The 57,671-nt window shown below is 50.2% G+C and carries 56 protein-coding genes and 1 other RNA gene; 7 read left to right on the top strand and 50 right to left on the bottom strand.

Annotated features, from left to right (window positions below; genetic code table 11):
* Window positions 1-289 precede the first annotated feature (289 nt).
* From SNR34_RS22025 to SNR34_RS22065, 9 genes are all read right to left on the bottom strand, one after another.
* A complete protein-coding gene (locus SNR34_RS22025) occupies window positions 290-1,555 on the bottom strand; it encodes an adenosylhomocysteinase (protein ID WP_236416635.1) in 1,266 nt (421 codons plus the stop codon).
* Window positions 1,556-1,607: 52 nt separating this feature from the next.
* Entirely contained in the window at window positions 1,608-3,239 is a 1,632-nt protein-coding gene (gene bshC / locus SNR34_RS22030; RefSeq protein WP_486180174.1) for a bacillithiol biosynthesis cysteine-adding enzyme BshC, read from the bottom strand.
* Window positions 3,240-3,429: 190 nt separating this feature from the next.
* Window positions 3,430-5,199 carry an ABC transporter ATP-binding protein gene (locus SNR34_RS22035; RefSeq protein WP_236416637.1) on the bottom strand — a complete coding sequence of 590 codons (1,770 nt, stop codon included), beginning with the start codon at window positions 5,197-5,199 and terminating at the stop codon, window positions 3,430-3,432.
* 17 nt (window positions 5,200-5,216) lie between these two features.
* Window positions 5,217-6,131 carry an ABC transporter permease gene (locus SNR34_RS22040; protein WP_236416638.1) on the bottom strand — a complete coding sequence of 305 codons (915 nt, stop codon included), beginning with the start codon at window positions 6,129-6,131 and terminating at the stop codon, window positions 5,217-5,219.
* 2 nt (window positions 6,132-6,133) lie between these two features.
* The gene (locus SNR34_RS22045) at window positions 6,134-7,066 is read right to left on the bottom strand and encodes an ABC transporter permease (protein WP_236416639.1); all 933 of its coding nucleotides are present in this window, start codon (window positions 7,064-7,066) and stop codon (window positions 6,134-6,136) included.
* A gap of 191 nt (window positions 7,067-7,257) precedes the next feature.
* Entirely contained in the window at window positions 7,258-8,964 is a 1,707-nt protein-coding gene (locus SNR34_RS22050; RefSeq protein ID WP_486180175.1) for a peptide ABC transporter substrate-binding protein, read from the bottom strand.
* Between the two features lie 152 nt (window positions 8,965-9,116).
* Entirely contained in the window at window positions 9,117-9,491 is a 375-nt protein-coding gene (locus SNR34_RS22055; protein ID WP_236416641.1) for a DUF3397 domain-containing protein, read from the bottom strand.
* Between the two features lie 17 nt (window positions 9,492-9,508).
* The gene (locus SNR34_RS22060; protein ID WP_486180176.1) at window positions 9,509-10,456 is read right to left on the bottom strand and encodes a ketopantoate reductase family protein; all 948 of its coding nucleotides are present in this window, start codon (window positions 10,454-10,456) and stop codon (window positions 9,509-9,511) included.
* Between the two features lie 143 nt (window positions 10,457-10,599).
* On the bottom strand, window positions 10,600-11,250 hold the full coding sequence (locus tag SNR34_RS22065; protein WP_339273852.1) for an RsfA family transcriptional regulator: 651 nt from the start codon (window positions 11,248-11,250) through the stop codon (window positions 10,600-10,602).
* 310 nt (window positions 11,251-11,560) lie between these two features.
* Between SNR34_RS22065 and SNR34_RS22070 the strand changes: the two genes are divergently transcribed.
* A complete protein-coding gene (locus SNR34_RS22070) occupies window positions 11,561-11,797 on the top strand; it encodes a DUF2626 domain-containing protein (protein ID WP_095289941.1) in 237 nt (78 codons plus the stop codon).
* Between the two features lie 199 nt (window positions 11,798-11,996).
* Window positions 11,997-13,076, top strand: a complete 1,080-nt coding sequence (locus tag SNR34_RS22075) for a hypothetical protein (RefSeq protein WP_486180177.1) — start codon at window positions 11,997-11,999, stop codon at window positions 13,074-13,076.
* On the opposite strand, the gene SNR34_RS22080 is transcribed toward SNR34_RS22075, so the two are convergent.
* A complete protein-coding gene (locus SNR34_RS22080; protein WP_486180178.1) occupies window positions 13,068-14,363 on the bottom strand; it encodes an ABC transporter substrate-binding protein in 1,296 nt (431 codons plus the stop codon). The genes SNR34_RS22075 and SNR34_RS22080 overlap by 9 nt on opposite strands.
* Before the next feature lie 226 nt (window positions 14,364-14,589).
* On the bottom strand, window positions 14,590-15,924 hold the full coding sequence (locus SNR34_RS22085) for a PhoH family protein (protein WP_343261718.1): 1,335 nt from the start codon (window positions 15,922-15,924) through the stop codon (window positions 14,590-14,592).
* A 152-nt stretch (window positions 15,925-16,076) separates the two neighbouring features.
* Between SNR34_RS22085 and SNR34_RS22090 the strand changes: the two genes are divergently transcribed.
* Window positions 16,077-16,760, top strand: coding sequence for a YhcN/YlaJ family sporulation lipoprotein (locus tag SNR34_RS22090; RefSeq protein WP_486180179.1), 684 nt, complete (start codon window positions 16,077-16,079; stop codon window positions 16,758-16,760).
* Between the two features lie 7 nt (window positions 16,761-16,767).
* Here SNR34_RS22090 and SNR34_RS22095 read toward each other — a convergent pair whose 3' ends face one another.
* The 6 genes from SNR34_RS22095 to SNR34_RS22120 form a co-directional block, all read right to left on the bottom strand.
* On the bottom strand, window positions 16,768-17,220 hold the full coding sequence (locus SNR34_RS22095; RefSeq protein ID WP_236416649.1) for a pyridoxamine 5'-phosphate oxidase family protein: 453 nt from the start codon (window positions 17,218-17,220) through the stop codon (window positions 16,768-16,770).
* A 197-nt stretch (window positions 17,221-17,417) separates the two neighbouring features.
* Window positions 17,418-18,476, bottom strand: coding sequence for an LCP family protein (locus tag SNR34_RS22100; protein ID WP_236416650.1), 1,059 nt, complete (start codon window positions 18,474-18,476; stop codon window positions 17,418-17,420).
* Between the two features lie 88 nt (window positions 18,477-18,564).
* Window positions 18,565-18,861, bottom strand: coding sequence for a YlaH-like family protein (locus SNR34_RS22105; RefSeq protein WP_236416651.1), 297 nt, complete (start codon window positions 18,859-18,861; stop codon window positions 18,565-18,567).
* Between the two features lie 238 nt (window positions 18,862-19,099).
* Window positions 19,100-20,947: a translational GTPase TypA gene (typA, locus tag SNR34_RS22110; RefSeq protein WP_236416652.1), complete on the bottom strand. Its 1,848-nt coding sequence runs from the start codon at window positions 20,945-20,947 to the stop codon at window positions 19,100-19,102.
* 181 nt (window positions 20,948-21,128) lie between these two features.
* The gene (locus tag SNR34_RS22115; protein ID WP_343261720.1) at window positions 21,129-21,629 is read right to left on the bottom strand and encodes a hypothetical protein; all 501 of its coding nucleotides are present in this window, start codon (window positions 21,627-21,629) and stop codon (window positions 21,129-21,131) included.
* 323 nt (window positions 21,630-21,952) lie between these two features.
* On the bottom strand, window positions 21,953-22,612 hold the full coding sequence (locus SNR34_RS22120) for a TerC family protein (protein WP_236416654.1): 660 nt from the start codon (window positions 22,610-22,612) through the stop codon (window positions 21,953-21,955).
* 105 nt (window positions 22,613-22,717) lie between these two features.
* On the opposite strand from SNR34_RS22120, the gene SNR34_RS22125 reads away from it, so the two are divergent.
* Window positions 22,718-23,419, top strand: coding sequence for a TerC family protein (locus SNR34_RS22125; protein WP_343261721.1), 702 nt, complete (start codon window positions 22,718-22,720; stop codon window positions 23,417-23,419).
* Between the two features lie 173 nt (window positions 23,420-23,592).
* On the opposite strand, the gene thiI is transcribed toward SNR34_RS22125, so the two are convergent.
* From thiI to SNR34_RS22155, 6 genes are all read right to left on the bottom strand, one after another.
* Window positions 23,593-24,834, bottom strand: coding sequence for a tRNA uracil 4-sulfurtransferase ThiI (gene thiI / locus SNR34_RS22130; protein ID WP_236416656.1), 1,242 nt, complete (start codon window positions 24,832-24,834; stop codon window positions 23,593-23,595).
* Between the two features lie 6 nt (window positions 24,835-24,840).
* A complete protein-coding gene (locus SNR34_RS22135) occupies window positions 24,841-25,989 on the bottom strand; it encodes a cysteine desulfurase family protein (RefSeq protein ID WP_343261722.1) in 1,149 nt (382 codons plus the stop codon).
* 166 nt (window positions 25,990-26,155) lie between these two features.
* Entirely contained in the window at window positions 26,156-26,932 is a 777-nt protein-coding gene (locus SNR34_RS22140; RefSeq protein ID WP_236416659.1) for a lytic transglycosylase domain-containing protein, read from the bottom strand.
* A gap of 206 nt (window positions 26,933-27,138) precedes the next feature.
* Window positions 27,139-27,549: a hypothetical protein gene (locus tag SNR34_RS22145; protein WP_236416661.1), complete on the bottom strand. Its 411-nt coding sequence runs from the start codon at window positions 27,547-27,549 to the stop codon at window positions 27,139-27,141.
* A 35-nt stretch (window positions 27,550-27,584) separates the two neighbouring features.
* Window positions 27,585-27,803: a DUF1540 domain-containing protein gene (locus SNR34_RS22150; RefSeq protein ID WP_236416663.1), complete on the bottom strand. Its 219-nt coding sequence runs from the start codon at window positions 27,801-27,803 to the stop codon at window positions 27,585-27,587.
* A gap of 168 nt (window positions 27,804-27,971) precedes the next feature.
* Complete coding sequence (locus SNR34_RS22155) at window positions 27,972-28,478, bottom strand: YpuI family protein (protein WP_236416665.1); 507 nt, start codon at window positions 28,476-28,478, stop codon at window positions 27,972-27,974.
* A 288-nt stretch (window positions 28,479-28,766) separates the two neighbouring features.
* Here SNR34_RS22155 and SNR34_RS22160 point away from each other — a divergent pair, with 288 nt between their 5' ends.
* Entirely contained in the window at window positions 28,767-30,662 is a 1,896-nt protein-coding gene (locus SNR34_RS22160; protein ID WP_343261723.1) for a S8 family peptidase, read from the top strand.
* Between the two features lie 83 nt (window positions 30,663-30,745).
* Here the strand turns inward: SNR34_RS22160 and SNR34_RS22165 are convergent, their stop codons facing one another.
* Window positions 30,746-31,000, bottom strand: coding sequence for a hypothetical protein (locus SNR34_RS22165; protein WP_236416668.1), 255 nt, complete (start codon window positions 30,998-31,000; stop codon window positions 30,746-30,748).
* 86 nt (window positions 31,001-31,086) lie between these two features.
* Window positions 31,087-32,619 (bottom strand): MocR-like pyridoxine biosynthesis transcription factor PdxR, encoded by a 1,533-nt coding sequence (gene pdxR, locus SNR34_RS22170; RefSeq protein WP_486180180.1) that lies wholly within the window; start codon window positions 32,617-32,619, stop codon window positions 31,087-31,089.
* A gap of 108 nt (window positions 32,620-32,727) precedes the next feature.
* On the opposite strand from pdxR, the gene SNR34_RS22175 reads away from it, so the two are divergent.
* Window positions 32,728-33,957 (top strand): aminotransferase-like domain-containing protein, encoded by a 1,230-nt coding sequence (locus tag SNR34_RS22175; protein ID WP_486180181.1) that lies wholly within the window; start codon window positions 32,728-32,730, stop codon window positions 33,955-33,957.
* 225 nt (window positions 33,958-34,182) lie between these two features.
* On the opposite strand, the gene rnpB is transcribed toward SNR34_RS22175, so the two are convergent.
* The 21 genes from rnpB to SNR34_RS22280 form a co-directional block, all read right to left on the bottom strand.
* Window positions 34,183-34,591, bottom strand: an RNA gene (gene rnpB, locus SNR34_RS22180) — RNase P RNA component class A.
* A gap of 86 nt (window positions 34,592-34,677) precedes the next feature.
* The gene (locus SNR34_RS22185) at window positions 34,678-35,793 is read right to left on the bottom strand and encodes a Nif3-like dinuclear metal center hexameric protein (RefSeq protein WP_236416671.1); all 1,116 of its coding nucleotides are present in this window, start codon (window positions 35,791-35,793) and stop codon (window positions 34,678-34,680) included.
* The gene (locus SNR34_RS22190; protein ID WP_343261726.1) at window positions 35,760-36,527 is read right to left on the bottom strand and encodes a tRNA (adenine(22)-N(1))-methyltransferase; all 768 of its coding nucleotides are present in this window, start codon (window positions 36,525-36,527) and stop codon (window positions 35,760-35,762) included. Before SNR34_RS22190 ends, SNR34_RS22185 begins: the two co-directional genes overlap by 34 nt.
* A gap of 180 nt (window positions 36,528-36,707) precedes the next feature.
* Window positions 36,708-37,835 carry an RNA polymerase sigma factor RpoD gene (rpoD, locus tag SNR34_RS22195; RefSeq protein WP_236416673.1) on the bottom strand — a complete coding sequence of 376 codons (1,128 nt, stop codon included), beginning with the start codon at window positions 37,833-37,835 and terminating at the stop codon, window positions 36,708-36,710.
* Window positions 37,836-37,879: 44 nt separating this feature from the next.
* Complete coding sequence (gene dnaG / locus SNR34_RS22200) at window positions 37,880-39,700, bottom strand: DNA primase (RefSeq protein WP_236416674.1); 1,821 nt, start codon at window positions 39,698-39,700, stop codon at window positions 37,880-37,882.
* Window positions 39,701-39,740: 40 nt separating this feature from the next.
* The gene (locus tag SNR34_RS22205; protein ID WP_486182502.1) at window positions 39,741-40,247 is read right to left on the bottom strand and encodes a YaiI/YqxD family protein; all 507 of its coding nucleotides are present in this window, start codon (window positions 40,245-40,247) and stop codon (window positions 39,741-39,743) included.
* 144 nt (window positions 40,248-40,391) lie between these two features.
* A complete protein-coding gene (gene glyS / locus SNR34_RS22210; RefSeq protein WP_236416678.1) occupies window positions 40,392-42,467 on the bottom strand; it encodes a glycine--tRNA ligase subunit beta in 2,076 nt (691 codons plus the stop codon).
* On the bottom strand, window positions 42,460-43,347 hold the full coding sequence (gene glyQ, locus SNR34_RS22215; protein ID WP_236416680.1) for a glycine--tRNA ligase subunit alpha: 888 nt from the start codon (window positions 43,345-43,347) through the stop codon (window positions 42,460-42,462). Before glyQ ends, glyS begins: the two co-directional genes overlap by 8 nt.
* 354 nt (window positions 43,348-43,701) lie before the next feature.
* On the bottom strand, window positions 43,702-44,454 hold the full coding sequence (recO, locus tag SNR34_RS22220) for a DNA repair protein RecO (protein ID WP_486180182.1): 753 nt from the start codon (window positions 44,452-44,454) through the stop codon (window positions 43,702-43,704).
* A gap of 33 nt (window positions 44,455-44,487) precedes the next feature.
* Window positions 44,488-44,628: a YqzL family protein gene (locus tag SNR34_RS22225; RefSeq protein ID WP_236416682.1), complete on the bottom strand. Its 141-nt coding sequence runs from the start codon at window positions 44,626-44,628 to the stop codon at window positions 44,488-44,490.
* Between the two features lie 101 nt (window positions 44,629-44,729).
* Window positions 44,730-45,632, bottom strand: coding sequence for a GTPase Era (era, locus tag SNR34_RS22230; protein WP_236416683.1), 903 nt, complete (start codon window positions 45,630-45,632; stop codon window positions 44,730-44,732).
* Window positions 45,633-45,676: 44 nt separating this feature from the next.
* Entirely contained in the window at window positions 45,677-46,093 is a 417-nt protein-coding gene (locus SNR34_RS22235) for a cytidine deaminase (RefSeq protein WP_343261727.1), read from the bottom strand.
* A 22-nt stretch (window positions 46,094-46,115) separates the two neighbouring features.
* Complete coding sequence (locus SNR34_RS22240; RefSeq protein ID WP_486180183.1) at window positions 46,116-46,487, bottom strand: diacylglycerol kinase family protein; 372 nt, start codon at window positions 46,485-46,487, stop codon at window positions 46,116-46,118.
* The gene (gene ybeY, locus SNR34_RS22245) at window positions 46,487-46,984 is read right to left on the bottom strand and encodes an rRNA maturation RNase YbeY (RefSeq protein WP_236416686.1); all 498 of its coding nucleotides are present in this window, start codon (window positions 46,982-46,984) and stop codon (window positions 46,487-46,489) included. Before ybeY ends, SNR34_RS22240 begins: the two co-directional genes overlap by 1 nt.
* Window positions 46,985-47,020: 36 nt before the next feature.
* Window positions 47,021-49,273 carry an HD family phosphohydrolase gene (locus tag SNR34_RS22250; RefSeq protein ID WP_236416687.1) on the bottom strand — a complete coding sequence of 751 codons (2,253 nt, stop codon included), beginning with the start codon at window positions 49,271-49,273 and terminating at the stop codon, window positions 47,021-47,023.
* 16 nt (window positions 49,274-49,289) lie between these two features.
* Window positions 49,290-50,261: a PhoH family protein gene (locus SNR34_RS22255; protein ID WP_236416688.1), complete on the bottom strand. Its 972-nt coding sequence runs from the start codon at window positions 50,259-50,261 to the stop codon at window positions 49,290-49,292.
* Between the two features lie 6 nt (window positions 50,262-50,267).
* On the bottom strand, window positions 50,268-51,461 hold the full coding sequence (gene yqfD, locus SNR34_RS22260) for a sporulation protein YqfD (RefSeq protein WP_236416689.1): 1,194 nt from the start codon (window positions 51,459-51,461) through the stop codon (window positions 50,268-50,270).
* Window positions 51,458-51,751 (bottom strand): sporulation protein YqfC, encoded by a 294-nt coding sequence (gene yqfC / locus SNR34_RS22265; protein WP_236416690.1) that lies wholly within the window; start codon window positions 51,749-51,751, stop codon window positions 51,458-51,460. Before yqfC ends, yqfD begins: the two co-directional genes overlap by 4 nt.
* Before the next feature lie 173 nt (window positions 51,752-51,924).
* Complete coding sequence (locus SNR34_RS22270; protein ID WP_486180184.1) at window positions 51,925-52,524, bottom strand: hypothetical protein; 600 nt, start codon at window positions 52,522-52,524, stop codon at window positions 51,925-51,927.
* Between the two features lie 19 nt (window positions 52,525-52,543).
* Window positions 52,544-53,548 (bottom strand): flotillin-like protein FloA, encoded by a 1,005-nt coding sequence (gene floA, locus SNR34_RS22275; RefSeq protein ID WP_236416692.1) that lies wholly within the window; start codon window positions 53,546-53,548, stop codon window positions 52,544-52,546.
* Between the two features lie 163 nt (window positions 53,549-53,711).
* Window positions 53,712-55,067, bottom strand: a complete 1,356-nt coding sequence (locus SNR34_RS22280; RefSeq protein ID WP_486182503.1) for an NfeD family protein — start codon at window positions 55,065-55,067, stop codon at window positions 53,712-53,714.
* A 204-nt stretch (window positions 55,068-55,271) separates the two neighbouring features.
* Here SNR34_RS22280 and SNR34_RS22285 point away from each other — a divergent pair, with 204 nt between their 5' ends.
* The gene (locus tag SNR34_RS22285; RefSeq protein WP_486180185.1) at window positions 55,272-55,721 is read left to right on the top strand and encodes a helix-turn-helix domain-containing protein; all 450 of its coding nucleotides are present in this window, start codon (window positions 55,272-55,274) and stop codon (window positions 55,719-55,721) included.
* A 119-nt stretch (window positions 55,722-55,840) separates the two neighbouring features.
* Here the strand turns inward: SNR34_RS22285 and SNR34_RS22290 are convergent, their stop codons facing one another.
* The 4 genes from SNR34_RS22290 to SNR34_RS22305 all read right to left on the bottom strand — a co-directional run bounded on the left by SNR34_RS22290 (window position 55,841) and on the right by SNR34_RS22305 (window position 57,433).
* Window positions 55,841-56,284, bottom strand: a complete 444-nt coding sequence (locus SNR34_RS22290; protein ID WP_236416694.1) for a GatB/YqeY domain-containing protein — start codon at window positions 56,282-56,284, stop codon at window positions 55,841-55,843.
* 16 nt (window positions 56,285-56,300) lie between these two features.
* Window positions 56,301-56,474: a 30S ribosomal protein S21 gene (gene rpsU, locus SNR34_RS22295; protein WP_005547957.1), complete on the bottom strand. Its 174-nt coding sequence runs from the start codon at window positions 56,472-56,474 to the stop codon at window positions 56,301-56,303.
* 107 nt (window positions 56,475-56,581) lie between these two features.
* Complete coding sequence (locus SNR34_RS22300; protein WP_236416695.1) at window positions 56,582-56,941, bottom strand: histidine triad nucleotide-binding protein; 360 nt, start codon at window positions 56,939-56,941, stop codon at window positions 56,582-56,584.
* A gap of 144 nt (window positions 56,942-57,085) precedes the next feature.
* On the bottom strand, window positions 57,086-57,433 hold the full coding sequence (locus SNR34_RS22305; RefSeq protein ID WP_339278455.1) for a hypothetical protein: 348 nt from the start codon (window positions 57,431-57,433) through the stop codon (window positions 57,086-57,088).
* Window positions 57,434-57,671 lie beyond the last annotated feature (238 nt).

Raw genomic sequence — 57,671 nt, forward strand, 5'->3', positions numbered from 1 at the left:
TCCTCACCCATTCTCCCCACTTTGCCCCACTTTCCACCACCTAAGCATAATAGATTCGCAAAAAAAAATCAAAACCCTTCTTTCCTATCTTGATTTCCCCAAATATTCGTAATCACGAAAAAAAACATAAAAAACGCCCTTGATCCCGTACTCAGGACCAAAGGCGTTTCCCGGGCAGTGATTGTACGATGCCGTACATGCCACATCTACATCATTTTATACCTTTCGAACCAGATGTTCTGCTAGTAATTTCTGGGTCTCCCGCCATGACCGAGATCCCGACCCGGAATCAGAACTTCCAGCTGTCCAAATACTTCTCTTGCTCCGGCGACAAGGCGTCGATCGCGATGTCAAGGCTCTCCAGCTTGTAGCTGGCGACTTGGCGGTCAATTTCATAAGGCACGTTAACCACGTTTTTGCCCAAATCCGCATAATTCTCGCTTACATAGCGCAGGCCAAGAGCTTGAAGCGCAAACGTTGTGTCCATGATTTCGGCCGGGTGTCCGTCCGCCGCGCCCAGGTTGACAAGGCGTCCTTCGGCCAGAAGGTACATTTTGCGTCCATCCTTGAAGCGGTACTCCTCGATGTTGCGGCGCACGGTACGAATCGAATCCGATCGCTTGGCCAGCTCCGGCTTGTTTACTTCCACGTCAAAGTGGCCTGCGTTGCTAAGAATGGCTCCGTCTTTCATGACATCGTAATGCTCGCCTGTAATAACGTCTTTGTTGCCCGTTACCGCGATGAAGAAATCGCCAAGCTTGGCAGCTTCCAGCATAGGCATGACCCGGAACCCGTCCATATGCGCTTCCACGGCCTTGATGGGATCAATCTCGGTGACGATGACGTTCGCGCCCAGTCCTTTGGCACGCATGGCCACGCCTTTGCCGCACCAGCCATACCCCGCAACAACGACCGTTTTTCCCGCAACAACCAGGTTGGTCGTACGGATGATTCCGTCAAATGCAGACTGTCCCGTACCGTACCGGTTATCGAACAAGTATTTGCAATAGGCGTCATTCACCGCAACCATCGGAAATTTCAGTTCGCCTTCTTTCGCCAACGCTTTCAGACGAATAATGCCCGTTGTCGTTTCCTCTGCCCCGCCGCGAATCGTTGCGGCCAGGTCTGGCCGTTCGGATGCGAGAATGGTAGCAAAATCGCCGCCATCGTCGATAATCAGGTCCGGCTTGGCTTCAAGCGCACGAATCTGCAGTGCTTTGAATTCCTCCGCGCCTGGATTGTGCTTTGCATAAACGGTCACTCCGTCCTCAACGAGTGCGGCGCACACATCATCCTGTGTCGACAGCGGATTGCTGTGGGTGATGGTGACTTCCGCTCCCCCCGCTTGAATGACCTTGGCCAAATACGCCGTTTTGGCTTCAAGGTGAAGACAGATGGATACCTTAAGTCCCTTGAAAGGAAGATCCTGTTCAAACTGACGGCGAATGCGATTCAACACCGGCATGTGCGCTTCTACCCAATCGATTTTAAGATGACCTTCCGGCGCAAGCGCCATATCAGCAACAATGCTGTTCTGCAAAGCAGGTGTAGTCATACCTTCATCCTCCTAAACATGTGATTGCTTCTATATCTTTTCGAGCTTTCGATTACAACCGGATGACCTGGTGCTGCCCGGTGAATTCGGATTGGCTTCCAATCAAACGCTCGATCCACTCTGTACCATACTGGTTCAAGTAAAATAGAACGTTATGGACCCTCTCCTGCGGTTTGTTCGTTGGGAAAAGGGAAGCCTGGATACCATTCCAGTGACGCAGCCCCGCTTCATGTTTCTCCGCAATGGCCCGATGCGTCTGCTGCTGCATATATTGGACCTGTTCTCCAATCTTGCGCAAATTGGTTTCGCCGATTCGCCCAAGTCCGGCTTGGATTTCCGCCAATCGGTCCAGCAGCGGCCGGTACACGGTTTCTATAGCCTGTTGTGCTTTTGCAAACTCTTCCTCCACAGCCAACGTTTCCTGGCCGTCCAGCCATTGCTGCTTGCGCTCTTCAAGACGATACTGAACATCCTGAAACGAAAGACCGTATTGCTGCATATGTTTGTGGTGGATGTCTTCCAAAATGGTAAAAGAAAGACGCGGCAACAGAATGGGCATTTGCAAACCAAACTGTCTGAAGGCTTCACGGGTCAATCCCCAATATGAAATCTCTCCATGTCCCAAAATAACGGCCAGAACCGGCAGCACAGAGTCTTGCATTAACGGCCTTGTCAGCACGTTGTTGCTGAAACGTTCGGGATGTTCGGCGAGCTCCTGAAGCAGCCGGTCTTCCGTGAAGGACACCAGTCCCTTCCGATCGCCGAATAAGCCATCCTTGTAAGTTAACAACAGGCGTGCACCCTGATGGATGTAGAACAAATTGGCCCCGTCTTCGGCAACTTCTGCCGGCATGTCATAGCCAGCCCCCACAACCTGGGAAGCTCCTTGCAAATAAGCGTGTCGCAGTACATCGTTCTTGCGAATCATGTTCGCAAACACCGGCTGTTCCAACGCCCGCAGTCCCTGCTCTGCCGCATCCATAAGAACAAGCCCGCTTCCTCCGAACAGGGCGGACAACATTCTGGCAAACGCATCGCTGAGATTGGAGCTGGATTCGTGAATGTCCCTAAGCAGTTTAACCAGTCCCGGTTTATGTACTGTATCAGGCAAGAGCTGTTCCACCTGCTCGATGGCATTCTTCCATTGGTCTGCATCCACATGAACGCTGCTCACCGAATCCCGTCCGCTAAATCGCCCGTGCAGCTTTACTTTGACGATGTTCCCATTGCGGTCGGGCAAGAACGTGTGATTCACCTCGTCCCAGTCATGGTCTTCACCCGCAATCCAGAAAACGGGCACGACAGGACGCCCGAGCTTGGCTTCGGCTTCTCGTGCAGCCGCAATCACACTGGCAGCCTTGTAAATAACGAACAACGGACCTGTAAAAAGACCGCTCTGCTGTCCGCCCGTCACAACCAGCGCACCTTGCTGGCTCAATCGTTCCAGCGATTGACGAACTTCCGGGTGATCGTTCAAACGCCGATTATATATACTCAAGTATTCCACCAGATTCTGACGATGCACTCGCGCGTTTTCGGTTTCATCCAGCCATTGGGCACGCGCCGAGAGATTGGAATCAAAGTGAACGTCATATTCATAAAGGGCTCTCACAGCATCACGCGAACAAATATAATCTTCAGCCAGCCGTGATCCGCTGCGGAGCGCCTCGGGTATTCCTTTCATGAGGTCTGCCTCCTATTCTGCTTCAAAGAGCCTTTCTTGATTGTACTCAATAGTAGGCCTCTACGTCAAAAGAAAGTATGCCTTGTTTCCTTAAATTCCAGCTTTAACTATGATAACAATTGAAAACAAAAAACCGCCGATCGCTCGGCGGTTTGATTAAATCGATAATGGCATCTGGCTTGATGACATATTATACGTACGGTTCTGCTACCCAGTGCCCTTTGGATACTTCGATCAATTGGGCATTTTGCAGATTGTAAGGATCGTTTACAGGACCGCCCGAAGCATTCTGAATCGGTCCGGATTGTTCGTCCGGTAGCAAAATGCGGCGTTTGCTGCGTTCCACCTCGGGATCCGGAACCGGAATCGCCGACAGCAGCGTTTTGGTGTAAGGGTGCACCGGATTGGAGTAAAGCTCTTCGCTTTCTGCCAGTTCCACCACTTTCCCCATGTACATTACCGCAACGCGGTCACTGATATGTTTAACCATGGAAAGATCATGCGCAATGAACAGGTAAGTCAGGCCAAGACGCTGCTGAAGTTCTTCCAGCAATTTGACGACCTGAGCCTGAATCGAAACGTCCAACGCCGACAACGGCTCGTCACAGATAATGAATTTAGGGTCAACGGCCAAGGCGCGTGCAATCCCGATCCGTTGTCTTTGACCACCCGAGAATTCGTGCGGGTAACGCAGCGCATGGCTTGGATTCAACCCGACCAGGTCAAGCAGTTCCTCTACCCGTTTTTTCCGTTCTGCTCGGCTGGAAGCCAAACCGTGGATATCCAAAGATTCACCGATAATATCCATGACATTGAAACGCGGGTTCAACGATGCATATGGATCTTGGAAGATCATTTGCATGTCTTTGCGCATTTCTTTCATCTTGCGGGGAGACAGCTTATAAATATCCGTTCCGTTGAAGTTTACGTTTCCGCCCGATGGTTCGTACAAACGCAGAATCGTACGGCCGGTTGTCGATTTACCGCAACCCGACTCGCCTACAACGCCCAGCGTTTCCCCTTCGAAAATGTCAAAGCTCACATCATTAACGGCTTTCAGGATGTTGCCTTTGCCCAGATTGAAGTATTGTTTGAGGTTTTTAACCTGCACGAGAGGTTTGTTTGCTCCTTTAACAATGCCTACCGGAGTCGGTTTTTCCTTTTTAGGCTCATCCAAACGCGGCAGAGCGTTCAGCAATTTAATCGTGTATGGATGCTGAGGATTGCTGAAAATTTCATCGGTTGTACCTGTTTCGACAACCTCGCCTTCTTTCATGACCACGACACGGTCACACATACCTGCTACGACGCCAAGGTCATGCGTAATCAGCATGATGGAAGTGCCGAGCTTTTGCTGCATGTCTTTCATAACATCCAGAATTTGAGCCTGGATCGTTACGTCAAGCGCTGTAGTTGGTTCGTCCGCGATCAGCAAGGATGGGCGGCAAGCCAAGGCAATGGCGATCATTACACGCTGACGCATACCACCTGAAAATTGGTGCGGATAGTGCCCCATCCGGATTTCCGGGTTTTTGATGCCGACAAGCTTGAGCATTTCCAGGGCGCGGGCTTCCGCTTCCTTTTTGGACATGTTCTGATGCTTGCGAAGCACCTCGGTAATTTGTTTACCGACTTTGATCGTTGGGTTGAGCGATGTCATCGGATCTTGGAAAATCATACCGATATCTTTACCGCGAATCGCTTCCATTTCTTTATCCGTTTTATTCAATAGGCTCTGACCTTGAAAAACGATCTCTCCATTTTTAACGATGGAAGGCGGGGAGGGGATCAGCTTCATGATGGTCTGAGCGGTAACGCTTTTACCACTACCGGACTCACCAACGATTCCCAGCGTTTCTCCTTTGCCTAATTCGAAACTAACATTTTTTACGGCATCAAATACCCCCGAGCGCGTTTTAAACGAAACGCTCAGATCTTTGACTGTTAAAATCGTCTCCATAATCCCACCTCCTATTTCTATTTACGTAATTTCGGATCCAGCGCATCCCGGAGTCCGTCGCCGAGCAAGTTGAAAGCAAGCATCGTCAATACCATCAGGCCGGCAGGGAACCACATCCGCCAAGGATACAGCGTCCAGCCTGTAAGAGCGTCATTGATCATCGATCCCAGGGAAGATCTCGGAGCGGATACACCCAGACCAAGGAAGCTCAGGAACGCTTCCGCAAAGATCGCATTCGGGATAGACAATGTCAGTGTAACGATAATCGGGCCAACCGCATTAGGCAGCAAATGACGGAACAACTGGCGTCCCGTGCTTGCACCCATCGAGCGTGCAGCGAGAATAAAATCTCTGTTTTTCAGCTGCATGATCTCCCCGCGAACGATCCAGGACATGCTGATCCAGCCGGTAATCGTCAAGGCGATAATAATGGTCGTCAAGCTTGGCTCCAGAACGACCAGCAGCAGGATAACAACCAGCATATAAGGAAGAGAGTACAAAATTTCGGAGAACTTGTTCATGATTCCGTCTACGCGTCCGCCGTAAAAACCCATGATCGCACCATAAATGACCCCGATCACAAGGTCAATCAAGGCAGCCGCCAGGCCGACCGTCAGGGATACGCGTGCACCGACCCAAGTTCTTACCCAGATATCACGGCCGAGTTCGTCCGTGCCGAACCAATGCTCTGCGCTTGGCGCCATATTGGCGTTCAACAAATCATTGGAGTAATAGTTGTAGCTTGTAAAGATCGAAGTTGGACCAATGATCGAAAAAAGAACAACAAGGATGAGAACGCCCAAGCTGATCATCGCAACTTTGTTGCTTGCCAGCCTGTACATCGCGTCTTTCCACAGCGATACGCTTTCCTGCGATTTTACCGCCGGGGCAGCATTCGCCGTTTGTGCATTTTTATTATTTGAGCCAGACAACGTTATGCCCCCTTCTTGCTTTCCAGCTTAATTCTAGGATCAACCAGTACATAGGCGATATCTGTCAAGAAACGAGCGAGCATCAACAGAACGCCGTAAAAGATCGTGATCCCCATAATCATCGTATAGTCACGGTTTGTAATACTTTCGACAAACACTTTACCAATACCGCCGATGTTAAAGATTTGCTCGATAACGACCGAACCGGTGATGATGTTTGCAGTCATTGGACCCACATAAGTTACGACCGGCAAAATGCCGTTACGCACAACGTGTCTGAACATGATAGCAGGCCATTTCAAACCTTTGGCTTTCGCTGTTTTGATATAATCCGCATGCAATACTTCCAACATGCTAGAACGGGTCAAACGGGCAATGAACGCGATCGGGGATGCCGAAAGCGCGGCTACCGGGAGAACGTAGTCAAGCGGGCCATCGAAGCCCATGACGTTGAACCATCCCAACTTGTAGGCAAACACGTACTGGATCAGTGACGCCAGCAAAAAGCTCGGCACGGCGATCCCGATGACGGCAAGTACCATCGTAATATCGTCGATCAGCTTGCGGTGGTAGACTGCCGCCAACAAACCTAGCAGTACCCCCACGACGATCGAAATGATGATCGCAAAGATGCCGAGACGCAACGAAGCCGAAAACGTTTGAACGATCATATCGGAAACGTCCTGATTCAGGTATTTCATGGAAACGCCGAAATCACCTTGCACGATCCCGCCCATGTACTTCAAATACTGCTCAAACAGGGATTTGTCCAATCCGTATTTCTGCTCGAGCAATGCCCGGATTTCAGGAGACACCTTTTTCTCGGAGGTAAAAGGGTCTCCCGGAATGGCTTTCATCAAGAAGAATGTTGCCGATGCCAGTATGAAAAGCGATAGCAGCACGAATAGCAGTTTTTTCAAAACATACTTAACCAACCCTTGCACACCTCCAAAAACAATATTTTGTATACAAATCGATTGTAGAATTAGACAATGCGTCTTGTCCAATCCAGTTATCGGAAATTTCAAGAATTATAAGGAAAATCGGCTCACATACAAAAAAATCGGGATATATATGGAAAACCACATATATATCCCGAAGCATTCATATAGACTTCAGAACAACTTTACTTCGCTTCCAAATATGCGCGAGTGAAGTCGATCGCTCCACTAAAATCAAGTTGTACGCCTTTCAGGTAAGGCTTAGTCAAAGATACGTTAGTGTAATAGTAGATTGGCAGGACCGCCATGTCGTCCTGAACCAGGACTTTTTCAGCGTCAGCAAATGCAGCCATACGCTTAGCAGGATCAGTTTCTTTCACAGTTGCTTTAACGTCTTTGTCGAACTGTTCGTTGCTGTATTTAGGATCATTGTTTGTGTTGCCAGTTGTCCACATTTCCAAGAAGTTGTACGGATCGTTATAGTCCGCAGACCATCCCGCACGAGCGATTTGGAAGTTTTGGTTTTGGCGGTTCTCAAGGAATACGCCCCACTCTTGGTTTTCCGTTTTCACGTCAACGCCAAGATTTTGTTTCCACATATCAGCGATCGCCAGAGCAATTTTCGCATGACCGTCACTTGTGTTGTAGATCAAAGTAACTTGCGGCAAAGTTGTGTAGCCTTCTTCTTTCATACCTTCTTCAAGCAATTTTTTAGCTTGTTCTACGTCTTCTTTGAAGTAGTCGTCTTTGTGTTCGTCACGGAATTCGCCGTTTTCACCGCGGATACCTGGAGGAACGAAACCGAATGCCGGAATTTGTCCGCCTTGCGTTACTTTGTCAACGATCAGTTGACGGTTGATCGACATCGCGAAAGCTTGACGGATTTTTTTGTTGTTGAAAGGTGCTTCATTTACGTTAAACAAATAGTAATACGTACTTGCAATACCTGTAGCTTTGAACTCGTCCGGCAATTCAGCTTTTACAGACGGGATTTGATCCGTAGGAACTTCACCGTTAGGTGCACCCGTGTAATCCAATTGACCGGATTTGTAAGCTTGCAGTTCGGATGCGCTGCTGCTAGTCAGGGACATGTTGATTTCAGACAGTTTGATTTCGCTTGCAGCATGGTAAGATTCGTTTTTCTTCACAACGATTTTTTGACCTTTAAGGAAAGAATCCATTGTGAACGGTCCGTTAACGATCATGTTTTTGTAATCCGTAAAGAACTTGTCGTTTGTATCAGCAGACTTGTGTACTGGGTAGTACGTATAGAATGCTGTCAAACCCAAGAAGTAAGGCGTTGGGTTTTCCAAAGTTACTTCCAGTGTATGCTCATCGGTAGCTTTCACACCAACTTGGGAGAAATCAGTGATTTTTTCGCCTTTGAACGTTTCGTCAGTGCTGCGGTTGAAGCCTTCCGCACCTTTAATGTAGTAAAGCTGATAAGCGTAAGGAGATGCTGTTTCCGGTTTCAAAGCGCGTTCCCAAGAACGAACGAAGTCTTCCGCAGTGATTGGATCGCCGTTGCTCCATTTCGCTTCAGGGTCCAAGTTAAACACATATTTCAGGCCGTCTTCAGAAACCTTCCAGTCTTTAGCAACGCCTGGAGCTTCTTTGCCGTCAGCGTCAATGCGAACGAGGCCTTCATACAAGAATTTCAGAACCGTGTTGGTTTGGCTGTCTTTTGCTTGTGCCGGGTCCAACGTAGGAGGTTCAGCTGTCAGGTTAATTTTGAGCACTTGGTCTTTTGCAAGACCGGCTTCTTCGCCTGCAGAACCAGTTCCTGTGTTGTTGTTGCTGCTTGTGCCTTCATTTTTCGATCCGCACGCTGCAAGTACGGTACCGAACGCCAAAATCAGCGTCAAAAGGACTAATAGACTTTTCCTTTTCATCTAACACTTTCCCCCTAAATTGATGTGGTTTATGTTTATAGATTATACAACCACCGGTCAAAAAAATCTACATTACTTTTTCAGAAAGTAATGTTTTTTTTCACTTTTCGACAAATTCGACACCGTTTTCGAAGTTTTTGTGTTATGTATGCTCACATGATATTGATAAAATATCTAAAAAGCCCAAATACAGTAAATAGAATATAAGAGAAGCTCATCACGACGAAAGCCATGCGCCAAACGACCCGGAACATTCGAACCCCGTCGACCCTGCCCTTAAGCCTATTTTGGGCTCCTCCGATCAGTCCCAGCGCGATTAGTATGAGGAGAAGGGTCAAATAAAATCCAAATTGCGTATCAAATGTCAAATTGAATAATGCCGAGACCGAAAAAATCAAAAATAGAGTCGTTACGTCCATTGCGACTTTGAAAGCAGCCCGCTTGTTCTTCTTCCATGCAACCATGGCCAAATACGTAATGATAAACGGGAAAAAGGGCAGCACGCTCAATCCGATGAAAATTCCCATCAACTCACTCCTTCCGTTTACATGCCTTCAATCAGGCGATACATCGTTTCATGCATCGGAGCCGGCAAACCGTAACGCTGGGCAAGCATGACGAACTGGCCGTTGATCGATTCAATTTCAGTGCGGCGCCCGGATTGAACATCTGCCAGCATCGAAGAGGTATTGGAAGCCGTCGATCGACATACGGAAAGGATCTGTTCCCACCAGTCCGGGTCCGTTTCGATTCCTGCTGCAGCAAGAATGTTCATTCCTTCATCATACAGCTGGCGCATGACAGCAATGCGTTCCTCACGCGACAGCAGTTCACCGTTCGGTATTCTCCACAATGCCGTTAGCGGATTGATGACCGCATTGATCATCCATTTTCTGTGAACCATCCTCTCGATTTGATTCGACGCAATCCCGTCAAATCCTGCCTGGCACAGCATCAGGGCTACATCCGCCGCCGAACTTCGGCCGACATTCGCCGACTGATTTCCACGGGCATCCTTGCTTTCGCCAATCCAAGTTTGGCCATGCCCTGCACGATGCACATCCCCGCCATCGCGTTTTGCCCCTTCGGTCGTGACTGCGCTGAATATTCGCCAAGAAGGAAACGCCTTTTCCAGTTTTTCGATATGTCCCAATCCGTTCTGAAAACAAATTACGTTCACCGGCTTGGTTTGTAGACCGTCCATGCTTTGAATCGCTTCATCCATTCCCGTCTGCTTGACCATTAGAAACAGCCAATCGCCCGGAGCACGATTCCATTCATCAAGAAGCCCGGAAATCGGCTGTGCTTGGACGTTTTCCGGTGAAAGCACGTGCACGGCGCCGCCAGATTCGAGGGCCCGAATTCCTTGAGCGCGCAGCTGCTTCGACTGCTCTTCCGTTCTTGTCCAAAACCGGACTTGGTGCCGTACGGCTTGGAGCTTGGTTCCAAACAGCAGGCCTAGTGCCCCAGCCCCGATAATATCAATAATCATGCGACACCTCTTTTTTCGTTCATCATGCCTTTCTTCTATCTATAATAGAACAAAAATACGAAACAAAAAACCCGTCTGATCCGCCGTTTGTAACGGAGATGTGACGGGCTGGCTCAAATGAGTAGTCCAGAATCATTCACGAACTACTCAATCCGCTCCAAATTTCCATTGGCATCCATTTTGAAGCGAGTCTTGATTTCTTCTTCTTCTTCGGACAAAAAAGCAAGCCTGCGCGCACGATCCATGATCTGGATCAATGCTTTGTAATCGTCGTTCACCACACGATAATCGGTCTGTACTTCACTGACTTCTTTGGACAGCCTGTCATTCTCCAATCGAAGCTCCATTAACTCGTCTTCTTTTTCGCGCAGTTCCTTCTCCAACATCTTCAACTGGCGGCTGGTTTCCTGGACTGTCCCTTTCCATTGCCTCAAGTAACGAATGACTGCATCCATCGATAGGGATTCTTCGGATACTCCATCCGTCTGATACGCATTCTCTTCCGTATCCATCGGCGCTATTGCGGCCACTTGCGGGCCATGCACGGCAGGCTGTTTCCGGAGATAGCTCCGTTTCTGGCGCTGCGCCTTGGCATTGCTGATGGCAGACTCATATTTCTTGCGCACACAGCTGTTCCAGCGAAATCCGCAAGCGGCAGAAGTCCTGCCGATTTTTTCGCCCACTTCCTCAAAAGCTGCGAGCTGGGTACTACCTTCGCGAATATGCCTCAGCGTCACCTCCGCCAAGATCAAATCATCTTCTGTACTCCACGCATCCTGTCTAACTGCAGTCATGCTATATACCCTCCTAACAACATCCATAATAACCATTCACCAGCCGATGCCCGTCGTGTGAATTCAGACATAAAAGCTGCTTTACTCATTCATATGCCTCTCATAGAGTTCATAGAATTGATTTCATACTAAAATGTATTTCCACATTTATTAGCCTCCATACGTAACATATGAAAACAGGGTGAAATATAACTTGTCACCGACCGAAAAGAATTCGCTTTCATGCCCGTTTAGGTTTACACGAATTTCCTTTAACGGTATAATGTTGAGGAAGTATATCTATGAACGTACATAGAGAGGAGGACTAACCGTGGCACGCATGTTTCGGGTACTCGGCTTCTTCACGCTGACCATTGGCCTCATGGCCTTTGCTGGAGATCTCGTTGAAATGGCTTTGCTGTTTTTCCTGCAGACTGCGTTTTTCGTCATTTTGGGATATTTGAAATTTACCGAGAGAACATACATCTTGCTCTTCTGGGGATATATGATCGTAACGTTCACCGGTTTCAGCTATTGGACCGTATTCCAGATGGGACTGCCGCTTTAATCCGCCATCATGCAAGCAATCCGGCTGCTGCCGGGTTGCTTTTTTGCCGTTTGTTGACGTACGTTTAGAATATTTCCATACCATCGCTACGAAGCAGCCAGCTTTTATTGAGGATAATTCCGCTTTCGGTTTCATATATTGTTCTCAGGACTTGAAGCTTGTACGATGAAACTATTCACACAGAGAGGAGAATGAACTGGTGAAGGGTCGATCCGCCATTGCTGCCCTGGTCTGTGCCTTGTTATGCATACAACTTACATCGACCTATGTTTATGGAGAAGATTACTCCCCTGAGGAAACTCGCGCCCTGCTGCAAAAAAGCCTGTCGATCGTCGAGATTGACCATGAGATTGAACGGATCGAGGAACGGCAGCAGCAGCTCGGCCAGGAGCAACAACTACTGCAGGTTCAGCTTCGGGAACAGGAAAACGAGATACATATTCAACAGGATCGGGCCGGGGAAGTGGTCAGGTCCTATTATATGGGGGAACGCGATAGCCTGCTTATGGCCGTCTTGGGTGCCAGATCGCTGAAGGATTTATTCGTATTATATGATTATTATCAGATCATTATTGGCAGGGATCGGGCGGTTCTCGACAAATACCAGGAAAGGTATGACAGCATGCTGCAAACCTCCCTGCGGATTGCCGAAACCACCGACGAATTAAACGTTTTAAAAGCCGGTTTGCAGAACCAGCGGAAACGCGTTGCCGCGCTTCAAAACGAGGTGGATGGCGAGTTGGCCAAAAGCGATAATGCTGCGGCCATTCAGAAGCTGATGGAGGAATTGACGAATTACTGGGAAAACATCGGCATTTATGAAGTCAAACGTTACTTCAAGGCGCTCGCAGCGGCCATGCAAAATCTGCCGCAGTTCATCCAGGAGCAAAATGGGGGGATCTCCACGACAGGAACGACGTACACGATTCGAATCGGGCAGGATGAACTTAATGCATTTTTGCGCGAACAAGATCCGATTTTTGAAAACTTTGCTTTTCAGTTTGACGAGAACAAGATTACGGCCGCGGGACAGCGTGACGAACTGCAGTTAAGCATCGAGGGTCATTACACGGTTGAAAACGAGCCACAAAATTCCATCCGATTTCATGTGAACAAACTGGTATTTAACCAGTTCGAACTGCCCGATACAACCCGCCGCATGTTGGAACGTGAATTCGATCTTGGTTTCTATCCCCAGAAGATTCTATCCTTCGTCAAAGCCACGGAGGTATCGACCAGCAAAGGTGTTCTTGAAGTGAAGCTCGCCATCTCATTCTGACCCGTTCGCGTGAATTTCCAAAATACGTTTCACGTACTGTTCGGCCTTTAGTTTTCCCCGGAACAGCTGTTCCATACTCGTACTGTAATCGTGCAGCTGGGATTCGCCGATTTCGTGCATGCTTTCTCCCTTGCCCCATGTTTCTCCGTTCGTTAACTTAAATTGGTTTTTGAGCATTTCCATTTCTGCATCCAATTGCTCCTGCCTGGCAGGCATTCGGCCTGTACGGCTGGACCATTCGGCTTGAATGATAACGGATGTCATGCCTTCAATCCATTTGCTGGCATGTTCGGAAACGGATGAACCGGCTGTAATTACGAAGCTTCTGGAATGAACCATGGCAAGTCCGGCCAGCGTGACGGACGCCTTGGAATCCTGGCTTCCCAGGATTCCGCCCCCCTTCTTGGACGCTTCGCTCCCTTTCTTCCACTGTGCCAATGATGTGACAACCATCGGAAGCTGATCCGGATTCGCTGCAGTTGCTGAAGTTTCGTTTCCATCGAAAGTTACAACATATTTTGGCATCGTGTTTAATAATTGCAGCGCTTCCCGTTCTTCTTTGTTGGGTTCGGCCCAGTTGGCAGGATTCATCCGAGTCGGAACAAGCTTTGGATGGATCTGATTCAGCCACGCACTGATCGCAAATGGATCGCTTGCATCCAATCCGAGCAGCTTTTCCTGGCTCGATGCCCCCCTTCCTTTTACAAATGCATTCCATTGCTCCGCGGTGAGCAAGGGGGAATCCAGTCCTGCTTTGTTGATAAGGAACGGTCTGGATGCCACAACATATGCATCAAAATCAAAAGGCATTGCCCATTGATAGCCATTCCACTCGGCACTCTTCCTAAAGCGCAGAACGGTGTCTCCCGCCGATTTGGCCAAAGACGTGCCATTTAGAGGATATAAATTCCCCCGTTTGGCATAATGCTGCACCTCTGCATTGTCCATCAAAATGACGTCTCCGCCTTCTCCCAGCGCAAACTCTTGATTTAAAACCTGTTTATATGTATCTGGTTCTACATTTCGGAGCTGAATCTCTATATGCTGCAATTCCGCAACCTGCTTGGCGATTTCTTGAAATGGCTTGAAATCCTCTGAAGACATGGAAACAACGATTTCTACCGGTGCTTGCTGCTCCTCGTTTCTGGATGAGGACCCTGGAAAAGAATCTTCCTCCTGTTTCTTTTCCGGATTCAATGGCGTACCTCGAAAATCAAAGCTCGGGGACAAAATAGTCAGCGACAGCAGCAGTACGGCGAACAAAACCACTTGATGTCTCCGCTTCATTAAATATTCTCCCCCTCAATGCCTAGTTTTTCCTGCAACATTCATTGTAACAAAAAAATGATGCTATTGTCCTATTGATGCTAAAAAACAGCCTTCCGGCTTTTTGCCATACTTTGAGCATAACGCGTTCTGTCCAATATCCATTCGATCTTTTTTCAGCAAAAAACCGGCTCTAGGAGCCGGTTTGGACCAATCATTTTCCGGGAAATAGTTCCATGTCATCCGATTACAGCAGATCAGCAGCGAGTTGGGCCAGCTTGGAGCGCTCTCCTTTTTCAAGCATGATGTGCCCGCTGATTCCCTCCTGTTTGAACCGTTCTACTACATACGTCAGTCCATTGCTTGCCGAATCAAGATAGGGGTGGTCAATCTGTTCCGGATCCCCCATCAATATGATTTTGCTGCCTTCGCCGACGCGTGATACGATCGTTTTCACTTCATGCCTCGACAAGTTCTGTGCTTCATCCACAATGATGAACTGTCCGGGAATGGACCGTCCGCGAATATACGTTAACGCCTCAACTTGGATGCTGCCAAGCCCCATCAATATTTTGTCGATATCGCCGGCTTTTTTGGTATCGAAAAGAAATTCCAAATTATCATAGATCGGCTGCATCCATGGACGCAGCTTCTCTTCCTTTTCTCCCGGCAAATAACCGATATCCTTGCCCATGGGAACAACGGGACGAGCAATCAACAGCTTTTTGTATTTATGGTCATCCTCCACCTTGAGCAATCCGGCTGCCAAAGCGAGCAGCGTCTTCCCTGTTCCCGCCTTGCCGGTAATGGTTACCAGAGGAATATCGTCGTTCAAAAGCAATTCCAGGGCCATGCGCTGTTGTGCATTTCGGGCCACAATTCCCCACACATTATCATTGCTCAAATACAGCGGTTCAAGCCGGGTTCCTTCTCCGTTCACTTTAAGCAACGCCGATTTGTTGGTTCCCATCTCGTCCTTGAGAATCACAAACTCGTTGGGATATAGCATATAAGGCAATTGCAGCGGCTTAATCGGCAAGAAACGATATGTGTAAAACTCATCGATTACCGACGGATGGACTTTAAGCGTTGTATAACCCGAATAAAGCTCGCTCGGCCCCGCTGTCCGATCCGACAAGTAATCCTGAGTGACCAGTCCGAGTACATCGGCCTTGATGCGAACAAGCACGTCTTTGCTGACCAGGACCACCTGAGTCTCTGCATTCTCCTTTTCGTTTTCTTCGATCTGATAATTCAGCGCAACCGCCAAAATCCGATTATCGTTGGATATCTCGCCGAACATTTCCTGCACCTTAACGAAGCTGCGATGATTCAGTTCCACTTTGAGACTGCCTCCGCTGCCAAGCGGCACCCCGCTATGCAAGTGTCCTAACTCGCGCAAACCATCCAGCAACCTGGACACGTTTCTGGCATTACGGCCAATTTCGTCAGCATTTCTTTTTTTGGAGTCAATCTCCTCAAGCACAACCGCGGGAATGATGACCTCATGTTCCTCAAAGGCAAATATGGCATTGGGGTCATGCAAAAGCACGTTGGTATCCAATACAAAAATCTTTTTCATTCAATCCCCTCCAAAGCGGCGTCGTTAAAGGCGTAGATCGGTTGATCTTTCAGCAGCGGCATGGACAATCATCCTCCCATACATAAATGTATTCGTGTAGGACAAAATAATTGTCAACCATTCTGAAAAACTACAGGAAAGGATGAACATTCATGAAAGGTTGGATTTGCGCGCTGCTTCTGATCTTTATACTTACAGGTTGCAGCACAACCACACGCAGTGCTTCGCAGGAGAACAACACGAATACCCGTGAACGTGCAGCAACTCGGCAAGATCTCCAGGGAGGAGCCCACAGTCTCAATACTGAAAATCGTCGGATGGAATCCGCAAACACGAACCGTGCCAATGAAAGACCAAGCCAAACCGTCCGTGAGGCCGAAAACGTAAACCAAACGGGCAAAATGCCCCATGAACAACGCATCACTCATCTGAAAACGTTGGCCAAGAAGGTCGAAGGGGTACGTGATGCCAATTGCGTCATTTTCGGCAATACGGCCATTGTCGGCATCGATGTGGATGGCAAGCTTGATCGGGCACGGGTCGGTACGATTAAATATTCCGTGGCCGAAGCATTGCGCAAAGATCCGGAGGGCGTCGATTCCATCGTAACCGCAGATGCGGATGTCTCCGAACGAATCAAAGAAATCGGAGAGCATATCCGCAAAGGCAATCCGGTATCCGGTTTTGCATCAGAGCTTTCGGACATCGTCGGCCGAATCATCCCCCAATTGCCCAAAGACGTCAAAGTACGCCAAAATCCGAATGAAAACGTCAATACGGAACGACATATGCAGCAACTGCATTCTTCTGACAGAAAGCAACAAAAAGCCCAGTGATCTCTCACTAGGCTTTTTTCATGGCAGCAAAGACCTGCTGATCGAGTTTCTCTGCAGCTCTTTGATCATATATTTTGACATATTGAGGTACGGAGGCCAATTCGGCTCCATAAAAAAGAGCATTACGTACCGCTTCGATGGAAATGTCGAAACAGCACATGTTGAACGGAACCTCTTGCAGCGGATCTTGTCTCACCGAGGCACGACCGTTGATGGCGTATATCGTGCTTTCTCCAAAAACGGTAACGGTAATCGCCGGGTTGCGGATGATATTGTTCACCAGACGGGAACGATGGTCAAGGGCAATACGAAGCGTAGAAGCATTCTCCGCATAAATCCAGGAGATTACGCTTGACGTGGGTCCGCCGGATTCCGCATCAACGGTAGCCAGCAGCACAAACGTCTCGCTTTTGAATTGCTGCAAAAGGGATTCAGTCAATTGTGTGACAGCTTCAGACATCGAACCAGCCTCCCCAACCTCATCATGCCATGCTTTGTTCATTCCATTGATAAATGGATTGCTATAGAACCCGTATTAATAGAATCACGCTAGGCCACCTTCAAATGCAGATGTGCATGTTGCAAGTGCTTTGGAGCTTGATGATTAAAGATATTATAACATACGATAGATCAAGCTTCCAATCCCTACCGTGCAGTCTATTCCGATTTCGAAGCGGCGGTCACCTTGCCTTCAAGGGTATCTTTCAAGGCTTGTTTGGCATTTGCCAGCTCCGTCTCATTGATATAAACATAAGGGCTTTTCCATTCGCCGGTCACCGGCGTGTAATGCACGTCTTCTTTGGAAATATTCCAGTAGGTTGCAATCAGATTTTTCATCTGGTCGGATTCCACGTCGGTGGTCATGTTGTTATCGATCGCACCGATCACTTTGCTAATCTTCGTTATGCCACCTAACGATTTCAGCTGGTCAAGCATGGAATTCAGCACCTGATTTTGACGTTGATTGCGGTCAAAATCATTCGATTCCGCCGTTTTCGGGCTGCAATTCGATTTCCGGTAACGTACAAAATCCAGGGCCTTTTTGCCATCCAAATGTTGCGGGCCTGCCACGAGATTAATATCCGTTCCATCTGCCGTATCGCGGTAACACATGTTTTTGTCCACCGTGACATCCACGCCGCCGACCGCATCCACGCCATCCCGAAATGCCTGGAAATTCAAGACTGTTGCGTAATTGATATCGACATCCAGATATTTGCTCATCATGTCCTTCATCTGGTCCTCGGCCTTTTTGCCGCTTGTTTTTTCCTGTGCCTTGAATCTTGGATAATAAGCATTCAGTTTGTTGCTTTTATATCCATCCAGGACGATGCGTGTATCGCGAGGCAGGGAAACAATGGTGGCCGTTTTGGTAGCCGGATTCATCGCTGCAACCATCACCACGTCTGACAGATAGGTTCCGGTCTCCGGGCGATTATCGGTACCCAGCAGAAGCATCGTCAACGGTTTGCTTTGAGCTTCCATGCCGGAAGGCACAGGTTTGTCAATTCCGGTGTGGGCAACTTGATTATAGATCCAATACAAGTATCCTCCGCCTGCAATGATGCAGATGAAAAGCAAGCTCAATACAACTTTGGCAAAGGTACGTTTCCGTTTCTTCTTGGGCGGCTTTTTCTTTCCGTTATTCGATCCGGAAGGGCTTGTTGTTCCGGCTGCCTTCCTTCGCGGAGGAAGCCCGTTCGAATTCGAGTTCATATCCTCAACACCTTTATCACATCTGTTTTTTGCCTTTAAAAAGACAACCGTTTCCCCGAAGGAAAACGGAAGTATATACGGGCATATGTCATGAATTACGTGCGGTGGATTCCGCTTTTTTCTTTTGTCGGCCTTCGATAAAATACCTGATCCGCACAAGCAGCATCAATCCTACGGCCACAAGCAGGCACTGGATGATCGGCAGCTTGTCGATCTGAAAAACAAGAAGCATGAATGTGCCCATCGCCATCAAAATATACAGAAAGATTTCCTTAACGAGCGGTAATTTCTGACGAACCCGAAACACCTTGTTATACACGTAAGTAATCAGCACAAAGATGACGATGTAGGCTACGATCGGGTGTGACGCGAACCATGCTTGCATGCATAGCCAGCTCCTTTCGCAAATCATGCTTGGGTGATATAAGTTAAACACATTGCTGATGAGTCAAAACCCGGTGCATCTGCCTGCCAAGTGGCCGTTCCGGTTGCGGGTCGTTCTTCCGACCTTCGTTATGCTTCTACAGAATCGATCCCGCTCCCTTCACTACTTTTGCAGGAAGAAGCACCTTCTTTGTGAACCCACCATCAAACATTAACTTATTATTTTATTTTGGTCAGGCTTAAGCGTTATTTTGTGCCATTTTGCGTTGTTTCTCGGCACGCTCGCGCTCGCTCTTATTCAAGATCTTTTTGCGCAGACGAACAGATTTCGGCGTAATTTCACAATACTCGTCATCGTTCAAATATTCAAGTGCCTGCTCCAGGGAGAAGATCATTGGCGTCTTCATTTTTACGGTATCGTCTTTGGTTGCGGAACGGACGTTGGTCAATTGTTTTTCTTTGCAAATGTTAACCACGATGTCGTTGTCACGCGTGTGCTCACCGACGATCATGCCTTCGTAAACCTCGGTTCCCGGCTCCAGGAAGAGCGTTCCGCGATCTTCGACGCCGATCATGCCGTAGAACGTCGTTGTACCATTCTCCGTCGAGATCAATACGCCTTGGTGACGGCCGCCCACTTGACCGCCGATCAGTGGAGCATAGCTGTCGAACGCATGGTTCATTACGCCATAACCGCGAGTCAGCGTCAGGAAGTTGGTACGGTATCCAATCAGGCCGCGTGCAGGAATCAAGAATTCGAGGCGAACTTGACCGTTGCCCGTGTTGACCATGTTTACCATTTCCGCTTTGCGCGAGCCCAGGCTTTCCATAACGGCACCCATGCTGTCTTCCGGAATGTCGATCAACAGGCGTTCAACCGGCTCCATTTTTTTGCCGTCGATTTCTTTGACGATAACTTCCGGTTTGGATACTTGAAGCTCATATCCTTCGCGGCGCATGTTTTCGATCAGAATCCCCAGGTGAAGCTCACCGCGTCCGGAAACGACAAATGCATCCGGACTGTCGGTATCTTCAACGCGAAGGGACACGTCGGTTTCCAATTCTTTCAGCAAACGTTCACGCAGTTTACGGGAAGTCACCCATTTACCTTCGCGGCCTGCAAAAGGACTGTTGTTCACGAGGAACGTCATTTGCAGGGTCGGCTCATCGATTTTCAGAACCGGCAGCGCTTCAGGTTGGTTTGGATCTGCGATCGTTTCACCGATATTGATGTCCTTGATCCCTGCGATCGCAACGATATCCCCTGCTCCGGCTTCTTCGATCTCAACACGTTTGAGGCCTTGGAAGCCGAACAGTTTCTCGATGCGCGCAGATTTGCTCTTGCCGTCACGCATAATGACGGTAACCGCTTGGCCTTGCTTGATCACTCCGCGGTTCACGCGGCCGATCGCGATACGGCCCAGGTATTCGTTATAATCCATCAGTGTAACGAGGAATTGCAGCGGCTCTTCCACGTTCTCCGTTGGGTAAGGAATGTGGCTTACGATCGTATCGTAAATCGCCATCATATTGTCATCTTGCTTGGCAGGGTCATCTTCCATGCTGGATGTACCGTTCAATGCCGAAGCATAAACAACCGGGAACTCCAGTTGATCGTCGTTCGCGCCCAGCTCGATGAACAGGTCAAGCACTTCATCGATGACTTCCGCCGGACGTGCGGCAGGACGGTCGATTTTGTTCACGATGACGATCGGCGTCAAGTTGTGCTCCAGCGCTTTGCGCAAAACGAATTTCGTTTGCGGCATGCAGCCTTCGTAAGCATCTACAACGAGCAGTACGCCATCGACCATTTTCATGATCCGCTCTACCTCGCCGCCAAAGTCGGCGTGTCCAGGTGTGTCCACGATGTTGATGAGATAGTCTTTATAAGTAATGGCTGTGTTTTTGGCCAAAATCGTAATACCGCGTTCGCGCTCCAAGTCGTTGGAGTCCATGGCGCGCTCCTGTAACGTTTCATGGTCACGGAAAATACCGGACTGTTGCAGCAATTTGTCGACAAGCGTCGTTTTCCCGTGGTCGACGTGGGCAATAATCGCAATATTGCGAATGTGTTCTCTTGAATGCATGGTTTGTATCCATATCCTTTCCAAATTCAATTCTTTATCTTATCTACTAAACTTCCCACAGGTTCGCAGGTTACTCACAAAATAAGCGTCGGTGATGTCCCGACGCGTGTCCTAACCCTTTTATTATAGTTGATCATAAGTAAAAATCAAGATATTTCGCCTTCGCCATCCCTGTGAATGGCTACCAGCCTTTTCGCTGCCTTCCGTTCCCGCGACCGAGCAGCAACCATATTCCACCAAGGATGAGAAGCACGGCAAGCACATAGATGATTCCGGAATGCAGCAAAGTGAATGCCAGCAATATGATGGATATACCGCCCAGGATAAAAGCAGCCGTGAGCACTTCCGGCGGTCTGCGGCGATCAACCATCGCATACTCCAGCAATCCGATCGCAACGCCGAGCAGCAGGACGGGCCACAGTCTTCCCATCAACCCCGCACCCCACGTATTTGTAATTCCAAACAATAGGCCGTATACCGTCAGGGTCCCTGCCGGAACGAGCGACCAAGCCGGGGCTAGGCGCATGTAGTACATGGCATGCAGCGCGATTCCCGGCAACAAAATGAGCAGCGGCCAGAAATGCCGGCCAATGAATCCAAAAACCCCCAACTGCCCTAATAAAATAATGAGACCTGCAGCAACAATGAATATACCGATCGCTTTTTCGTTTCGCTTTTTCAACCAATATCACCTCTTATCCCGTTTGATGCATGTAGAAATGTAGAGCAGCCGATGTTCCATACGTGGCCAAAGCACGCAGCTTACTATAAGTGTAGCCCATGTTTGCGCAAAAAACTATACCGTATGTCGCTAATGGTGGCCTCTTTTGTGTTCATTCCTCAGCCTTTTCAAATTTTATCCATATGGATCAGGATCCCTTTTACAATCGATTTTTATACATTTAGAAAGCCGCCCGTGTTGGGCGGCTTGGCTTTCCTACGATATACCGAGGACACAGGGCAGCATATATTTTATTCTGCTCTACGGCAGAATGACATGAGGAACTATACATTTTTCCGTACAAAGCGGTGAGCTCCTCCAATCGCAATAACAAGGCAAGCCATGGCGACCGGCAGCAGCGTATGCGCTTCTGCAGTCAATCCGTGTAACCACTGTCCCAGCTTCGGATCGCTCATCACCATTTCTCCGGCGGTATAGGCCAGAATGCCTGAACCCGCAAATACCAATATCGGATATCGTTTCAACAACCCCACAATCAGGCCGCTGCCCCAGATTACGATCGGAATGCTGATCGCGATCCCGATAACCGTAAGCGCCAGATCACCGTCCGAGATCGCCGCGATGGCGAGCACATTGTCCAGGCTCATGACAAAATCGGCAACCAGAATCGTTTGAATGGCCTTCCATGTCGTCGAGGCCCCCTTGACTTCCACTTCATCTTCATTTTGCAGGAGCAGCTTCACCGAGATCCACAACAGCAGCAGCCCTCCTGCTGCTTGAATGAAAGGAATGCCTAACAGCATGACCGCCACAAAAGTCAATGCACAGCGTAGAATGACAGCGCCGAACGCGCCCCACCATACTGCCTGTTTACGCTGATTCAATGGAAGGTCTTTGCTGGCCATGGCTATGACTACCGCATTATCTCCGCTTAATACCAGATTGATCATCAATATTTCCATCAGCATCCACAATGTATCCACGTCTCTCATCCCCCCACTTAACTTGTATGTTAAAGTTGTCCATGCTATGCTTATCGATTGAACAAGCTTAAGCTTAGGGATGGATTAATCGAAGGAGTGACGATGATGGAGCTGTTTAGTCCCGCATTTTGGCTTGCATTGTTAAATGTTGTGTTTATCGATCTGATTCTGGCGGGCGATAATGCCATCGTCATTGGGCTCGCTGCTCGAAATTTGCATCCTTCCGTGCAAAAAAAGGCGATTCTTTACGGAACGGGCGGAGCCCTTCTGATACGTATTTTGGCAACGATTGTTGTATTATGGCTGCTGCAAATTCCTTGGCTGCTGCTGATCGGCGGACTAATGCTCATCTGGATCGCTTATAAATTGCTGGCAGACCAAGGCGAGGAGCATGCCGACATCAAAGCCGGAAGCTCCTTATGGACTGCCGTCCGAACCATTATCATCGCCGATGCCGCCATGGGTCTGGACAACGTGATTGCGGTAGCCGGTGCCGCCCAGCAGCATCTGGTGCTCGTCATTATGGGTTTGCTGATCAGCGTGCCCATTGTCGTTTGGGGCAGTACGCTGTTCATCAAGCTGATCAACCGATTCCCTTGGATCATCTATCTCGGAGCCATCGTGCTTGGTTATACGGCTTCCAACATGATCACAGAGGAACGCCGGCTTGAAGCGTTCTTTGCGGAGCACGCCGTACTCAGGGTGCTGTTCATCATCATTGTGATCGCAGCCATTGTGTTCGCAGGATACCGCAAACGGTCAAGGGGACCCAAACGGGAGGATGAAAGACAGCATTCCTATTCCTGACATCAAAACACATTTGCAAAGAACGTTGGCAGCATTTGTAGAATGGACGCAAAAAGGACTGGTCGACATCATGTCGATCAGTCCTTTTTTTCGTGCTGCTTTATTTTACATCATTCGACTCGGATAACATAACGTTCGTTATGTCGATGCGTCGGGCAGCTCTACCCTAACGGTCAGAACCACTCTTCCTTGATATCGGACGACGTGTCCGCAGAACCGAATGGAAGCGGTTCGCCGGCACGCAGCACCAACGTTTCCGTCTGGGCCACAGCCTCATCCACCCATTCCGGAAGCTCCGTCAACGACTCTTCGATTCGCTCCACAATTCGCAAATTCGGATTCGTCGTCGGCGATTTGGGCACAAACAACGTGCAGCAATCTTCATAAGGCAAAATGGAAATATCGTACGTTCCGATTTTTTTGGATAAACCGATAATTTCCTCCTTGTCCATCATGACCAGCGGCCTGAGCAGGGGCAAATCGGTGGCCCGCCCGATGACGTTCATGCTTGGCAGCGTTTGGCTGGCTACTTGTCCCAAGCTGTCTCCCGTAATCAGCGCAAGCGCTCCTTCGCGCTCTGCCAGTTTAGTGGCGATGCGCAGCATGGAGCGACGCATCAACGTAATGATCAACTTGTCCTGTCCGACCTGGGTAAATGAGGTCTGAATTTTGGTGAAAGGCACCAGATGCAGCTTAATGCTTCCCGCATGTCCTGCCAGGGCGGCTGCCAGTTCAATGACTTTTTCTTTGGCCCGCTCGCTTGTAAACGGGTAACTATAGAAGTGAACGCACTCCACCTCCAGCCCACGTCTCATAGAGGACCAGGCAGCGACCGGACTGTCAATGCCGCCGGATAACAGCAGCATTCCCTTGCCGTTCGAACCAAGCGGAAACCCTCCCACTGCCGGGATTACTTCGTTGAAGATATAGGTCCCCTGATCCCGGATCTCCACGCGAAGCTCGATATCAGGATTGCGCACGTCGACACGGAGCTGCGGGAATTCCCGCAGGACGGGCGAACCCACGATGTGATTCATCTCATGCGAGGAATGAGGGAAAGCTTTCCAGGCGCGCCGGGAGGTCACTTTAAACGTTGTGCCTTCTTTAAACACTTCTGAGCGTTCATGCATGAAGGCAACGGCGGCCGTCACAATTTCATCCTTTTCGGAAGAGGTCACAATGACCGGACTGATCGACACTACGCCGAACACCTTCTTGAGCGCATCAATCAGCTCGGTGTGAGGCTCGCCCCCCAGATCCACGTACAATCTGCCGAATTCTTTGCGGAGCTGTGCAGCCGGGTAGGGCTTAAGCAGCGAGCGCACCTGATTGATAATCGTATTTTCGAAACGGGAACGGTTCTTCCCCTTCAGCATGAATTCTCCGAAACGGAGAAGCAGCATATCGTATTTCATCGGTTATTACATCCGCCTTTCCAATGGACGCAGCTGCGCCACCATCTGTTTCAGGGCCTGTGCAAGCACGGCCACGTCTTCTTCTGTATGTTCGTCTCCCAAACTGATACGCAATCCTCCGGCAGCCGTCGCCTGATCTCGGCCCATGGCCAGCAGCACTCTGCTCGGTTCGGCTGAACGCGAGGAACAAGCCGATTGCGTAGACACGGTTACTCCGAGCTGCTCCAAAGTGTGCAGAGCAACTTCCGCTTTCATGCCCGGGTATGAAAAATGAACGATATGAGGTGCTCCACCCTTGCCACTGTTCAGCACAAATTCCGGAATGCTTTCGATCGTCTCCATAATCCGATCCCTCAGCACGGTCGTTCGTTTGGCAAAATCAGCCTGACGTTCGGACGCAAGGCGCATCGCTTTGGCCATGCCGACAAACAGCGCCACATTTTCAGTTCCGGCCCGTAATCCCCGTTCCTGCGAACCTCCGGACAGAAGCGGAGTCAGTTCCACGCCGCTGCGGACATACAAAAGGCCCGCCCCTTTGGGGCCGCGGATTTTGTGGGCGGACAGACTGTATAGATCGACTCCCCATGTCGCAGGGGCGGCTTCGATTTTGCCAAAACCCTGAACCCCGTCCACATGGAACAATACGCGCGGCGCCTGCTTTTTGAGCAGCCTGCCCACTTCGGCCACGGGCTGAATGGTTCCCGTTTCGTTGTTGACATGCATCAAGCTGACCAGCACCGTATCCGGTCGGAGCGCGTCCAGAATGTGCCGAGGATTTACTTTTCCTGCCGAATCCACCGGGATCCAGCTGACCTCCCAGCCCCAATCCTGTAATTGCAAAAAGCTTTCATATACCGACGCGTGCTCCGTTGCCGTGGCAATGATATGTTTGCCGCGCGAAGCATAGTGCAGCGCCGAGCCTTTAATCGCAAGATTGTTGCTTTCCGTGGCTCCGGAGGTAAGCACGATCTCGTCTGCTTTGACGCCCAAGGCATCGGCACAGACCGTTCTTGCCCGGCGAAGCAGCTGATGGGCCTTTTCACCAAAACCATGGATGGAGGAAGGATTCCCGTAATGGGCTCCCATGATCTCTGCGATCGTTTGCACCACTTCTTCATAAGGCGGGGTGGTTGCCGCGTAATCGAAATATTTCAAATGAGGGCGAACCTCCCTTTTCTCATTATGGCTATTTTTCTACAGTCTGCATTGTAACACGAACCTGTCCCAACACAAAAAGACCAAGCAGGAAAATGGCGCAATTGCCAACACTTCCCGCCTTGATCTTTCGGAACCAGCCTTCTGCGGCCTGTTATGAGAACATCTATGCGATGTATTTTTGGCGCGCCTTTTCCACCTTCGCAATGTATGCCTGCGTTTCGGCTGGCAAGCGGCCGATCACGCTCATCAGCTCGCTGTCGGTGGACACGCCCAGCTTCGTCACGCGTCCTGGCCCTGCGTTGTAGGCGGCAAGCGCCATGTTCACCTGACCGCCGAAACGTTGGAGCTGAAGCGAAAGATACTTCGTTCCGGCATCGATGTTCTGCGCAGGGTCGAACGGATCGCTGACTCCCAGTCCGGCTGCCGTTCCGTCCATAAGCTGCATCAATCCTTTTGCGCCGGCCGAGGAAACGACATTCGGATTGAATGAGGATTCCGTATCGATCACCGCTTTGATCAAGGATTCAGGCACTCCGTATTTGGCGCTTGCGGCCGCGATCAGCGATTCGAAATCGGTAGGCACGGAAGAACCGGAACCGGAATCGGCCGAACTCACATTCGTCGACGCATTTAATGAAACTTCCGGACTGTTGGCGGAGGCGTATGTGTTTTCGTAGGTACCCGCATCCGCAGCATACGCACTTCCCAATTGCAGCCAGAGCAAACCGTCAAGAGATCTGTTCGCAAGCGGAGCTTGCGTAGAATTGGCCGAAGGCATCGAAGCTGGGGAAGCACTCGTTCCCTTCCCAAGCAGCCCGTCCATCAATTCGGCAAAATCGGAGACGGTATCCGACGTTCCTTCCGATCCGATCGTTTGACTCAGAACATTGGACAATTGCGTCTCCAACAGTTTCCGTGATGCGCTTGAATCAATCTGCATGTATTCTCTCCACTCCCGTGTCATATAGCATCAACTTTCTGCCTACATTCTACATGGTTTTACAAAATACTGCCATCGTTTTCAGAAAAATTATTCCAAACCTCCTGTCTTTTGCGTAAACACGAAAAACCCTTCTTCCGATATCGGAAGAAGGGTTTGCTCTGCGTTAATCAGGAAGGAGCAATGCAGTTCTCCAAGCCTGCGTTTTAACGGGCAAACGGAATCATGAAAAAGTAACTCAACGTGGCGACAATGCCAAGCCCCATCGACCATGCTCCAGACGTTTTATGTCCGTTCGCATAAGCATAATACCCCAACACTGCAGCGGCCGGCCCCAAAACGATGGACCACATAAACAGCGAAGCGATCCCGCAGGCCAAACCGACATATCCGGATACCTTCCCGCTGGATTCCGCAATACGATCTGCCTCGTGTTTTACCGGAACGGCTTCCTTGCGTTTGACTTCTTCTCTCCGGTATGAGGTAGGCGGAGCCACCTCTGCACCATACTCTTCACGATGTGCACGTCTCGGGAAATCAACGCGTTTCCGATCTACCGTGTCATCGCTTTTAGGCTTGGATGAAACTTCATCATTGCGGTCATGTTCATCTTTCATTTCAGTACACCTCCGTAGATGAATGGAATGAGAGCTTATTTAGGCCTAAATGTATGACAGCAAGTGGCCGAAGAAGTGCTGGCTTGATCTTGGTGCTCGGAATCAAACATCTCGCCGGCGAATTCCTCAGCATAATGACTTCTGGCATGCTGATCGATGTCAATCATGATCGCGTCTGCATGACAGAAATTGTTTTCTCCCCAAAAGTGGCAATTCGATACGCTACATTTGACGATTGGCTTGTTGTCACTCATTTGTTTTATCACCTCGAAGCTATTGTCCCCGCTGCCCGATTCGGCTATTCCGCCTGCGAAATGCCAGATGATGTCATGCCGATGCCAAGGCAAACATGAGACAACGCACAAAAAAAACCGCCGAAAATCGGCGGTTAGTTCTTCATGTGTATCGGGTATGCCACAATGCTAAGCGTGATTACGCTGATTTTGCATCCGGCGCTGAGTCAGATAATCGCTCTCATAATAAGCCAGATCATCGCGCAATTCTTCGTAGGTTTTGGAAATTTCCAAAACGACGTCACGCACGGCGCGAACGGGCTTGTCACGGAAACGGATCGCGTCTTGCCCGGTATAGGCATATCTTCCATCTTCGGAATAACATTCGTTTTTGGGATAGAAGAAGCTATTGATGCATTGGTGGTACGTATGATAAAGAGCCTTTTCGGCAAATTCGACATCGAAGTTGGCACGACGCAGCACAACGCCAAGTTTTTCGTAAGAAACTTCAGAAAAAACGAGCAGATGACGGAGATCCGATAAAAATCCTTTGTAAAACGCCGTCGATTCTTCCGTCTGATTCTGATCCAATTCAGGCAAGGAATGTTGATTCAAAAATTGTTCGATCCGATCAATAGCTGGTTTTAACTTTTCCCTCGTTGACTCACAAATTTTTTGTACATTGGCTGCTGTCATAAAGATAGCTCCCCCTTAGATAAGTCCTTACATATAAATCGGCCACAAAAATGTTTCGTTTGACCGTGAATTCTCAGCTACTATCCTACCATAAAAAGGTGCCAAAAGGTATCCCTTAATCTTCCTTATTATTTCCAGCCTTTCACAACGACATTTCTGCATCATTTCTGGGCTGTTCTGCATAAAAATATGTCCTTCTCCTAACGATAACACCAAGCGCGGACAACATGGAATCGGCATGATGCGATGATTGCTGTCCAGACCAACAGAGGAGGTATGGTTTCCCCCATGTCGAGACCGAAATGGAAAAATTGGACCCTTGCCGCAGGCGTTGGCGCACTGACCTTGGTTCTGCTTCTTCCCACAATGTATCGCCCGGACACGAACCAAAGGAATCAAGCGCTTCCCCAGGCCCCACGCGAGCACCAGGAACAAGCCAGTAAACAGCGCCTCAAAGTACAGGATGTTAAAGCAACCGATATGCTGACACGCATGGATGCCAAGCAGCATTTAGCCGCTTTGCTGGATAAAACCGCCAAAATGTCCGAAGCGGATCTGGCCCGGTACATGAACGAATTGCAGCTTTCACATGCACATATTCGGTTTGTGGATATTGTCGACGCCAAAGGATCCATCCAAAAGCATTACGGCAAAAAGCCGCAGGATGGGAGCACATTGGAGCATCAAAAGCTGGAGCATTCCATGAGCCTGGCCAAAAAAGCGGTAATGGACCGCAAAAGCTTTGAATCGTCATCCTTTTCCGTAGGAAATGATAAATATTTTGTCATGGCGCTGCCCTCCAAAGAAGGCAAAAATTCCGTGATCGCCCTGTTTAATCAACAGATCCTGAACTCGGTGGAACAGCACCAGCGCAGAAACCTGCGTATGATTCCCTATCCACGCGAAGGCAAATTCCGCGTTGAATCGGTACACCCCGATACGTTGAACGAAATCACCGTGAAAACGGGACACGACAATGCCAACGCCAGCCATTTTTATGAAAATGAAATCGTGGTCCGGTTCAGGCAGGACCCGGGAGAACGGGACATGCGCATCATCCGTGCTGACCTTCATGCCTCGAAAGCACGCAAACTGGGGTATACCTATGTCTTCCGCTCCGAGCAAATGAGCTACAAACAGCTTCATGACTATTTCGAGCGCAAGTGGAATCCCTTGTACATGGAACCCCACTACATGTATTTAACCAACGAAACCGCCGTTGAACAAACGGATGTACCGGTTCCGAACGATATTTTGTTTTCCGATTATCAATGGAACCTGCCCGTTATCGAAACCAATCGAGGGTGGAACATTACGAAAGGAAGCAAAGATGTCATTATTGGCGTTGTGGACACGGGCGTGGACCTGGACCATCCTGACCTGAAAGGCCGGGTGCTTGAAGGATACAACGTGATCGACCCTTCCAGCCGCCCTCTGGACGATGTAGGTCATGGCACTCACGTAGCCGGAATCATCGGAGCCACCGTCAACAACAACGAAGGTGTGGCAGGCATGAGCTGGTACAACAAAATTTTGCCTGTCAAAGTGCTGGACAACTCGGGTTCGGGCACTACTTATGCCGTCGCCGAGGGCATCATTTGGGCAACCGATCACGGCGCCAAAGTCATCAACATGAGTCTGGGCAATTACGCAGACGCACAGTTCCTTCATGATGCGATCAAGTATGCTTATGACCGTGACGTCGTGCTGATTGCGGCCACAGGGAACGACAATACCGAGCGTCCAGGATACCCTGCCGCTTATCCCGAGGTGTTTGCCGTATCCGCCACCGATCCGGATATGAACAAAGCTTCCTACTCCAATTACGGAGATTACGTCGATGTCATGGCTCCTGGCACAAGCATTGCCAGCACCTATCCCAAGAACCAGTATGCCGCGCTGTCAGGCACATCCATGGCCAGCCCGCATGTGGCGGCTCTTGCCGGGTTGATCCGTTCGCTCAACCCCGACTTGACCAATACGGAAGTGATGGATCTGATGCGCCAAAGCGTCATCGACCTCGGCGACCCGGGACATGACAAATACTACGGTTATGGGCAGATCGATGTTTATAAAGCGCTGCAAGCCGCTGCAGGCAAAAGCGCCCCTTTGCAATTCTGGCCGCAGCATGTACGCGAGCAGATGGACAATATTTTGAAAAAATACACGGAATCTTCGAAATAGGCAAAAATAAAAGCAGCAGCGCCCCGGGGGCGTAATGCTGCTTTTTGGTATGCGTAATGGTTCCCCGGGGCCTTAACGCTGCTTTAGCGTTTGCGGGAAGACGTACGGGCTTTGCCTTTGTTCTTCCCTGCTTTTTTGCTGCGGCGGCTGGACACGTATACCGGACCCTGCTCTTTAACGACTACCGGATACACATGATGCGGAACAGGAACGCAGTGGTGCTGATTAATGACTTCAACCGGGTGAATAATCGGCTGTACTTGCGGGTGATAAAAATCATTCACGACTTGAATCGGATCACAAACGATAGGATCGAGCTCAGGACAACAATGTCTCATCTCAAAACCAACTCCCTTTCAAGTGATACTATAGAGTATTGCGGAAGGACGAAAGTGGATTGGATGGATGTCCTGACTCCGACGAATTAAATCAGCGGCAGCCTGTCCGCTGTTGTCCTTCCCCCATGGGGAAGCATCGCGCGGATCGCCTCGCATAGGATACGAAGGCCTTCCCGCAGCGGCTCGGGACCCGTTACGGTAAAACAGATGCGAAGACTTGCGTCATCCATCTCTCCCGCATAACAGGCAGAGCCCGGCAAAAAGGAAACACCAGCCGCGTGCGCTTTGCGATGTAATTCATGCATGTCGATCCCGGCCGGCAACTGCAGCCACAAATTTAGCCCCCCTTCGGGCAATATCCAATGCACGCCGTCCGGCGCATGCCTTTCGAGAACGCCCGCTGCAGCCTGCAGCCTGGCGTACAGCTCCTTCCGCAGTCCTTGGATATATGGTTCATATTGATGCTGGATGAAAGACTGCAGCGCTTTCTGGGTAAGCAGCGGACTCCCGAGGTCTGCCGTCGATTTGGCCGCCACCAATCGGGTAAGCACGCTCCCGTCGGCGATGGCGCACGCCACGCGGCATCCCGGAGAAAGCACTTTGCTGAAGCTTTTGATGTATACGACATGTCCAGTCCTGTCCAACGATTTGATCGAGGCTGGCGGAGGGGCATGAAAATGCAGATCGGCGAACGGATCGTCCTCCAGAATGAGGCAATGGTAGCTCTGGGCCAGATTCAGCAGCTCCGCCTTTCTTTTGGCGCTCATCGTAATGCCTGTCGGATTGTGAAAAGTCGGGATCGTATATATGAGTTTGGGCGGGTAAGAATCGCACAGGCGGGTAAGCAGGTCGATCCGCATGCCTTCCTGATCCATCGGAACGGTGATGATTTTCGCGCCTCGGCTCGTAAAAACATCAATGGCGCCGGTATAGGTGGGAGCCTCCATATATACCACATCTCCGGGTCCCACAAACGTTCGGGCTACAAGATCGATCCCTTGTTGGGTTCCGCTTGTGATCAACATCCGTTCCGGTGATGCTTCCAGCCCTCTCGCCGCAAAATGCTGCGTAAAAATTTGCCGAAGTTCACGGTCTCCCTGGAATGAACCATAGTAGGCCATGCGTTCCGGATGGTCCGAAGACAAATGATATGCGCTGTCGATAATATCCCGAGTGGGCAGCAGCTCAGGCTGGATGGCAGACATATGAAACTCGTAGCGGACCTGCGGGGAAGCGTCGAAATGGCGCCAGAGCTGGGCACGCGGCAAATAATCCACTAACGCCAACTGCCAGTTCAACTCTGCGCTGACCTGACCCTGTCGATGCACGTTTTGGTGTTTTGGCTGCCCCCCGTTTCCGACTTGTTCAGCTTCGTCTTTTTCAAGCGCTCTGACATAACATCCCTTCCCCTGCGAGCAAACAATCAGTTGACTGGACTCCAATTCTGCATAAGCTTTGGACACGGTAACCAGGCTGACGCCAAGGTCTGCAGTCAATTTCCTTACGGACGGCAGGCGGGTGCCTGGCGCAATAAGGCCGGATCGGATGCGGTCCGCGATCGTTAGGGCGATTTGCATGTACAGCTTGGTGCTGCTCCCCCGCTTCAATTCAATGTGCATCATCATGGCCTCCAACTGTTATGATTCTCGCTTTACTGTTATACAGCAGACCGAGTATAATAGCGAATAATATAAGTATAACAGTGAATAACAGGAGATGAGAACACGATGAATATCCCTTGGTCCAACATGGCACAAAATACCCCGTCCTCTGTCGTTCGCGACATGCTTCAGGCTGCGCAGGCACCTGGAATGATTTCGCTTGCCGGAGGCCTTCCAGCCCAAAGCTCCTTCCCGTTGGAAGCCATCCGCGATGCATATGCCCGAGTTTTCGCCGACGGCCCCGCTGCCCTTCAATACGCGGAAACCGAAGGCTATCGGCCACTGCGTGTCAAGATCGCTGACCGCCTCCAGTCCAAGGGCATTCCGGCTTCGCCGGACCATCTGCTCCTGACTACGGGATCGCAGCAGTCCATTGACCTGGTATGCCGCATCCTGCTGAATCCGGGTGATCATGTGCTTGTTGAATCGCCGACGTATTTGGCCGCACTGCAAGTCATCCAATCTTACCAGGCCCAATCCCATGGCGTTGCTTGCGATGACGAAGGCATGCTTCCCGAATCCCTTGAAGAAAACCTGAAGCTATACCGTCCAAAATTGGTCTACATTAATCCAACGTTCTCCAATCCGGCGGGTAAAGTGTGGAGTCGTGCTCGCAGGCAGCAGGCGGTTGACCTTTGCCGAAAATACGGCGTGCTGATCCTGGAGGACGATCCTTACGGTGAGATCCGCTTTAATCCAGAGCAATTGGATGCACCTGCCCTTGCTGAGCTTGATGCAGAAGGTTATGGCAGTCCATCCAACGTTATCTATACCAGCACCTTCTCGAAAACGGTGGCTCCCGGCCTTCGAACAGGCTGGATCCTGGCTGCGCCGGACGTGATCAAAATGGCAGCCCGCTCCAAACAGGGGGCAGACCTCCACTCCAGCAGCATTGACCAAAGAGCGTTGCATGCCCTGATGGAGTCCTTCGATCTGAACGGACACATTCGTCAAATTTCCAACGACTATAAACAGCGGATGCAGAAGATGACTTCGTTGATGTCGGAAAAATCATGGGAAGGCATTACGTGGAACTCCCCGCAGGGAGGCATGTTCTTATGGTTGGAGCTGCCTGAATCGATGTCTGCAGCTACATTGTTCACCTACGGCATTCAGGAAAAAGTATGTATCGTGCCGGGCGATTCCTTCTATGCCGGCACACCGGAAACGAACCGCATGCGCATCAACTTTACGCATACCGATCCCGATCAGCTGCCCGAAGCGGTTGAACGGATGGATCGCGCCATCCAGCGCTGGCATGCGGCTGTACAATCCGACACGGCCGTTACGCTATAATCATCTCTTTCATCCGACCAAATTCTCCTGGAAGAGTTTGGCCGGATGAAATATTTATATTCATAACAAAAAAGGCGGCAGTCTCCGTATCACGGATTCTGCCGCCTTTGTGCATGTATGGCGATGAGCTGCTCATCACTTGCTTCAGCATCGTTCGTCACGCGAAGCGATGCAACATAGCGAAAAGAAAAAATAAAGAAATTACATGATCCACGTTGTTGCAGTTAGGAAAGCTTACCGTAAGCCGGGTTCTGTGCTCGTCGTGGTTCAGACGGGAACTACCCTCCCACCATAAGCGACAATCATCTATCTAGGCCATGCATTGCTGCATGGCTCAAGCGACCAACCTAGACACACCTCGGGCTAAGGCTGCCTAATCCGAAGATCAGGCCGTGTCCCATTAGGTCTTGCTCCAGATGGGGTTTACCAGGAACGAAGTCACCAGCGTTCCTCGGGGTCTCTTACACCTCGGTTCCATCCTTGCCTGTGCCGGAAGATCCGGCCATCGGCGGTCCATTTCTGTGGCACTATCCTTCAACTCGCGCTGACTGGACGTTATCCAGCATCCTGCCCTGTGGAGCCCGGACTTTCCTCTCGTGGCAACAAGGCCACCAGCGATTGTCTGTCAAGCTTTCCGAAACAACATTATATAGTATACAGGGATTCCTTTTGACATACAAGCCTAATGTTATTGGAAATGCTGCCTCCATAACCTCTATCTTACATGAATTGGAATACTTCCGTGTTGATTTCGGAAGCGGTCACCTGAGTAGAATAGCGTTTTTCCTCCAAATGGGTCCGCAGCCAGTCCGCCGTTTTCGCTTTCATGATTTTCTCGGCATTATGGCCTACGTCAATGATGCACATACCGGCCATCAGCGCATCGTGCGCCGTATGATAATCGATATCCCCCGTGACAATAGCGTCCGCTCCTTTGAAACGGGCGGTAAGCACGTAACGGCTTCCTGAACCTCCAAGCACGGCTGCTTTTTTGATCGGTTTAGCCAAGTCGCCAACAACGCGCACGTGGGGCACGTTCAGTTCCTTTTTAACGACCTCTACCAGTTCACCCAAGGTCTTTGTCTCCTGAAGAGGTCCCAAACGCCCCAGACCCAACGTACGGCCCTTTAAATCCATCGGATACAGGTCATAAGCCACTTCCTCATAAGGATGGGCTTTCAGCATCGCCTGAATGACCTTGCTGCGCAGGCTTTGCGGCACGATCGTCTCGATCCGCATTTCTTCCACCCGCTCCATTCGGCCTTGTGCACCGATAAACGGCTGGGTCCCTTCGCCTGGCACAAACGTGCCTGTGCCTTCCGTGTTAAAGCTGCACTTCTCGTACTTGCCAATGCTTCCTGCCCCGGCTTCCAGAATCGCCTGCAGCACTTGTTCATGATGCGTGCGAGGCACGAATACCGCCAATTTGAACAGCTGGTCCGTATGTACGTCCTCCAGCGACTCCTTGCTGTTGATGCCGATGGCCTCGGCCATCCAGTCATTCATGCCGCCTTCCGCCACATCCAGATTCGTATGGCTGATATACACCGCGATATCATGTTTGATCAATTTCTCGTACAACTTGCCCATCGGCGTATCCGTGCTCAACGATTTGACAGGACGAAAGATGATCGCATGGTGCGCAATGATCAGGTTGGCGCCGATACGAATGGCTTCATCGACGACTTCATTGGTGACGTCGAGGGCAACGAGCACATGGTTGATTTCTTTTTGCAGACTGCCCAGCTGCAGTCCGATTCGATCATCCGGGACAGCCAGATGTTTGGGAGCGAGCTGCTCCATCAGTTGAATGACGGTTTGACCTTTGGCAAACATGTAAGAACCTCCTTCAGACTCGTAATCAGTCGTTCCACCTCGGAAGCCTTGTCCCGGGCAGTATCGGAATCGGATCTGGCAATGGAATCGGCAACGCCTTGCAGTTTGGCGATCTCGCTTTCCCATTTTGCAAAAAACACTTCGTTCGGACGATCGACCAAATACGGCCCCATGCGCAGCAATAAATCCTGCGTCAACTCGATCCCGTTTCCAAGCGGCCGCGGGCGATATACTTCTTCATTGGCGATCGGGCTTTGCGATTGCGGCATAGCCGTAATGATTTCGTAAATTTTTCCGTCTTCCTCCAGCAACCGCTCAGCCACGACGACCCAGCCGTGTTCAAGCAGCCAGCGTCGCAGAATGTCCTCGCCTACGTTCGGCTGCAGCACAAGCAGGCTGACCTCGTCCAGTTTGTCGTACCCACGGTCCAAAATGGAAGCGATCAAAGCCCCTCCCATACCCGCAATCGTGATAACGTCGACCTCTCCCTTGGAAATGACCTCAAGGCCATCTCCCCGGCGCACCGTGATCTGCCCCTCGAGAGCAGCATCGCTCACCTGCTTGCGGGCAGCTTCATAAGGTCCCGGATTGACCTCCCCCGCAACGGCCAGTGCCGCTCGTCCGCTGCGGACGGCAGCGACTGGAAGCAATGCATGGTCTGAACCGATATCTGCCAGACGGCTGCCCTCCGGAATTTGGTCGTGAATTAACTGTAATCGATTCGAAAGTTTCATGAACACCTACACCATTCATTAGTTTTGGATTTGCATTAGGCAGCGAAAAGCGATAAAATAAAAGCCAATCAAACATTTCAAGGATTAATTTCCAAAACCAAGAAATGAAGACTTTAAAATTAAAAACAAAGGAGACCCCGCCTTCGCCTCAGCTTTTGCGGAAAGTCTCCCATGATCATGTTATTCGAGGAAATCTTTAAGACGTTTACTGCGGCTTGGATGACGCAGCTTGCGAAGAGCTTTGGCTTCAATCTGACGAATACGCTCACGCGTCACGCCAAATACTTTGCCCACTTCCTCCAATGTTCTGGTCCGTCCATCATCAAGTCCGAAACGCAAACGCAGTACGTTCTCTTCACGCTCGGTCAACGTATCCAGAACGTCTTCAAGCTGCTCCTTCAGCAGTTCGTAAGCGGCCGCATCCGCTGGTGCAAGCGCTTCTTGATCCTCGATGAAGTCACCCAGATGAGAATCGTCCTCTTCACCAATCGGTGTCTCAAGGGAAACGGGTTCCTGAGCAATTTTCGTAATTTCGCGTACTTTTTCCACGCTCAGATCCATCTCGGCTGCAATCTCTTCGGGCGTCGGTTCGCGGCCCAATTCCTGCAACAGCTGACGGGATACCCGAATCAGCTTATTAATGGTTTCAACCATATGCACCGGGATACGAATCGTTCTCGCCTGGTCGGCAATGGCACGCGTAATGGCCTGGCGAATCCACCATGTCGCATACGTACTGAACTTGAAGCCTTTTTTGTAGTCGAATTTCTCTACGGCTTTGATCAGCCCCATGTTTCCTTCCTGGATCAAATCAAGGAACAGCATTCCACGTCCTACATACCGCTTCGCGATGCTGACAACGAGTCTGAGATTCGCTTCCGCCAAACGCCGTTTGGCTTCTTCGTCCCCTTGCTCGATCCGATTCGCAAGTTCAATCTCATCGTCCGCAGACAACAAAGGTACACGACCGATTTCTTTGAGATACATCCGGACCGGGTCGTTGATTTTGATCCCTGGAGGCAAGCTCAGGTCATCATCAAAGTGGAATTCGTCGTCCGAATCCCGCCCTTCTCCCTCTTCCCCGGGCCGAACCTCTTCATTATTTTCATTCACCACATCAATGCCAAGATCGCTCAGTTGTTCGTAAAACTCATCCATTTGTTCCGGATCCTGATCAAATGGGGAGAGCTTCTCGATAATTTCTTTGTAGTTCAATGACGATCTTTTCTTGCCTTGTTCAATCAATTGATCCTTAACCTGATCCAGCGTCATTTCTGTTTCTAGTTCAGTATGCTGATCATTCGCCATAACTTCGACTCCCTCCTCCCTAGAAACATCCAACCTGCAGACGTTCACTGTCTCTCTAGGGCAATCATTTCAATTGCGATTTGTGCCGCGCGTACAGAATCACCCGCCCGCTCTGCAGCAATCATTTCTTCCTTCTTCAGGTCATACTGCTTCATCCGAGGATATTTCAATATTTCCCTGATGCAATCGTCCAGCACCTGAATGCTCCATTCGCCCGGTCCCTCCATCATGGAGATGGAGCTTACCGTTTTCTCCAGGCGGTCATCATGCAACGATGACATGAAACGGCTTGTATCCGGCGGTTTTCCTTGTGCATAATAGGCGTATAGATAAGCAGCGATCGCTGCATGATCCTCCAAATTAAAAGCTTCACCAAGATGCTCATTCACGTACTGGGCCGCTTCTTCATCCAAAAGCATCCAAGCAAGCAATTTCCGCTCAGCCACATGATAAGCGGGCAACAGGTTAGGTGTTGGCACATGCCTATTTTGTTGCCTACCATTATTCCACCTTTTCGGGTTATTATCCCCGAACTCCGGGTTATTTTTCATGGCTTCGCGCTGTTCGTTGCATTCCTGCTTGAGCGTTTCGAATGAAACGTCGACCTCGGCAGCCAGCTCACGAAGATATACCTCGCGCTCTGTCGGCGAAGGCAGTGGGGCAATGAGCTTCACCGCTTCCTTCGTATAGGCAATTTGCCCGCCGCCTTCTAGCAGTATATGGTTTTTTTTCAGGTTTATAAGCTTAAATTTTGTGGTTGTTACAGCACCTTCAACAATCTGGTTCCGGAACCGTTCGCCGCCATGCTTGCGAATGAACTCGTCCGGATCCAATCCTTCCGGAATTAGCGCGACCTTCACTCTCAGTCCGGCTTCTTCCAGGATCGGAAAGTTTTTCATTGCTGCAGCCTGTCCAGCCCGGTCGCCGTCATAACAGAGGATGACTTCATCGCACATGCCTTTAAGCATTAAGGCCTGATTTTCCGTCAGTGCCGTTCCCATTGCGGCTACGCCGTTCTGTATGTCTTGATCCCAAGCAGAGATCACGTCACCGTATCCCTCGAACAAGATGGCCTGTCTTTGTTTGCGAATCCCGTTTTTGGCTTGATGCAGATTATAGAGGACACGACCCTTGTGAAAAAGCCGGGTTTCCGGCGAATTCAAATATTTCGGCTGTCCCTCTCCCAAAATGCGGCCTGCAAAAGCAATGGGCTTCCCGTTTCTCCCATGAATCGGAAACATGACTCTATCGCGGAAGCGATCGACGTATCCTTCGCCCTCATTGCGCTCGGACAGAAGCCCGCCGCGTTCCATCTCCTTCAGGGAAAACTCGCGTTTCTCCAGAAACTGCACCAGCGTATCCCAACGATTCGGTGCATAACCAATCTGGAACTGGTCGATCAACTTGTCGTTAAAACCACGCGAACGCAAATACTCCATAGCCGCCTTGCCGTGCTCGGTATTTTTCAGTAAGAAATGATACAGCTTCGCAGTAAGCTCATATGCTTCCAGCAAACGTGCCGTTTCCGGATTGTAATGAGCAGATTCGCGCCCCTGCCAATCTCCCAGCGAAATATGACTTTCTTCCGCCATCGACTTGACGGCCTCGGGAAAAGATAATCCTTCGATTTCCATCCTGAATTTGATGGCATTTCCGCCCTTGCCGCAGCCGTAGCAATAGAAAATCTGTTTCTCGGGAGTGACTGTAAACGAAGGCGTCTTCTCGGAATGAAAAGGGCAGAGGCCTTTCATGTATTTCCCCTGCTTGGTCAGATGCACAAATCGGCTAACCGTGTCAACGATGTCGTGCTGCTGTAACACCGATTCAATGATGCTTTCGGGTATACCGCCTTGTCCGGTACTCATCTCAACCACCTTCATCTCTTTAACACGTAGATATAATTCGCTAAATTTGTACGTTCTCCTGCAAATCTTTTAAAAGTTTTGTCAGTTTATGTTGAAAAATTTCACGATCCTCCGCTGTGAAAGGCTTCGGCCCTTTGCCATAGCGGCCTTTCCTGCGTTCCTTCGCAGCGGTATGACGCGAATCCAGCATAAAGTCGATGTCACGATCCGTGAAGTTACGGCCGCGAAAAGATAAAACGTAACAACGTTTGCCTAGCGCGAGTGCAGCCAATCCGTAGTCCTGCGTAATAACCACATCATATGCCTTAACATGATTGGCAATGTACAGATCCGCACTCTGGCTGCTTCGATCTACCTGTACGATGCGCACGCCGTCTCCACCCTGCAGCTGATGATCGAATGAAGAGACCAACAGGACTGGAATATTGAAACGCCGTGCCGTATCGGCAATCTCGGCCTTGACCGGGCAAGCATCACCGTCCACAACGATGTGGCGCACATTCAACTCACTCAAATCAGACCACCCGACTTCATAAAATAACTGCATAATGTAATATACGACCCGAGCCAGGAAAAATCCTTCTGGCAAGATCATGGAAATGCAAGGACAAAATACGGAACGGTTGTTCAAATGATTCGACAACGCGTTCCGTATATTTATACCCTCATCTATCCTGCTTTAATACTCGAATTACCATACCAGCTTGGAGAAATCGGCAAATCCTTTCAGGTCGCGATCAATGGCCGCGAGCAGCGCAAGACGATTCGCCCGAACCGCTTCGTCTTCCGCCATAACCATGACGGAATCGAAAAATGCCGTAATGGCTTCTTTCCAGCCCGACGCAATGGCCAGCGCCTCGGCAGCTTCATGACGGGACAGAACTTGACGGTACTCGTCGGCAGTTCTGTTCCAGACCTCGTGCAGCTGACGCTCCCCGTCTTCCGTAAACAGTTCGGGATGAACGGCAACGGCAGAAGCTTTCGCAGCCAGATTGCCTACGCGGTTAAAGGATTCCACCGTCGTTTTGAAAGCATCCCCGGTTTGAACCGCAGCCATCAATGCTTCACCTTTCGGAACGATGGCGCCGATATCGTCAAAACCGGCGGCAATGACCGCATCGACGACGTCATAACGCACGGTGTCGGACAGAAGCTTTTTCACGCGCAAGCTGAAAAAGTCTTGTAAATCCTTACGAACTTCGTCCTCGGTGCGTTTCAAAAGATTCATCTGTGCATGAACGTCCAGCGCAATGCCGAAAACTTCGGACAGCGTCAAAGGCAGATTGTGATCGAGCAGGATTTGCACGATGCCGGCTGCTTGACGACGCAGTGCATAAGGGTCCTGCGAACCTGTTGGAATGATGTTGATCGAGAAACATCCCACGATGGTATCGATTTTGTCTGCAATGCTCACGATTGCACCGACAAGCGAGGCAGGGGATTGATCTCCTGCAAAGCGCGGCTGGTAATGTTCGAATACCGCTTTGGCAGCTGCTTCTTTTTCTCCAGCCTTGCGGGCATAATCCTCACCCATCACGCCTTGCAATTCAGGGAATTCGCCAACCATGAGCGTGACCAGGTCGAATTTGCAAATGTCGGCTGCGCGGCTTACGGACTCGGCATCGTCTGCAGGCACGTCCAGTTTCGACGCCAGGCTGTCGGCAATTTTACGAATGCGGCGTACCTTGTCTCCAACCGTTCCAAGCTCTTCTTGGAAGACGATGCTCTCAAGTTTGGACAATGCATCCTTGATCTGCAATTTCTGATCTTCCTCATAGAAGAATTTTGCGTCGGACAGGCGTGCGCGCAATACTTTCTCGTTCCCCTTTGCGATGACGTCTAGCGAATCGCTTCCTCCGTTGCGCACCGTCACGAAGTAAGGCAGCAGCTGCCCGTTCTCGTCCAGTACAGGGAAATAACGCTGATGTTCGCGCATCGACGTAATCAGCACGTCCTGCGGGATGTTCAAGAACGATTCGTCGAACGTACCGAACAGCACGGTCGGCGTCTCCACCAGGAACAATACTTCTTCAAGCAAATCCTCTTTGATCGGCACGTTCCAGCCTTTTTCGGCGGCAAGCGCCTGAATCTGGGAAACGATCATTTGCTCGCGTTCCTTAATATCCGCAACTACATGTTCGGAACGAAGAAGTTCCACGTAAGAGCCCGGATCGGTGACAACCGCTTCCTGCCCCAGAAAACGATGTCCGCGGGTAACATTGCCGGACTTGACGCCAGCAACTTCCAATTCGATAATCTCGTTGCCCAGCAAAGCAACAATCCAGCGGATCGGGCGAACGAATTTGAAATCGTACGAAGCCCAACGCATGAATTTCGGGAAAGTCATCGCATGCAGCACGGACAGCAGTCCTTCGCCGATAACCGAGGCGGTTTCAACCCCTTTGCTGCTTTTCGTTGCGTAGATGTATTCCACGCCCGCAAGCTCTTTGAACGTAAACTGTTCAGGATCGACGCCTTGACTGCGTGCAAACCCGAGCGCGGCCTTGCTCCAGTTTCCGTTTTCGTCCAGCGCAATTTTGCGGGAAGGCCCCTTTACTTCTTCCTCGACGTCCTCTTGTTTTTCGGCAACGTCACGAATAAGCACGGCAAGTCTGCGCGGAGTCGCATAAGCCTCTACTTGGCCAAACGCAATGCGGGATGCATCCAAAAACTTGACAACACGTTCCTGAAGCTGTTCAATGGCTCCACGCAAAAAACGCGCAGGTACCTCTTCCAACCCGATTTCGAACAGTAAATCCTTAGACATGCTCGGCTCCCCCTTTCTTGATCAGCGGGAAGCCCAGCTTCTCGCGCTCTTCCACGTATGTTGCGGCTACTTGGCGAGCCAGATTCCGAACGCGGGTAATGTATCCGGTACGCTCGGTTACGCTGATTGCGCCGCGTGCATCCAGCAGGTTAAAGGTGTGCGAACATTTCAGCACGTAATCGTATGCAGGGAATACCAAGTGTTGAGCCATTGCTTTGTTTGCCTCTTCCTCGTACATGTTGAAAAGGGTGAACAGCATCTTGACGTCAGATACCTCAAACGTATATTTGGAATGCTCGAACTCGGGTTGCTTGAAAACATCGCCATACGAAATGCCTTCGACCCATTCCAGTTCAAATACATTTTCTTTTTCCTGAATATAGGAAGCCAGACGTTCCATGCCGTACGTAATTTCTACCGCGACCGGATTGGTCTCGATGCCGCCGACTTGCTGGAAGTAGGTGAACTGGGTAATTTCCATGCCGTCCAGCCATACTTCCCATCCCAAACCCGCACAACCAAGAGACGGGTTCTCCCAGTTGTCTTCCACAAAACGAATGTCATGCTTCAGCGGATCGATGCCCAAACGCGCCAGGCTTTCGAGGTAAATTTCCTGGATATTATCCGGCGAAGGCTTGATAATGACCTGGAACTGATGATGCTGATACAAGCGGTTGGGATTATCGCCGTAACGACCGTCCGAAGGCCGGCGGGAGGGCTCCACATAGGCTACTTTCCACGGCTCAGGCCCAAGAGAACGCAAAAAGGTCATCGGGTTCATCGTACCTGCGCCTTTTTCCGTGTCGTATGGCTGCACAATAATGCAGTTGTGCTCGGCCCAGAATTGTTGCAGCGTTAGAATCATCTGCTGAAAATTCATGATCATGCTCCTTTTCGATGGTTTGATTACAAGCCCAGAACGGCAGCCAAAAAAACTCCCGCCCTACGCCTGATGTACAGACGTAGGGACGAGAGTTATTCCCGCGGTTCCACCCTACTTGGCCTGCGTAACGAAGGTTAAGCAAAGCCCACTTTTTCCGTGTCCATTCATGCTCCCGAGTGCCGTTTCGCAAACCGACTCAGCCAGGCTCTCACCATCCCCGGCTCGCTCAATGATTCGTCCTGAATGCTACTCTCTCGTTCTACGCATGACTCTAAAAAAGAGAAATTACATTGATAATATATAATTCCTATTAAAAAGTCAAGAACATATTTTTTTTCAAAAACGAGCAGTTCAAATCCCGTACTTTTCCATCTGGTCCAGAAAAGAACGGGATTTTAAATGAAGCCCTAACTGGTGATCCATGAAGGCTCGCATGATTCGTTTAAGTTCGGCCCGGGTGTCTTCGCTGACCGATATGCTGCCCAATCGTTGCAGATCCAGCTGAGCAAACAAACGAAGCAGCTTAAGCGCCCTCGGCCCCACACTCATCGCCGGCGGATCAAAATGCTTGCAGGCCCTGCAAAGCACTCCGCCCAGTCTTGGACTGACGAACAGCTGCTCCTGCGGACGCTCGCGTCCGCAGGAAATGCATTCGTCCAGAGCCGGGCCGTATCCTGCGGCCTGCAATATTTTCATCTCATACAGACCGGTGATGACCACCGGGTCTTTGTCTTCCTTCAATGCCTGAAGGCACGCCTTTAGTTGTTTGAACCAAAATGCACCTGTTTCCTCTTCCTGCAGCACCCGGTCCAAAAGCTCGCAAGCATAGGCAGCATAAGCAGCCTTGACCAGGTCTTCCCTCAGCTCATGGTTGGATTCAATGATCTCGCCTGCGTTCAGCGTTCCCAGACCTTTGTTGCGGAAGTATACATATTGGCCATACGTAAAAGGCTGTACCAGCGCAGCATGTCTACTCTTGGGCTTTTTGGCGCCCTTGACAAGCACCCCTACTTTTGTTCCGCTTTCGGTGCAAAGCGTAACAATTTTATTTCCCTCGCCGTAATCCATGCTGCGGATGACAATCCCTTCCACCCTGTATAGCATGCCTCGTCACCTAACCATTCCCGAAGATGCCAATCAACTCTCGGCTTCTTCATCTTCGATTCCTTCCCCTGAAGCTTCCGACTCCGGTTCCAATGCATTACACGCCTCGGTATATAGCAAATAAGATTCTACATCCCCCGTCATCGTAAACACCTTCCACGAAAAATCTCGCACTCGGAATTCATCCTCTCTTCGGAAATGACGTCTGCTTCTACCCGATAGGATGGAGTTTTCCAAGGGAAACTATGTGTTGCAATTAATGGATACTCGCCGGGTCAGGCATCACGATGGAAGCCCAGGTCGCGCAACACACGTTCCTGATTTCTCCAGTCTTTCTTGACTTTAACCCACAGATCCATATAAATTCTTGAGCCAAGCAAATTCTGTATATCCGTTCGGGCGCGCTTGCCTACTTCTTTAAGCATGGCGCCCTGTTTGCCGATGATGATGCCCTTCTGGGAATCCCGCTCCACAAAAATAACCGCCGAAATATACACCACGCCGTTATCCTGCACCTTCATATCCTCGATGGTTACGGCGATGGAATGCGGTACCTCTTCACGCGTCATTTGCAAAATTTTCTCCCGGATCAGCTCAGCGCACACAAATTGCTCGGGGTGGTCCGTGACCTGGTCTTCGGGATAATACTGCGGGCCTTCCGGCAGGTATTTGCCGATCTGCTCGAGCAAAGTCGAAACATTGTTGCCATGCATCGCTGATACGGGAACGATCTCCGCAAAATCATGCAGTTTGCGATATTCCTCAATCAGCGGAAGCAAGGCTTCCGGCTCTACTTTGTCGATTTTGTTCATGACCAAAATCACCGGAGTCCGCACGTTTTTGAGCTGCTCGGCAATATAACGGTCTCCGCCGCCCATACCTTCCGAAGCGTCGATCAGGAACAGCGCCGCCTCGACTTCGCCAAGCGTGTTCAAGGCCGTTTGGTTCATGAAATCGCCCAACTTGGATTGGCGTTTATGGATTCCCGGGGTATCCAAAAAAACGATTTGCTGTTCGGCAGAGGTGTATACGCCATGAATCTTGTTGCGCGTCGTCTGCGGCTTATCCGACATAATCGCGATTTTTTGCCCGATAATTTTGTTCATCAGCGTGGATTTGCCCACATTCGGACGGCCGACGATGGCAACAAAACCCGATTTGAATGCTTGTTTTTTCATATGTTCCTCCTCAGGCGCCTAGGCCTGGAATGTGTATTTTTGCATTACTGTTTGGTCGATTTTTCGAGATCAGCCGGTCCAAACGCCCATGGCAGCAATTCGGCCACGGTTGTTTCCTGAAGATCTCCTTTCAGATTGCCCAAAAAAACGGGCATGTCCGGCTCGCAAAGCTCGAACAATACCTGACGGCATACCCCGCAAGGCGCGATGGGACCTTCCGTATCGCCCACAACCGCAATCGCTTTGAAGCTGCGCGGCTTCTGCCCGCCCGCAATGGCGCTGAACAACGCGGTACGTTCAGCGCAGTTGCTCGGCGTATAAGCCGCATTCTCGATATTGCACCCATGATGAACGTTGCCCTCATGGTCCAACAATGCCGCACCAACCCCGAAATGGGAATAAGGAGTGTACGCTTTCGTACGTGCCTTGATCGCTTGCTGCATCAATCCCTGTTTATCCATCTCTAATCACTCCCTTTATTCCTCATGACAACCCCAGCCATCGCAGGACCGGCTTCGCAAAAACGATGCATCCCACGATGACGGCGAACACCGCAGCCAGCAAAACCGCACCGGCCGCGGTGTCTTTTGCCGCTTTGGCCAGCGGATGAATATTAGGCTCAGCCAGGTCCACCGCAGCCTCCACGGCCGTGTTCATCAACTCGGTGACCAGCACCAGAAAAATGGCGGTAAGCACAAACAGCCATTCCATTTTGGAAATGCCGAAAAAAACTCCGGCTGCACACATAAGGAAGGCTGCTCCTGTATGTACCCGAACATTGCGTTGGGTCCGCAGCCCGTATACGATTCCCTCCGCCGCATTGCGGAATACCAACCCCCAGGAGCGCCTTTTCATTATCGTGTCAGCCCGGCACGTGCCAGAACCGCTTCCTGTTTGCCCATCATTTCGGCTTCGCTTGCTTCATCCTGATGGTCATACCCCAGAAGATGCAGGAAACCGTGCACAAACAAAAAGCCCAGCTCACGCTCAAACGAGTGTCCATATTCTTCGCTTTGCGCAATCGTGCGCGGAACGGAAATAATGATATCGCCGAGCACCTCGGGCATTTCCTCCAGCTCTTCATCCTCATCCAGCTCATAGATGATATCGAGCTCTTCGTCAACGGATTCATTCATCGCAAAGGACAATACGTCCGTCGGACGGTCAATGCCGCGATAGTCGCGATTCAATTCATGAATTTGCGCATCGTCAACAAAAGTCAGGGCTACCTCGCCCTCCTCGATGCCTTCGGCTTCTCCGGCAAGCACGAGCAATCGCTCGAGCATTGCAATCATGGATTCCGAAATTTCTTTATCCTCTTGTTCATTATTCCATGCCAGGTTAAGGCTCATTCTTTCTAGCTCCTGTCTGCTCATAATAAAATCGGTTCAACCTGCTTCCGGTGAAACCGGCTTCGATTTTTTGATTTCCTCCGGATATTCGATCCGGGAATGGAAAATGCCCATCACCGTTTCCTGCAGCGTTTTGGCTATGATGTCCAGCTCGCGCATCGTCAAGTCACATTCGTTGAACTGATGATCGTCAAGCCGTCCCTTGATGATTTTTCCGATCATGGACTCCACCTGTTCGACCGTCGGTTTACGCAGGGAGCGAACTGCGGCCTCCACACTGTCGGCAATGCCGACAATCGCGGATTCCTTCGATTGCGCCTTCGGTCCCGGGTAACGGAAATCCTCCTCCGTAAAGTCCGGTTCCACGCCGGCTTCCTCTGCCTGGCGCAAGGCCTTGTGGTAGAAAAAGTGAAGGAATGTCGTCCCGTGATGCTGTTCCGCGATATCCCGGATCGGCTTCGGCAGCTTATAGTCCTTCTGCATCTCCACCCCATCCCTGGCATGTGCGACGATGATCGACTTGCTCAGCTTCGGATCGATGGAATCATGAGGGTTTTCCATATTGTTCTGGTTTTCGATAAAATAAATCGGACGCTTCGTTTTGCCTATGTCATGATAATACGAACCGACGCGACATAGCAATCCATTGGCGCCGATGGCTTCAGCCGCAGCCTCCGAAAGATTCCCGACCATGACGCTGTGATGGTATGTTCCGGGCGTTTCGGTCAGCAGCTTGCGCAGCAGCGGATGATTCGGATTGGACAGTTCCACCAGTTTCAGCGCGGACAAAATGCCAAAAGAGGTTTCGAAAAACGGCATTAGCCCCATGACTAGAATCGCAGTCAGCACACCGCCGGCAAACGCAAACCCGATGCCGTATAACGTTGTCGTCCGGCTCCATTCCCCCGAATCCATCAAAGCCACGGTAAAGACCGCAAGCGAACCGAACAGGCAGACCATGATCGCCCCTTTGATGATCGTGGAGCGCTGGCTGGCGCGGTGCGTGGCAAAAATGGCCACAAAGGATACCAGTACGGCAAAAAATCCGAATTCGAAATCGAACAGCTGACCCTGATGCGTATTCAGGATGATGCTGGACAAAATGCCGATAATGATCGAACAAACAAATGCAAGCGACGTATCCAGCAAAAGCGCAATCATCATCGCGCCGATCGCCACTGGTGCCAAATATCCGACGTAGGATTGCTCATTGGTCTGAATGATCGCCGTCACATGCATAACCACGATCGTAATAATGAATATTAAAACAAGCATCAACAATTGGGCATTATTGTACTTGAAATGTGTTCCGCTGCACTGCTGAATGTACATCAGCACCGCTGCCGATAACAGGCAGGACAACATGAACAGCCCCAGCTGCGGCCAGTAGTTCACTTCGTTCTTCAACAGATCATTTTCGTCCAGCAGCGAGTACAGCTCCGGCGTAATCATCTCGCCTTTGGAAACAAGCGTTTCCCCTTGCTTGATGAACACCGTTGGCGTATTTTCCCGTGCCTGCACTTTGGCTTCCTTGGTTCCTTCCTCGTCATAGAAACGGTTGGCCGTTAATACAAGCCGGGCAAGCTCCTGAACCACTTCGCGTTGCGTGCGTTTGCCAAGCGAACTGACGCTGACCATTTCAGCCACCTTTGCACGAGCAATGGTCGCATCGCTGATCTGGTCCGTCATCAGCCTGGAAACGATATCCCGGGCAACCGGCTTCATCTCCTGAATGTCATCCGAGGTCAGGCGGGAAATCTTGATGTAGGTTTCCTCCGGAATACGGTAACTTTGCTCCTGCACCACATTTCGCACTTCCTCAAGCAGTGTTTCCGAGTATGTACCCGCTTTTCGGTTGTTGTTGATGAAATTGGAAACAAAATCTTTTTGCCGCTGCGGAATTTCGTCCCGATAAATATCGATTTTGTCCTGGCTGGAAATCTGATCATCCTGGTTCAAACGGTCAATCCGGTCAAGCAGCGTTGTCATCAAATTTTCATTACGCATTTGCACAATCTGATATATCGGTTGAACCCGCTCAGCCGCTTCTTCCTGGGCTTTCAGCGTAGCCTTGTTATTCGGAATTTGCATCGGAGCAGCGATATTCACCTCGCTCCGCGTGCCTTCCTGAATATCGTAACGCTCGGGAAGCACCCGCGGCGCAAGACTGACATAAAAGACCAGCACCAGAAACAAAAACAGAAGATAGCGTGCCCACACGCTATACTTCCATCCTGTTGTTCTATTCTTTTGAAAAGATTTGCCTTTTGACGTTTCCTTCGAAGTCACGATAGACAATCCCTTTCTACACTTGATTTTCCGCGGCTTCGTTGTATGCGACGATGATTTTCTGCACAAGGGAGTGACGTACGACATCCTGTTCGGCAAAATAAACGAACCCGATCTCCTCTACATCGCCGAGGATCGTTTTGGCATCCACGAGCCCGGATTTTTTGCCCCGCGGCAGATCAATTTGCGTAACATCCCCGGTAATGACCATTTTTGAACCAAAACCGAGACGCGTCAAAAACATTTTCATCTGCTCGGGCGTGGTGTTCTGCGCTTCATCCAAAATGATAAATGAATCGTCCAGCGTCCGGCCGCGCATGTAGGCGAGCGGGGCGATTTCGATCAGCCCGCGTTCCAGCGCTTTGGCAACCTGTTCCTGGCCCATCACGTCATACAGCGCATCATAGAGAGGACGCAAGTACGGATCGACCTTTTCCTGAAGATCGCCTGGCAGGAAGCCGAGACTTTCGCCCGCTTCAACCGCAGGACGCGTAAGCACGATTCGTTTGACGCTGCCTTCCTTGAGAGCCGCAACCGCCAACACGACGGCCAAATACGTCTTGCCCGTTCCAGCAGGCCCGATGCCGAATACGACATCGCGTTTCTTGATTGTGGTTACATAGTGCTTTTGCCCGATGGTTTTGACTCGGATCGGCTTTCCGCGGTATGTCGTTGTAATCTCGCCTTTAAACAGATCCAGAAGCTGGTCGGCGCGCAAATCTTTCGCCAGCTCGATGGCATACAGGACATCCCTTTCGGTCAACGCATATCCGTTGCGGACCAACTGCAACAGCACGTCAAATAATTGTTCTAGTGATTCCACGTTCCGGATACCGCCATGAATCACGATTTCCGCTTCGCGGGATGCAATCTGGGCCGGAATTTCATTCTCAATCAGTTTCAGAAAAATATCCTGGGGGCCAAAAAGAGCCTGGCCCTCTCCCGCGCTCTGCAGGGAGATTCGTATGCTGCGTGTTTGCTCTGACAAATAGCCTCATTCTCCTTGACTAGGGACTAACGGAAGTTCTTCCGCAATGCTTTCTTCCACTTCAAATAGTACTTTCATATAAACTTTACCATTCTCTTCACGCTCATGCAAAATTTTTTCACTCAAAATTTTCGTGCCTTTGCCATTTTTCGCGATAATGTCGTTTCTGGCCCCTTCCAGTCCTTTGGCCCTGGCCCATTCTTCCGTATGCTGCTCCTGTCGATCCTGCGTCTCCAAGTCGGTTTCGGTCAACCACCCGAACGGAAGGGTCAGAGAACGCCAGGTGAGCGGTTTATGGTCGCTCTTTGTGTCATACGAACGAAACGGGGTGTCCCCATACCCCCACAGCTGCACGGCCCAATTGCCCAGCACGACGTAAAAACGTTCCTTGCTCTCCCCGGTCATCGTGTGATGCTTTTGCACAAGAGGCACCTCGATTTCGTACTCGCGCCATACAAGGCCCTTGACCTCTCCTTTTGCGACAACAGTCCGTGTATTTTCTTCATCGCCCAATATGCCCGAAATCAGAACCTGTCCCTTTTTTACGCGCATGTCTTTCTGAACGACGGGTCGCCCTTGTTCAGCGTATATGTTCGTAATTACGGCGTCCGTTTTGCTGACCAGATGCCGAGGATTCAACAAAGGTTCCGGCTTGGGCTGAGCGGATTCCACGATCTGGATCGTAACGGTCGTTCCTTCCTTGCTGACACCAACCCAAGTCACGTCAGGCAATGCAAGCGCCAGCTGTTTGGAGAGCTTGTCCTGGCTCTGTAACCGGAACCCCCATTGAAAAGGATACAGCCCTTCTTTTTTGGCTGCAGCAAGCACAACGTCGGAAGGTATTTTGACATTTCCCTTTACTTCCACGCTCCAGACCATGGAAGACAACGCAAACAGTGCCACGATGAAAAACAACATTCCGCCGAGAAAAAACTTTCTCTTCCACAGTCTATCCAAAAAAAAGGGAAAACCGTTGCGCTTCGTTACCCGCATACGACAGCCTGTCCGTTTAAGCAAGGGACGCAACCTGAAAAAATGCGGCAGCAACACGTTCATTTCTGCCGTGTGTGCGTCCCGGGCGCGCAAGTCCCAAATCTCCACCCCTTGCTCCGTCAACAGGTTGATCAACGCTTCGATCTTCTCCCCAGTAACCGTAATGCGGACGTTTCCGCGCAGTTTGTACAGACTGGGCTGCTTCATCCTTTTCCCTCCACTCCATTCATGTGAATATCCAAAATGATGCCTTCTACCGCCACTTCATCAGGCATAATATTGCGAATCATCAGATCTGTCCCCTTGATTTCCAGTTGACCTTGCGACAAGGCAAGCACGATTCGCTCAGGGGTAAACTGGATGACTCCACGATGATTTTCAATATACAATTGCTTGCTGCCGATCAGGGTTAACCGTGGCATATCATAAAGCACATCCTGCGGCAGATCCAGCACTTCGCTGGTCCATCTCCGCAGCTTGCGGCTGATCCGGGTCATTCGAAGGTCTGCCCCCTTCCTATACATTTCAACTTATGCGATGAGGGAAACAAATATGAGAACTATGCGCAAGGAGGGCCGAGCAAAACAAAAAGAACCGTTTTCCGGCGAACAATCGCCAAAAAACGGTTCTTCATTTGTATTATTTCGTCATAAGATAGCCTACTTAAAAACTAAAGCTTTCCGCGGGTCCCGAAGGGTTGCTTAGAGCGCGGCGGACCCAATACTTCCGCCCACAATACGCCACTGCGAATATCCTCCCGGCGCAGCACGGACCGCCCTGCTTCGGCGTCGGAGCCTTGCTCATCCGGAAGCGGGCTAACGGCAGCTGTATTCGCGGAGGAAATCCGATCCATCCGCTCTTGAATAAGACGCTGCTGACGTTCTACTTCCAGCATCTGCTCCTGCAGTGACGCTCCCTTACCCTCCGAAAGATGGCCTCCAAAATCATCGGCACGGTTATTGGTGGCAGCAGGCTGATCGTGCTGCTCTCCACGGTGGTCATCGTACCACTCATCCTCATATCGCTCATCTTTATCGCGTTCGTCCTCATCATTCGCGCCTCTCGATGAATGAGGTCCCGCAGCCTGCTGAGGAGAATTCTGCCGATTCCAATCCGGTTCTCCCCCACCTCCAAAGGTGGGCATCCCGGTATGGGTACCTTTCTTTTTGGGGTCGCCAGCCTTGGCTGCTTTTCCGATGAAGGAAAACAATGCAAAGCCAATGACTGCTACAATGTACAAATTATCGAATACCCAATCCAATAGGCTCACATGCACTCACCGCCTATCCTCAGTTTTTCGAGCCATCCTGATTGCCGGAGCCGGAATTGTCGCCAGGTTTGCCCAAACTGGTTCTCATTTGGGTATCTGCCTCGATGTTTTTCAGGTTCATGTAATCCATCACGCCGATTTTGCCGCTGCGGAGCGCTTCGGACATCGCCAGTGGAACTTGGGACTCGGATTCCACCACTCGCGCTCTCATTTCCACGACGCGGGCCTTCATCTCTTGTTCTTGGGCAACCGCCATGGCGCGGCGTTCTTCCGCTTTAGCCTGTGCGATGCGTTTATCCGCCTCGGCTTGCTCGGTTTGCAGGAATGCACCGATGTTTTTACCTACATCCACGTCAGCGATATCGATGGACAGAATTTCGAAGGCTGTTCCTGCATCGAGCCCTTTAGCCAGGACTGTACGGGAGATCAGATCCGGATTCTCCAAGACGTCTTTGTGGGAATTGGAAGAACCGTTCGTACTGACGATCCCCTCGCCGACACGGGCAATAATGGTTTCTTCACCGGCACCACCGACCAAACGGTCAATGTTGGCACGTACAGTTACACGAGCTCTAACTTTAACTTCGATACCGTCTTTGGCAACCGCAGAAACGATTGGTGTTTCGATGACGCGCGGGTTAACACTCATCTGTACGGCTTGCAGCACGTCGCGTCCAGCCAGGTCGATCGCTGCAGCCCGTTCGAATTCCAGCGGGATGTTCGCACGTTGTGCAGCAATCAGGGCGTTGACAACGCGGTCTACGTTACCGCCTGCCAGGAAGTGGCTTTCCAGTTGGTTAATCGTCAGTCCAAGACCCGCTTTCGTTGCTTTGATCAACGGGTTCACGATTCGACTAGGCGTAACTCGTCTCAGTCTCATTGCCACCAGAGTAATAATGCCGATCCGTACGCCGGACGCGAGTGCCGAGATCCAGAGCATGACCGGGAAGAAGCTGAAGAACACGCTCAACACGATAATGGCTATTACCGCAATGAACAACACAGAGATCAAACCAGGTTCCATAATGTTAGTTCCTCCATTTTTTCTTAGTTTTATGAACAAAAATCATAACACACCTTGTGAATCTATGCTGCGTTTTACCGAAAAACACCCTTAAAATGGTGCATTCGTTAGCCATACGGCTATGTACCGTGCCAAAGCTCATGACTTTGGCACGCATTTTGAATTAAACGGGAAGAGCTTGTTGTACAACAATTCGCGTTCCTTCGGCCTTAACCACAATGATCGGTGTATCCACAGGGATGAAGCCTCCGTCGGTCACCACATCCACACGTTCACCGTTAAAGAGCGCCGTTCCGGCCGGCCGAAGCGGAGTCAGGCTGATTCCTTGCATGCCAAGCAATTCCTTGCGCTCCGTTGCAGAAGAATAGCCTTTGTCTGCAGTCATTCTGTCACTCAGAATAAATCGTTTCCAGACACCTCTGTCCTTGAACACAATAACCACGATGGCAATCACCACGAGCGCTGCCGCAAAAGCAATGCCGAGCGATACAAAGGCGTCGCTGGTGTCATATGCAGCCCGTACAACGCCTGCAACCAACGCAATCGAGCCGAGAATACCCAGTATGCCAAAGCTCGGAATAAACATTTCCAGAATCATCATAATCAGCCCTACGGTAAACAGAATCCATGTCTCCGCTCCGGCAAACCCGGCAATGTAATTGCCGGAAAAATAGAGGACAAAGCTGACGATGCCCACAATGCCAGGCACGCCGAATCCAGGTACAATCATCTCAATGACCACGCCTGCAATACCCAGGAACAAAAGCACGGTCATGACGACCGGATTCGTCAGAAACGTAGAAATGTTCTCCGCGGTTGTCCGCTCCATCGTAAACACGTCATTGTTCCCGTAACCGAGCCATGCTGCAGCTTCCTCAGGAGTACTGCTGATATGGTCGGCATAACCCACCTTCAGCGCTTCCTCGGCGGACAAAGCAATGATTTCCCCTTTTTGCTTTGTTTTGTTGATTTCCGGCATTTCCACAACGACGTTTACGTCAGCCATGCCGGCAGCAATGTCCGGGTTGCGGCCGCTTTTTTCGGCGGCCCCTTGCATTTTGCTTTTCCAGAAAGCAACCAGCTTAGGATCGTCCACATGTTTACCGGAGCTGTCCACCATCGCCGCCGCGCCAATCATGCTTCCTGGCGACATCACGATCTTATCTGCATTCAACGCCAGAAAACTTCCCGCAGATGCCGCGTCTCCACGCACAAAAGCCACGGTCTGCACAGGGCTTTCCTTGATGAGCGTTCCCAGCGCTTCCGCAGTATCCACTCGCCCTCCGGGCGTATTGATATCTAGTACGATCAGTCCGGCCCCCATGGCCTCCGCTTCCTTGAATCCACGCTCCATGAATTTGCCAAGCCCCTGCTCAATCGGTTTGTCAACCGGAATGATGTACACGGACCCGGTCTTGTTCTCAGCCGCGTAAGCAGAAGACCCGCCCATGAAGACAGGAAGCGTCAGCATTAATAACATGATAAGCATCAGCGGCACCGCAAGCCACATTCGACGCATTCCTTTCACAAATAATCCCCCCTTTTCCAATATCGTTATACAGTCCAGCTTATGGTATTTATTACGTAGAATGCAACATTACGTTTCATAAAAGACAAAATTAATTTATGCCATTAAAGATGTATTTCCAAACAAAGCAGCTCACCACATGGAATTTCCGCAATATACGAGAACCAGGGCCGTCCCCCACCGAAAGGAACGATCATGAGCTTCGCCGAAGTGACGGGCATTAGCAAAACGATGCTGGGTCAGATCGAACGTTGCGAATCCCACCTCTCCATTGCAACGGTGTGGAAAATCGCCAACGGCTTAAAGCTGTCCATCACGGCCTTGATCAGCGAGCCCGTACAAGATGCATCGGTCATTCCATTGGATTCGGTTCGCATGTGGACGGAAGATGAGGGGCGGATTCGGATATATCCCCACTTCTCCATTGAAGATGGAAGACCATTTGAGACATACATGATGGAAATGGATCAATACGGAGTGCTTCGGGCGGCCCCCCATAATAAAGGTACGGAGGAGTTCATTTGGGCTTTGAAGGAGAGCTTATCGTTCAGGTGCATGATCAGGAATATGTCGTCCCCGCAGGCGCGGCTATCCGGCTCAAGGCAGACAAACCACATGTCTACCAGCATGCCGGATATGCAATGACTCGTTTAAGTATGGTCATTCATTATTCACACTGAAACGGAATATCAAAAAATGATAACCGAGTCCAGAGAAAGAAAAAACACCTCCTGAGCATTCAGGAGGTGTTTACCGTTTTTGCTTTATTGCAGAAATTGTTGGACTGCTTGATTAACCAGTTTGCCATCCGCTTTGCCTTTGACTTTCGGCATCAGGGCGGCCATGACTTTCCCCATCTCGGCTTTCGAAGAAGCACCGGTTTCCTGGATGGTCTGCTGTACAATAACTTTAATTTCTTCTTCGGTAAGCTGTGCAGGAAGGTACTGACTAATTACATCAATTTCCGCTTTTGCATTAGCCGCGAGTTCATCGCGACCGGCTTTGTCAAATTCTTGGAGGGCATCTTTGCGCTGTTTGATTTCACGACTCAGGATATCAAGCACTTCGTTGTCATCCAAAGTTCTTTTCAAATCTATTTCAAGATTCTTGATCGTCGAACGAATCAACCGAATGGTGGAGAGTCTGAATTTATCCTTACTCTTCATCGCTTGCTTCATATCTTCGTTCAATCGTTCGCTAAGATTCATGGTAGTTCAAATCCTCCTAAAACTTTCTCTTACGAGCAGCCTCGGACTTTTTCTTGCGCTTCACGCTTGGCTTCTCATAATGTTTACGCTTCTTCACCTCGGCCAGGACGCCATCTTTTGCGATGGAACGTTTAAAGCGACGAAGTGCAGCATCAATAGTCTCGTTTTTGCGAACTTTAGTTTCAGACACCAGTTTTCCCTCCCTCCGACCAGACCGTCCAAGAGCAACAACACGGTTCATCACCTTTCATTATAGGCGAAAGACAATCAAGGTGTCAACCTAAAAGGAATTGTCGATTATTTGTGTGAATCGGATAGACTTGTCAGGGCGCCGATGCGGGTCCCTCCAAGCAGGTGATAGTGCAAATGGTTCACTGACTGTTCCCCATCCTTGCCGCAGTTGTTGATCAAACGATATCCGGAATCTTTAACGCCCAAACGCTCGGCAGCCTCCTGCACCGCCAGGTGCATCTCTCCGATCAACGGCAGATCCTCCGGCGTTACCTCGTTCATGGAAGCAATATGCTTCTTGGGAATGATCAACACATGGGTAGGCGCCGCAGGCTGGATATCATGAAATACGATCACGTGTTCATTCTCCAATACTTTGTTGGAGGGAATGCTGCCCTCGACGATTTTGCAAAACAAGCAATCCATAGTGGATACCCTCCTTTAATTGATATGTTATGTATATCCTTCTTTATCATACCGGAACTGAAATCTCACGTCCAATTTGAAAAAAAACAAGCCTCCCATCTCCCAGGATCTTGAACTCAAGGGGTTGGGAGGCTGTTCACCGCCTCAATAATAAGGCAGCAGCGACAAGGCCACGAGCCCGAACAACGGCAGCACAAGTCTGTTGAAACGTCTGCGTCCATAACCATAATAAGGATAAGGATATGGATATGGCTGCGGATATCCATATCCCGGATAAAACCCACGCATTGGCGTGATCGGCATGTTGGATGAAGGCATCACGCTTGGTGCCTGATTCGCATAAGGTACAGCAGCCTCAGGACCAACGGGGACTGCCAGATAAACCATGTCGTCATCCACGTGTTCCACGATCCCATCAAAAAGATTCCCGTCCTCCATCTGGATGCATACATACCGATGCAAATGATCCATGCATAATTTCTTTGCTTCCATTTTTTCCACGTTGCTGCGCCTCCTCAATTAACCTCTGTTCCTGATCCCATCGTATTCAGTTCTGGGCGAATTGACACTATGGGGCACGAAACCCCTACATTTTTTTGGGCGGCAGCGCCAGAGCAGACGTTCAATCGCGGACAAACCCCAACATCAAATGGATAAAAAAAGAAGCACCCCATGAGCATCTTCCCAGTGGGAGACACTTCCGCAGACGTCTATTCAGGAACATTCCTGA

It is taken from the genome of Paenibacillus sp. XP01, from assembly GCF_057364885.1.

Bases quoted from the DNA above. Each gene is read 5' to 3' on its own strand.
- SNR34_RS22025 (WP_236416635.1), bottom strand. From the start codon at position 1,555: ATGACTACACCTGCTTTGCAGAACAGCATTGTTGCTGATATGGCGCTT.
- bshC (WP_486180174.1), bottom strand. From the start codon at position 3,239: ATGAAAGGAATACCCGAGGCGCTCCGCAGCGGATCACGGCTGGCTGAA.
- SNR34_RS22035 (WP_236416637.1), bottom strand. From the start codon at position 5,199: ATGGAGACGATTTTAACAGTCAAAGATCTGAGCGTTTCGTTTAAAACG.
- SNR34_RS22050 (WP_486180175.1), bottom strand. From the start codon at position 8,964: ATGAAAAGGAAAAGTCTATTAGTCCTTTTGACGCTGATTTTGGCGTTC.
- SNR34_RS22055 (WP_236416641.1), bottom strand. From the start codon at position 9,491: ATGGGAATTTTCATCGGATTGAGCGTGCTGCCCTTTTTCCCGTTTATC.
- SNR34_RS22060 (WP_486180176.1), bottom strand. From the start codon at position 10,456: ATGATTATTGATATTATCGGGGCTGGGGCACTAGGCCTGCTGTTTGGA.
- SNR34_RS22065 (WP_339273852.1), bottom strand. From the start codon at position 11,250: ATGACTGCAGTTAGACAGGATGCGTGGAGTACAGAAGATGATTTGATC.
- SNR34_RS22080 (WP_486180178.1), bottom strand. From the start codon at position 14,363: ATGAAGCGGAGACATCAAGTGGTTTTGTTCGCCGTACTGCTGCTGTCG.
- SNR34_RS22085 (WP_343261718.1), bottom strand. From the start codon at position 15,924: ATGAAAAAGATTTTTGTATTGGATACCAACGTGCTTTTGCATGACCCC.
- SNR34_RS22090 (WP_486180179.1), top strand. From the start codon at position 16,077: ATGAAAGGTTGGATTTGCGCGCTGCTTCTGATCTTTATACTTACAGGT.
- SNR34_RS22095 (WP_236416649.1), bottom strand. From the start codon at position 17,220: ATGTCTGAAGCTGTCACACAATTGACTGAATCCCTTTTGCAGCAATTC.
- SNR34_RS22100 (WP_236416650.1), bottom strand. From the start codon at position 18,476: ATGAACTCGAATTCGAACGGGCTTCCTCCGCGAAGGAAGGCAGCCGGA.
- SNR34_RS22105 (WP_236416651.1), bottom strand. From the start codon at position 18,861: ATGCAAGCATGGTTCGCGTCACACCCGATCGTAGCCTACATCGTCATC.
- typA (WP_236416652.1), bottom strand. From the start codon at position 20,947: ATGCATTCAAGAGAACACATTCGCAATATTGCGATTATTGCCCACGTC.
- SNR34_RS22125 (WP_343261721.1), top strand. From the start codon at position 22,718: ATGGAGCTGTTTAGTCCCGCATTTTGGCTTGCATTGTTAAATGTTGTG.
- thiI (WP_236416656.1), bottom strand. From the start codon at position 24,834: ATGAAATACGATATGCTGCTTCTCCGTTTCGGAGAATTCATGCTGAAG.
- SNR34_RS22140 (WP_236416659.1), bottom strand. From the start codon at position 26,932: ATGCAGATTGATTCAAGCGCATCACGGAAACTGTTGGAGACGCAATTG.
- SNR34_RS22145 (WP_236416661.1), bottom strand. From the start codon at position 27,549: ATGAAAGATGAACATGACCGCAATGATGAAGTTTCATCCAAGCCTAAA.
- SNR34_RS22150 (WP_236416663.1), bottom strand. From the start codon at position 27,803: ATGAGTGACAACAAGCCAATCGTCAAATGTAGCGTATCGAATTGCCAC.
- SNR34_RS22155 (WP_236416665.1), bottom strand. From the start codon at position 28,478: ATGACAGCAGCCAATGTACAAAAAATTTGTGAGTCAACGAGGGAAAAG.
- SNR34_RS22160 (WP_343261723.1), top strand. From the start codon at position 28,767: ATGTCGAGACCGAAATGGAAAAATTGGACCCTTGCCGCAGGCGTTGGC.
- SNR34_RS22165 (WP_236416668.1), bottom strand. From the start codon at position 31,000: ATGAGACATTGTTGTCCTGAGCTCGATCCTATCGTTTGTGATCCGATT.
- pdxR (WP_486180180.1), bottom strand. From the start codon at position 32,619: ATGCACATTGAATTGAAGCGGGGGAGCAGCACCAAGCTGTACATGCAA.
- SNR34_RS22175 (WP_486180181.1), top strand. From the start codon at position 32,728: ATGAATATCCCTTGGTCCAACATGGCACAAAATACCCCGTCCTCTGTC.
- SNR34_RS22185 (WP_236416671.1), bottom strand. From the start codon at position 35,793: ATGTTTGCCAAAGGTCAAACCGTCATTCAACTGATGGAGCAGCTCGCT.
- SNR34_RS22190 (WP_343261726.1), bottom strand. From the start codon at position 36,527: ATGAAACTTTCGAATCGATTACAGTTAATTCACGACCAAATTCCGGAG.
- rpoD (WP_236416673.1), bottom strand. From the start codon at position 37,835: ATGGCGAATGATCAGCATACTGAACTAGAAACAGAAATGACGCTGGAT.
- dnaG (WP_236416674.1), bottom strand. From the start codon at position 39,700: ATGAGTACCGGACAAGGCGGTATACCCGAAAGCATCATTGAATCGGTG.
- SNR34_RS22205 (WP_486182502.1), bottom strand. From the start codon at position 40,247: ATGCAGTTATTTTATGAAGTCGGGTGGTCTGATTTGAGTGAGTTGAAT.
- glyS (WP_236416678.1), bottom strand. From the start codon at position 42,467: ATGTCTAAGGATTTACTGTTCGAAATCGGGTTGGAAGAGGTACCTGCG.
- glyQ (WP_236416680.1), bottom strand. From the start codon at position 43,347: ATGAATTTTCAGCAGATGATTCTAACGCTGCAACAATTCTGGGCCGAG.
- recO (WP_486180182.1), bottom strand. From the start codon at position 44,454: ATGCTATACAGGGTGGAAGGGATTGTCATCCGCAGCATGGATTACGGC.
- era (WP_236416683.1), bottom strand. From the start codon at position 45,632: ATGAAAAAACAAGCATTCAAATCGGGTTTTGTTGCCATCGTCGGCCGT.
- SNR34_RS22235 (WP_343261727.1), bottom strand. From the start codon at position 46,093: ATGGATAAACAGGGATTGATGCAGCAAGCGATCAAGGCACGTACGAAA.
- SNR34_RS22240 (WP_486180183.1), bottom strand. From the start codon at position 46,487: ATGAAAAGGCGCTCCTGGGGGTTGGTATTCCGCAATGCGGCGGAGGGA.
- ybeY (WP_236416686.1), bottom strand. From the start codon at position 46,984: ATGAGCCTTAACCTGGCATGGAATAATGAACAAGAGGATAAAGAAATT.
- yqfD (WP_236416689.1), bottom strand. From the start codon at position 51,461: ATGAAGCAGCCCAGTCTGTACAAACTGCGCGGAAACGTCCGCATTACG.
- yqfC (WP_236416690.1), bottom strand. From the start codon at position 51,751: ATGACCCGGATCAGCCGCAAGCTGCGGAGATGGACCAGCGAAGTGCTG.
- floA (WP_236416692.1), bottom strand. From the start codon at position 53,548: ATGGAACCTGGTTTGATCTCTGTGTTGTTCATTGCGGTAATAGCCATT.
- SNR34_RS22280 (WP_486182503.1), bottom strand. From the start codon at position 55,067: ATGCGTCGAATGTGGCTTGCGGTGCCGCTGATGCTTATCATGTTATTA.
- SNR34_RS22285 (WP_486180185.1), top strand. From the start codon at position 55,272: ATGAGCTTCGCCGAAGTGACGGGCATTAGCAAAACGATGCTGGGTCAG.
- SNR34_RS22290 (WP_236416694.1), bottom strand. From the start codon at position 56,284: ATGAATCTTAGCGAACGATTGAACGAAGATATGAAGCAAGCGATGAAG.
- SNR34_RS22300 (WP_236416695.1), bottom strand. From the start codon at position 56,941: ATGGATTGCTTGTTTTGCAAAATCGTCGAGGGCAGCATTCCCTCCAAC.
- SNR34_RS22305 (WP_339278455.1), bottom strand. From the start codon at position 57,433: ATGGAAGCAAAGAAATTATGCATGGATCATTTGCATCGGTATGTATGC.